The organism is Spirillospora sp. NPDC048824 (assembly GCF_043198455.1).
Taxonomy (GTDB): Bacteria; Actinomycetota; Actinomycetes; order Streptosporangiales; family Streptosporangiaceae; genus Spirillospora.
The window spans coordinates 1-55,485 of record NZ_JBICUS010000003.1; the positions used below are offsets into that span (position 1 = coordinate 1).

Here is a 55,485-nt window from a genome sequence, read left to right on the forward strand (position 1 = left end):
ACAGTGGCCTGACCCGCCCCGACCCGGTCACCGTTCCCGACGACCATCACAGTCACCGCGCCCGCCGGCGCATCCCACCCCCGATCCGCACCCCCCGGACAGGCCACGGACCTGCGCGTGGCAGACCCCGCACGCCCCCGAAATGCCGCTCTGCCAAGCAGACCGGCTCTCATGACGAGATCGGAACCAACATGGATCACCGGAAATCAGGCCGTGGATCCAGGCTGAGGGTCTCCACCGAGGTCGCCCGCGAGTGGGCAATGAGCCCTCGGCCGAAGTCAGGCCGAGGGCTCACCGTTATGGCGCGGGCGTTACGCCCGCGAGCGGTTATCGAGTGCCGTCGATCAGGCGGATGGCCAGGTCGGGGCTGAACTGTCCGGCGGGGATCCCGGTGCCGATCCCGCAGTCGCCGTCGGAGTCTCCGGGGACCTTGACCCACAGTTCCAGTTCAGCGTCGGCCCCCTCGCGGGGCGGGGTGCCGAGCCTGCGTCCGGCAGGGTTGCACCATTCACCGTTGGAGCCATTGCCGTTTCGGCTGGTGTCGACCACGAAGGTCTTGCCGCTGGGGAGCCCGGCATTGACGGCCCTGGCGTAGGTGACCGACCGTTCGGTGGTGTAGTAGTTCGACACGTTGACCGAGAAGCCGCGTGCGTCCGCGATCCCGGCGGCCCGCAGACGCTGGGCCATGGTGCCGGCGGGAATCCAGTTGGCGTTGGCGGCGTCCAGGTAGACCCAGGCGTTCGGCGCCTTCTGCTTGAGCTGCTGCACACCGTATTTCAGCAGGTCGAGCCGGATCTGCCGCTCGGTGTCGTTCGGCAGGCAGTCCAGTTGGGCGACTGCGTCGGGCTCCACCACGACGATCGCCTGACGGTTGCCGATGGCCGTGGCGAACTGCCCGATCCAGGTGCGGTAGGCCTCCGGGCTGCCCGCGCCGCCGCCGGAGTGGCTGCCGCAGTCACGGCCCGGGACGTTGTAGGCCACCAGCATCGGTGTGGCGCCGGCCTGCTCGGCGCCACCGACGTAGCGGGACACCGCCGCGGTGACGTCGCTGTTCCAGTTGCCGAACCAGCGTGCGATCGGCCGGTCGGCGATGGCCGCCTTGATGCGAGCGGCCCGCGGATCGCCGAGGTTGGCGGCGACCCAGGCCGCCGGGTTGGAGTTCGGGTCGACGTACAGGTTGGTCGCGGCGATCGCCTTGGCCGCGGGTGCGGCGTAGGAGACGGCGCCGATCTTGGCGGCCTGCGGTTGCTGTCCGGTGAGGTAGGCGCCGGTGAGCGCGGCCGTCGACGCGGTGAGCGCGGCGACGGCGGTGATGGTCCATCTACGGAGAGCGGGTAGCACGGGGTTCCTTCGTCGTCCGGTGTCATGGCGGGGGTCGCGCCGCCCGCGGGCTCTTCGGTCATAGTTCAGCGGAACCCAGGGAAGCGGACGCGTTCAATGCACTTTTCTGGCCGTTTTTCGAGAAACTATCGATGTGTTTGGATTTGAGTCAAGAGCCTTTTCATGCCTTTCATTTACGTCCAACTGCCGAGCATCTCGCCGCCATTGCGAGCCGCTGTAACCAGCCGCTCGGCAGGACGGACGTGTCCTTCTCCGGGGCGTTCCGGCCGGTCGGCTCGTGCAGGCATATGGCATACCGCCTCAGTGGACGTGAACGCGCCCTCCGGCAGCACGAGCCGTGGCGAACGTGGGCGAGGAGAAGCCAGGATTTGACCTCAAGTGCGGTTGAGATCCGAGGATCGGTGGCGACCAGGGCCGCTGCCCTGGCTGCTGACCTTGAGGAGGATGTCCGTGAGCACGGATGCAGGCTTCTACTCGATCATCGACTACACCGTCGATGGCGTCGACACCCAGAAGGAGCTTGTGGCGGCCTTCGCCGAAATCCAGGAGCGGTGGGTGCGCTTCTATCCCGGCTACCGGTCGGCCCGCTTCCATGTCAGCACCGATGGCACCCGTGTGTACAACATCGTGCATTGGGCCAGTGAGGCCGACTACCGCGACTTCGTGGAGACCTCCGACACCGAAGGCCGGATGGCCGCCATCGGCAAGGCCCTGGAGGGCTTGTCGGGCAAGGCGGAAGCGCGCATGAACGGGATTCCCACGTACACCGTTGTCGCAGAAGTCGGGCCCGGGCCGCAGCGCCTGGACTCCTGATCGAACCGGAAACATCAGCCGGCGCGCTCTCGCCGAACCGGCGGGCGCGCCGGGCAGGCGTGCATCGGTGATGCGCGCCGCCGACCACATCGAAGGACGTCCATGAAGGTAGAGGTTTATGCCGATGTGCTGTGCCCGTGGTGCTACATCGGCAAGAGACGCCTGACCGCGGCGCTGGAGGGTCTCGCCGACCGCACCGGTGTGGAGGTCGTCTGGCGCGGCTACGAACTGGCCCCGGAAGAAGGCCGGGTCCCCGGCCCCACGGCCGCCGAGGCCATGGCCGGATGGTGGGGCGATCAGGCGGCGGAGCGGATCGCCCGGATCCGGGCCCTGGGCGCCGCGGAAGGGTTGGAGCTCAACCTGCATCTGGCCCGGCCGGTGAGCACCTTCGACGCCCACCGGCTGTGCAGGCTGGCCGCCGACCGTGGCCGGGCCGACCAGATGATGGAGCGCCTGCTCGGCGCCTATCACTCCGAGGGACTCAACGTGGCCGACCCGCAGATCCTGCAGCGCCTGGGTGAGGAGGCCGGCCTGGACGCCGCCCGGGTGCGCGCCGTCCTCGCCGGTGACGACTACGCCGGACAGATGCGGTCCGACCGGCGCCGCGCAGCCGAGCACGGTGTCACCGCCGTCCCCTCGCTCGTGATCGGCCACAGGCCGCCGGTCTCGGGTGTCCAACCCGCCGACGAATTGCGCCAGCTGCTGGAACGCGGCCTCACGCTCCGTCATGGTTCAGCGTTGGCTTGGCGGCACTCTTGACTCTCCGCCTGGGATCCAAGCATCGATCGCAGCGGCGCTACGGAGGAGCGCGGAAGTGGCCGTGCGGGTCACGGTTTCGAGGGTGTGGCCTGTGCGGGCATGTCCAGCGCATGGGCGAGGGCGGTGGTCACCTGGGCGGCGTGGTCGGGCACGTGCCGGTCGGCCCACACGGCTGCCGACTGGAGGAAGTCGCTCAGATCCTGCTCGGCGGCGGTGAGCGATCGGCGCAGTCCGGTGACCGGCATCTCGATCACCGGGCTGTCGTTCTGCTCGGCATCAACGGTCAGCCGGACGGTGTCTCCAAGGCGTTCGGCGAGTGGGGAGGGATCGTGGCCGAAACCGACGGACGGATACCCTTCTTCGACGATCTTGTTCCAGTCGCGCCATTCATCGAAACCGGTGCAACATCCTGGTAGCAGGGTCGTGCCGGTGGCCGTGTCGGTGACCCGCATCCCTCCGGGTGCCAGAGGCGGCTCCATGGTGAGCAGCCCGCGCAGGAAAGCCCCGAGAGGGTCGGCAGGCTGCGCTGAGCCACCGTCGTCCTCGGGATCGGTGTCGTTGTACTCGGCGATGCGCATCACCGCCGTGCCGACCTCGACCGGGTCGGACGTGCCACTGAGCGGCAGGAAGCCGTACGGTTCTGAGAAGGCGACCGGCCAGAGAGCGAACCCCTCGGACGCACAGACCTCCAGAACGGGCCGTATCACTATCACTTTGTGGAGTCTGCATTACGACCGGGTGTCATCGCCTCCCGATTACCTGGACGAGCTTCGGCCCAGGCCGGCGGGCTGAGCGTTGTGCCGGCGCCGGCCGCCGACGGATCGACCGGATTCCGGGGGCCGAGGTGCCGCCGAGGGAATCAGCGCGGCCATCAGTCGGAGAGCCGGCCGTCCAGCGCGAACAGGAATCCGGCGATCGTCGCGGCGGCGAGGACGGCGGCGACCAGGCCGGCCAGGACGCCTATGACGACCGCTCCGACGGCACCCGTCGTGTGCAGCACGCCGATCCCCGCGATGATGCCTGCACTGAGGCCGGCGGTGGTGGCCACGAGCATGGAGATCAGAACGATCATCAATGAGCGCACCGACAAGAGTGTGTTCTGCCGGGCCGGAGCGGTGCGGGCCGTTGGGGTGCCCGGCCTTCCCGGCGCCGAACGCTTCCTGGTGTCTTTCATGCACCCAGGGTGCGCCGGGCGAAGGCTATGAATCCACGCCGTGTTCTATGAAACTGGGAATGGTCGGAGAACGTCTTTGGTGTGATCTGCCGATGGAACCCTTCAGTTCGGAGCTGTGGCACGACCGGTTCTGCGACGCGCTCGTCGGGGTTCGTGACGCGGTCCGCGCGCGGAACCTCTCCTTGCCGGATCAGGAGCGGCGTGCGCTGCGCAGGATCGCCGACCACCCCGGCTTCGCCGGGCTCGGCCCGCCGATCGAACCTCTGGCCAGGGGAAAATGGATCGCGGCTCGCGCGACGGCGGCGGTGCACTCGCTGGCGGCGGCGCTCCCGCCGACCGCTTTCACGGCGGTCGGCCTGCCCGCGGACAAAGCCATCGTGCTGTGGGACAGAACCCTCCAAAACGGACTGGGCCCGCCAGAGCTGACCCGCCGGTCGGCCGACTTGTTCGGCGAACTGCGGCCACGGTCGTCCTCCACCCCGAGGACGGCGCTTGAGATGCGGATCCGCTCAGTGATGTGGTTACCGGGAAATCACAGCATGAAAGGTGCGGCCTCCGGAATCACGCAGGTGTTCCACGCGATTACGACCGCGCTGCAGATACCGGACGGGCCGGTCCTGCCGTCCCTGGCCGATTCGAGTTTCGACTACGAGTGGACGCGCCTGTTCGAGCATCGGCCGCCTGAACAGCGGCAACTGGTCACGCTGCTGTGCTTTATGGCTGCGGCTCCCTTCCCCCTGGCACTGCTCAGCGAAGGGTGGGACGCATTGCCCTCTCCGCTGCGCACGGTCGTGCGTGATCCCGCCCGGCTCGCCTCGCTCGTCACCGAGGTGGCCGCGCACGGATGGTTCCGTACGGATCCGTCCGCGGTGACGTGCGCCGCCGAAGTACAGGAGCGCGTGCGCAGCCGCCTGCGCCGCTCGGCCGAACGCACCGCCTGTTCGTTCGTGCTGCGCTTCCTGCGGGCGGCCCTCTCGCCCGACACCCACCACCACGAGTCGTGGGACGGCTGGAGGCTCGCACCGCCCCATGTCGAAGCGGCGGCCGGGCAGGCAGAACGGCTCGACGTACGGCTGAGCGACGCCGCGTACCTGCTCGATCGGCTTTCGGTCTACCAGCGGAGCGCCGATCATGACGCACCGACGGCCGCCGAGACCGCTCGGCATGCCGTTGCGATATGCGAGCGGACCGGAATCTCCGATCCCGAGGCCTATTCGGTCATCGTCGGCAATCTGGCTCTGGCCCTGGAACAGGACAGGCGCTTTCCGGAGGCGATCGCAGCGATCGAAGAGTCGCTGGAGGTGAGGGCCCGAATATTCGGCACCGAGGATTCGGACTACGCCGGCACGCTCAGCATCAAGGGCTATCTTCTGGAGCGCGCGAAGCGGTTCACAGAAGCCCGGGAGGCGCACCAGGAGGCGCTCGCCACCATGCGGCGGATCGTCCGGCGCCAGCCCGGCCGATCGACTCTGGAGACGCTCGTTGAAGTCCTCAACGACTATGCGGCGTGCCTGCGCAGGGGTGAACCCCGGGCTGACGCGTCCGCGGAGGCGCTCCGGACGGCAATGCGCCTCCTCGACGAGGCGCTGCACCTCGTCGAGCGCGGTGCGTACGGCTGGAAGCAGGTGATGGTCAACCGCGCGCATGTGCTGCGGCTGGAAGGGCGGCTCGACGAGGCCGAGACGATCTTCCGTGACCTGGTCGATTACTGCGAAGCCACCTATGGTGATCCCTCGTACGAGCTGTACGTCGCGCTGCGTGAGCTCTCTGAGCTGCTCTGGGAACGCGACAGCCCTGATTACGACGCCGTGTACCTGAGAGCACACGAGGTGGACGACGCCATCGGCCCGGACGGCCGTCTGGAGCCCGACGACCCGATGCGCTGAGCGGCATCACCACGCAGCGTGGATTCTGGTTCGTTCCTCGTCGAGATAGGAGGGGCCGGGGCCGACCTTGCCGAGCCAGATCGGTCCTGCGATGACCAGGATGTCGGCGGCCAGGACCGTGATCGCCGAGGAGTTCGGCGGTCGTGGCCTGGAGGGACTCCTCGTCCGCGAGGCGCTGGCGGACAGCATCCGCAAGGAACAGGGACACCCCCGAGGTGTGGGCCGCGGCGCCCGCCCACGCCGCCGATGACCGCTACGGGTGGTCGGGGGTGGCGTGGGCCAGGCCTGTGCGGTAGGCGATGACGACGAGTTGCGCCCGGTCGCGGGCCTCCAGTTTCATCATCGCGCGCTGCACGTGGGCGCGGACGGTGTACGGGCTCAGGTACATCCGCTCGGCGATCTCCTGGTTGGACAGGCCGGTCGCGACCAGGGCCACCATCTCGCGCTCGCGCGGGGTGAGCAGGGCGAGCCGTTCCGGGTGGTGCGGCGGGGCGTGGTCCGGTGTGGCCAGGAAACGGGCGACCAGGGAGCGGGTCGCGGCGGGGGACAGAAGGGTGTCGCCGTCGGCGATCGTACGCACGGCGTGCAGCAGGTCCTCGGCCCCGATGCCCTTGCCGATGAAGCCGCTGGCCCCCGCGCGCAGGGCCTGGGCGACGTACTCGTCGGTCTCGTACGTGGTGAGGATCAGGATGCGGCTGGCGCGCAGTTCCGGGTCCGCGCAGATCTGCGACGTGGCGGTGAGGCCGTCCACCTCGGGCATCCGGATGTCCATGATCACCACGTCCGGGCTCAGTTCCCGGGTGAGTCTCACCGCCTCCCCGCCGTCGGCGGCCTCGCCGACCACGGTGATGTCGTCGGCGGTGTCGAGGAGCATCCGGAAGGCACCGCGCAGCAGGGCCTGATCGTCGGCGAGGAGCACCCGGAGCGTCACGGCGCGTCCCCCGCCTCTCCGCCGGCCGTTCGCCCCTCGATGGTCGCCGTTCCGCCGGTTTCCGGCGTCGTGTCCTTCGCGGGCGGGAGGGGCAGTTCGGTGGAGACGAGGAAGCCGCCCTCCGGGAGCCTGCCCGCGGAGAGGTGTCCGCCGACCGCGGTGGCACGTTCACGCATCCCGATCAGACCGTAACCGGGTGGACGGTCCGGCACCGCGGACGCGGTCGTCGCCGTATGGGTGCCCCCTCCGTCGTCGGTGACGGTGATGGCCACGCGGTCGCGGTTCCAGGTGAGGCGCACCTGGGCGCTACCGGTACCGGCATGTTTGGTCACGTTGGTCAGGGCTTCCTGGACGATGCGGTAGGCGGTGAGGTCCACTCCCGGCGGCAGCGGCCTGGACGTGCCCTCCTGGTGCACCGACACCTCCAGGCCCGCGCGGCGGAAGGAGTCGAGGAGCGTGGGAAGCCGGGACAGTCCGGGCGCCGGTTCGGCGGGCGCGGCCGCGTCCCCCGTCTGGCGCAGCAGACCGACTGTGGCCCGCAGGTCGTCGAGCGCGTCGCCGGTGGTCTCGACGAGCTCCTTCAGGCTCCTGCGGGTCTGCTCCGGGCGGGTGTCGAAGAGGTGGGCGGCGACCGTGGCCTGCGCGTTGGCGAGGGTGATCTGGTGGGCCACGAGGTCGTGCAGTTCCCGGGCGATGCGCACCCGCTCCTCGGCCACTCTCCGGCGCGCCTCGAGTTCCCTGCTCTTCTCGGCCCGCCGGGCCCGCTCCTCCACGGCCGCCAGGTAGGCCCGCCGGTTCTGCGTCGAGTGACCGAGCACGCCGGCCACCAGCGGGAACGCCGCCACCGCCACCATCCGGCTCCCGTCCTTCCACGAGAGGGCACCGGACAAGGGGGTATATGCGGCCAGCAGCGCCGCGGACACCGCCAGCGCCGCGCTCGCCGCGCGCCATTCGGTGCGCACGGCGAGCGAGTATGCGGTGATCACGGCGGGGGCCACGGTGAGTGGGCTCAGCAGGAGTCCCAGCAGCGGCACCAGCATGCCCGCCGCGGTCGTGGCCGCCATGGCGGCCAGGGGCGCCCGGTGCCGCAGCGGCAGCACGGCACAGGACACCGCGCCGATGAGGTAGGCGGCGGCGGGCGGCGCCGACAGCGTGTCGTCGACCCGCACCACGCCGCCGAGCAGGCACACCGCGAACGCCGTCGCCGTGATCGCTGCCTCGCGCCACCATCTGGGGCCGCCGCCGCCCGTGTTCGTCATGGCCGGCTCAGCGCCTGCCGCCGTGGAGCAGCGGCACCGCCGCGTCCGGCCTGGTCACGGAGGCGGGGGCATGCCTGTTCAGTTTCTCTCCCTCGACGTCCACGTTCGGCAGCACACGGTTCAGGATACGAGGCAGCCACCAGGCCCGATGGCCGAGCAGTGCCAGGACCGCGGGGACGATCGCCATCCGGACCACGAAGGCGTCGAAGGCGACGGCGGCGGCCAGGCCGACGCCCATCGTCTGGATGGTCGGGGAGTTCATCCCGATGAATCCGGCGAACACGCTGATCATGATGATCGCCGCCGCGGCCACCACCCGTCCGCTGTGCCGGAAACCGTGGACGATCGCCTCGCCGGGGGACGCGCCATGGACGTAGGCCTCCCGCATCCGGGTGAGGAGGAAGACCTCGTAGTCCATGGCGAGGCCGAACACGATTCCGATGATGAGGATCGGCATCAGCGACATGACCGGCCCGGTCTGCTCGATGCCGATCAGGTCCGCGCCCCAGCCCCACTGGAAGACCGCGACGAGGACGCCGAAGGCGGCGCCCACCGACAGCAGGAAACCGAGCGCGGCCTTGACCGGGACCAGGACCGAGCGGAAGACCACCAGCAGCAGGAGCACCGCCAGGCCGATGACCACGGTCAGATAGGGGATGAGGGCGTCGGACATGGCTTCGGAGATGTCGATGTTCATCGCGGTGGTGCCGGTCACCAGGACGCCGGCGCCCGTGTCGTCCTCGACGCCGGAGACCGCGCCCCGGATCGCGTGGACCAGGTCCTTGGTCTCGCCGCTGTTCGGCGCGGTCCGCGGGACGGCGGTGAGGACGGCCGTGTCCCGGGCCGGGTTGAGAACCGGCTCACCGACCGACGCGACCCCGTCCACTCCCCCCACGGTCTTGGCGACCAGGTCCGTGGTGCCCCGGGTGTCCGCGGACTCCGGCATGTCCACGACCACGGTCAGCGGGCCGTTGAAGCCGGGGCCGAAGCCTTCCGACAGCAGGTCGTAGGCCCGGCGCTCGGTGGTCTCCACCGACTTCGACTCGTCTCCGGGCAGCCCGAGTTCGAGGCTCAGCGCCGGGAGGGCGACGGCGCCGAGACCGAGTCCGGCGACCATCAGCACGGTCACCGGCCGGCGCAGCACGAACCGCGCCCAGCGGGTGCCGAGCCCAGGACGGCCGGCCGCGGTGGGCACCGGGCGCGGACGCCCGCTTCGCTGCCGGGCCGACCTGCGGACGGCGCGGGACAGTATCCGCCGGCCGGTGAACCCGAACAGCGCGGGGACCAGGGTCAGCGCGACGAGTACGGCGAGCGCCACGGCGCCCGCGCCGCCCAGGCCCATCTTGGTGAGTTCGGGGATCCCGACGACCCCCAGCCCGACCAGGGCGATGAAGACGGTCGCGCCGGCGAAGATGACGGCGGATCCGGCCGTGCCCACCGCCCGGCCGGCGGCCTCCTCCTGCTCCCTGCCCTGGGCGAGTTCGTCGCGGAAGCGGGAGGTGATGAAGAGCGCGTAGTCGATGCCCACCGCCAGTCCCAGCATCAGCGCCAGGATGGCGACGGTGGACGTCAGGCCCAGCGGGACGGCCAGCGCGGAGACCAGTCCGAAGGAGATGGCCACGCCCGCGAAGGCGGTCAGCAGCGACAATCCGGCCGCGACCAGCGACCCGAGGGCGAGGATCAGCACCACCGCGGCCACCGCCACGCCGATGATCTCCGTCGTGCCGCCCGGCGCCTCTTGCGAATCCAGGGCCGAGCCGCCGATCTCCACGGTCAGCCCCGCGTCCCGGGCCTGGCTCGCGGCGTCCTCAAGGGCGCTCTTCGCGGGCGCGGTCAGGTCGACGGCGTCCACGGTGTAGCCGATCGTGGAGTAGGCGATGGTGCCGTCCTCGCTGACGGCGCCGGTTTCGTAGGGGTCGGTGGCCGACGCGACCTGATCGCCCCCGGCCAGCGAGCCGAGCGCGTCCTGGACGACCGCCTTGTTCTCCCCGGCCGTCATCCGCTGCCCGTCGGGGGCCTGGAACACCAGGCGTGCCTCGGCACCCTGGGAGTTGCTCTGGGGGAAGCGCTCGTCCAGCAGGTCGAACGCCTTCTGCGACTCGGTGCCGGGCATGGAGAGGCCCTCGTCCTGCCCGGCCGGCGCCATGGCGGCGGCGACCCCGGCCAGCACCAGGGCGCCCAGCCACAGGCCGAGCACGACCCGGCGCCGCCGGAAGGCCCACCGTCCGATCCGGTAAAGAAATGTCGCCACCTTTGATCACTCCAGACACTTCCAGGTAAGAAAAATGCGTGATCCTCACGCGCCTCCAACACTCCCCTCCGGCGCCCCGGCGGGCATCGTCCCCCGCCACCGTCTTCGCCTGGTGCACCCGGACCAGCCGCTCACGTGTCCTGGTGCCTGCGCACTAGGCCGGCTCGGGCCTCATCCGGGAGGCGGAGCCGATCAGGCACCGTCATGGCGATGACGGCCGGGACCTTCGGCCGTGGCCGCGGGGACGAACGCCGCTGGAGCGGCGACCGGGTGCCGAGGTTGGCTTGGAGGGAGACCTCATAGGGCGGTGCACGATGCAACGGATGAACGCGCTGGACGCCGGAATGTTCTTCGCGGAGAACGACACGACGCCGCTGCAGATCGGGACGGTGGCCGTGTTCGAGGGTCCCGCACCCGATTACCCGGACCTCGTGCGGCAGGTGTTCGCCAGGCTCCGGCTCGCGCCGCGCTGCCTGCAGCGCGTCCGGACCGTCCCGTTCAACCTCGCGCACCCGGTCTGGGTGGACGACCAGCGGTTCGCGATCGGCGATCACGTCCGGCACGCGGCCGCGCCGGAGCCCGGCGGCCCGGACGAGCTGAGTGAGCTGGCGGGCCGCATCCTGGCACCGCCGCTGGATCTCAGCCGGTCACCGTGGGAGGTGTGGCTGGTCGACGGGCTGGCGGACGGCCGCTGGGCGATGATCTGCAAGGTGCACCACTGCATGGTGGACGGGCTGGCCGGCATCGACCTGATGGCGGTGCTCCTGGACACCGGCCCCGCCTGGACGCCCGCGCCGCCCCGGGTGTGGATGCCCGAACCCGAACCGGCCGCCATGGCCGTCGTACGCGACGGTGTCGTGGACCGGCTGAGGGGCTTCGGCCGGCAGGCCACCCGGCTGTTCCTGCCCGTCCTGCGCGACTCGATCTCCGTCGCGGGCGCGGTACCCGGTTACGCGACGCGGCTCACGGGTTCCGGCACGTCTTCGCTCAACGGCCCGACCGGCCCGCACCGGCGCTGGTCCCGGCTCCATGCCGGGATGGACGAGGTCGACCGGATCCGGCGTACGTTCGGGGGTTCGGTCAACGACGTGGTCCTGGCCGCGGCCGCCCGCGGGTTCCGTGACCTTCTGGAGGCCCGGGGCGTCCTCACGGAGGAGTCGATCGTCCGCGCCATGGTTCCCGTCTCCGTCCGGTCGGAGGACGAGCGCGGGGTCCCGTCGAACCGGGTGTCGGCGGTGCCGGTGGACCTGCCGTGCGGGGAGGCCGATCCGTTGCGCCGACTGCGTCTCATCCGGCAGCAGATGGACAGCGTGAAGAGCGGTAACCAGGCCGCCGGGCTGGACGCCTTCGTCAGACTCGCCGGCGGGGCCCCGGGCCTGCTCGCCGCGGCCGCCCACACGGCGCTGCGGCTGCGCCAGCCGCTGATCCATACGATCGTCACCAACGTCCCGGGCCCGGCGGTCCCGCTCTACTCGATGGGCCGCCGCATGCTGGAGATCGGCCCCTACATCCCGATCGCGGCGGGCCTGCGCATCTCCATCGGGATCGTCTCCTACAACGGCGCCCTGTCGTTCGGGCTCACCGGCGACCGCGACGCCGTCCCCGACCTGGAGACGCTGTGCGCCGGAATCCGGGACGGCATCGACGAACTGCTTAAAGAGGCGGCGCAGGCCGCACCAGGCGCACTCTGAACGGCCGGACGCGGCTGGTCCGCCGCCGGTTCGGCGGCGGACCACGTCCGGCCGGATCCCGCCTGATCTCGCTCTGGACCTGGCTAGTTAGTCCCCGGTGTCCTGGCGGGGTGCGTGGACGACCGCCACCGGGCAGGGCGCGTGCTCTACCAGGGCGTGGCTGACCGATCCGAGCAGCATGCCGCGGAAGCCGCCCAGTCCACGCGAGCCGACGACGAGGAGTCGCGCGTCGTCCGAGGCGTTCATCAGGACCTCCCGCGGTGGCCCGGATACGACCTCCGCTTGCGCATCCACTCCGGGATGAAGCTCTCGCAGGGGGATCATCAGGCGGGTCAGCCGCGCCTCGGCCGCTTCGCGCATGCCGGCTTCGTCGGCCAGAGGCGGCAGGTCCTTCACCGGCACCGACTCCCAGGCGACCACGGCGTGCACCGCGAATCCATGCAGCTCGGCCTCGGTGAACGCCATCGCCAATGCGGTACGGGACGCCGGTGAACCGTCCACGCCGACCACGACCCGTCCCGGCCCGCCGTCCAGATGCGGATCAAGGTCGCCCCGGGCGATCACGACCGGGCAGGAGGCGTGCGCGGCCACCTGAGCGCTGACCGAGCCGAGCACCAGCCCGACGAACCCGCCGAGGCCCCGCGGCCCCAGCACGATCACGTCGGCGCTCTTGCCCACCTCGACCAACCTGGCGGCCGCCTGTCCGCGTGTGAGCACACCCCGCACCGGCAGGTCCGGGGCCGCCTTCCGGACATGCTCGACGCCGCCGTCCAGCACCTCCTGCGCCACGGCGCCGAGATCGACCATGGGCATGGCCACCGGACCCCCGACGTAGATGTCCCACACGTGGATCACGGTCAGCGGCAGGCCCCGGGCCTGTGCCTCGTCGGCGGCCCAGTCCAGCGCGCGGGCCCCCTCCGGGGAGCCGTCATAACCGACGACGACGCCAGTGATCGGCTCTGTGCTCATGGCTTCTCCCACCTGGTGCATATCCGCTCGTTCGGACACCACCAGCCTTGCTCGCACCGCCGCTTCCCGTTCAGGGGCTTCGGTCCGGGACCGGAGGGACCTTCGGCCCGGTCGAAGCGCTCCGGGCGCGCGGCACCATGAGAGTCACGGCATGAAACGCGAGCCAAAGGGACGCCATGTGCAATTACTGTGGTTGCCGGGACTTCCCCTTGATCGGCCAGCTGTCACAGGAGCACTGGGAGATCGGGGAGACCGCCGGCGGGCTGCGGCGGGCCATCGTCCAGGGCCGGTACGGCGCTGCCGCGACGATGCTGGACGAACTGCTCGCCCGGTTGCTGCCCCACACCGCCACCGAGGAGAACGGGCTGTTCGCGGAGCTCCGCGCCGAGGGCTCGCTCGCCGAGGAGGTGGAGCGGCTCTGCGCGGAGCACGACGACATCCACGCGGTGCTCGGCGGGATCGACCGCGCGGACCCGGACTGGCCCGCCGTGCTGGAGGCCCTGGGGAAGCTGCGTGAGCACATCGACCATGAGGAGCACGGCCTGTTCCCCTCGTCGATCATCATGCTGCCGATCGCCGCCTGGGATCGCATCACCCCCGAGCGCGGTGTTCAGGGCGTGGGGCCGGCCCCGGACGCGGCCGGCCCGGACGAGGCTTCGCCGCCGGCGGCCTAGGAGACCTCGGCGCCGAACGCCTGCAGGGGTTCGGTGACCGGCTGGAAGAAGGTGACGCCGCCGACCCGGCAGTCACCCGAGCCGCCCGAGGTGAGGCCGAGGGCGGTGTTCCCGCTGAAGAGCGGGCCTCCGCTGTCGCCCGGCTCCGCGCAGACGGTGGTCTGGATCATGCCGGTGACCGTGCCCTCGGGGAAGTTCACCGTGGCGTTGGTGGCGATGACGCGGCCGGTGGCCAGGCCGGTGGTGCTGCCGCTGCGCGCGACCCGCTGCCCGACGACGGCCTCGCCGGCCTGGGTGATGTCCTGGGCCTGGCCGTTGTAGAGGTTGACCGCGCCCTCCCCCGGCTGCTCGGACCGGACGAGCGCGAAGTCGTCCCCGGGGAAACTGCTGCGCACCGTGCTGCCGAGGAACTGGTTGCCCTGCTGGTCGGCGGTCCAGTCGCGGACCGCGTTGCCGCAGTGCCCCGCGGTGAGGAAGAAGTCCTGCTGCCCCACCGTGACGTTGAAGCCGAGGGAGCAGCGCGAGCCCTGCCCGAAGATCGCGTCGCCGCCGAGCGCGAAGGTGCGCAGGCGTCCGTCGATGTGGACCATCCGGATCGCCGGCCCCATCCGCTGGGCCATCCGGCGGACGGCGGCCATCCGCGTCCCGCCGACCGAGTCGTCGGTCCAGACCGTGACCCGGGAGGTGGCGGGGTCGACGGCCCAGCCGGTGCCAGGCACGCTCGCGAACGACCGGCGGAGCGTGGCGGTGATCCTGTTCAGTGATGCCGGGCTCCGCTGCGTCATCTTGGGCACGGCGCCGGCCGCGCGGACCATGGCGGCGTCGTCGGCGCTGGTGACGGTGACGACCGGCCGGCCCGCGGAGTCGAGGTAGGCGCCGGCCGTGCGGGTGCCGAGCCGGTCGGTCAGCCTCGCCGCCAGGGCCCCGGCCGAACTTCGCGGGGTGTTCGACGCCTGCTCGCCGGTCAGCGTGGCCTGCCGGCCGGCGGACTCGTCCGGCGTCCGCACCACGTACAGCGTGCCGGCCACGAGGCCGGCGGATCCGGCGGCCACCGCGGTCCACGTGACCGCCGTGCGCAGACGATTCTTTCTGGCCCTCAAGGGGGTCCTCCAAGGTCCGACGTCCCGATCTACGGGTGGAGGTACGCGGCTCGGGCGGCCGGCGTTCAAGTCCCGGAGGAACCGGCAGGCCGAGGGGTCGTGACGGCGGGGCGCCGGAGGCACGCGGTTCGGTAGCGTCGGGATCATGCGGCTTCATGTGGGGTGCGCGATGTGGACGCACCCGTCGTGGCAGGGGCGGTTCGTCCCCCATCCGCTCCCTCCCGGCGCCCGGCTGAGGGCCTACGCGGGCTGGTGCAACGCGGTGGAGGGCAACACGACCTTCTACGCGACGCCGTCGCGGAGCACGGTGGAGTCGTGGGCGGAGCAGACCTCGCCCGACTTCCGGTTCGTCCTCAAACTGCCGAAGTCGGTCACGCATGAGCGGCGGCTCGCCGGGTTCGACGAGGAGCTCGGGGCCTTCCTGGCGGCGATCGAGCCGCTGGAGTCGCGGACCCACGCGCTGTGGGTGCAGCTGCCGGCGTCGTTCGGTCCCGGGGATCTCGGGACGCTGGCGGGTTTTCTCCGCCGGCTGCCCAAGGCGCACAGGTACGCCGTCGAAGTGCGTCACCGCGCGTTCTTCGAGGAGCCGCGGTGCGAGCGCGACCTCGAACGGGTTCTCGCCGGGGTGGACGCCGAATGGGTCCCCTTCGACACCACCGTGTTCTTCCGGAGCCGCCCGGCCAGCGACGCCGAACGGGACGCCTGGACGAAGAAGCCGCGCGTACCGCGCAGGTCGGCGGCGCTGACCGGCCGTCCGATCGTCCGCTACCTCGGACGGGACGACACTGCGACGACGATCGAGGGGTGGCGGTACTGGGCCGGGAAGGTCGCCGGATGGCTGCGGGAAGGGCGTTCGCCGACCGTCTTCGTCCACACTCCGGACAACGCGGAGGCGCTGATGCTCGCCCGCCGGTTCTACGACGAGGTGCGGGGCGGCGTCCCCGAACTCGATCCGCTGCCCGAGCCGGAACCGGCGGAGCCGCCGACCCTCTTCTGACGCCTCGCCGCCGGACCCGGTCCAGGTCGCCGAGGTCCAGGACCAACGGCCCTGGGCCTGCGGCGGCAGCCGGGCGATGCTGGACACATGGGTCAGGAACGTCCTGCCCGGGTAGGTGAACGGCGTCCTCGCCGGAAGGAGAACACGCCATGCTGGTCCGGGAGGCGATGACCTCGCCCGTCGTGACGATTCCGCGGTCGGCCACCGTCCGTCAGGCCATCCGCATCCTGCACGAGCACTGCGTCACCGCGCTGCCCGTCGTGGACGAGCCGGGGCGGCTGGCCGGCATCGTCAGCGAGATGGACCTGCTGCAAGGCGTGTTCGAGCACGACCCGAGGGCCTTCGCCCGGCCCGTCGCCACCACCGCGAGCCCGTCGCCGCGTCTGGTGGAGGAGGTCATGACCCGCGATGTGGAGACCGCCCGTCCCAACACCGACGTCGCCGTGCTCGCCGAGACGATGATGAAAACGAAGATCAAGAGCGTCCCCGTGCTGGACGGTTCCGCCATCGTCGGCATCGTCAGCCGCCGCGACCTCATCGCGATCCTGGCCCGCGGCGACGCCCGCATCCGCGACGACGTGCTGGCCGCGATCGCGGAGTACGGGGCGGGCGGCGCGCACTGGGACGTGTCGGTCCGAGACGGCGCCGTCGAACTGCTCGGCCGCGCGGACGAGTCGGCGCAGCGGATCGCCGACGTCCTCGCCCGGACCGTGCCCGGTGTCACCCGCGTCTCCATCCACGGCTGAGGCCCCCGGACCTCGCACCGACCGGTGTCTGAGGCGGGCCGGGGCACATCGCCCCGGCGGGCGGGCTGAGCGGCGTGTGGTTACCTTCCGGCCTTGGCGCGGGCCTTCGCCTTGCCCTGCTTCTTCTTCGGGGACACGGAAAGGTCCGCCTTGCTCGCCTTGCCCTTCTTCGCGTCCGCGCCCTTCTTGGCCTTCTTCGCCTTCCCGGCGCTCTTCTCGTGCTTCACGTCTTCGGCGGCCTTGGTGCTCTTGCCGTTCTTGGCGGCCTTGGCGGCCTTGGGCTTCCTCGGGCTCGGCTCCTCGACCACGACGCCGGCCGCCGCGTCAGCCGGGGCGGCCGGTGTCGCGACCTGCTCCCCGGCGGCCGCGGAGCCGTTCCCGGCGACACGGTTGCGGAACGTCTGCCCGGACCGGAATCGCGGGACCTCCGCGGCGGGCACCTCGACCGGGACGCCCGTGCGCGGGTTGCGTGCGCTGCGGGCCGGGCGGGACAGCCTGTCGAACGTCCCGAACCCGGTGACGATGACGCGTTCCCCGGCGGACACCCGTTCCATCACGGTATCGACCACGGCGTCCACATGCAGGCGGGCCACGGCCTCGTCGCTCCCCGCGCGTTCCGCCACGGCCCTGACCAGTTCGCTGCGGTTCATGCGCCATGCCCTCCACTCAGGCGATATATGCCGACAGCCTAGCCGGGCGCGTCCGCTCCGGCCCGCAGATCGGCCCAGGTGGTCGGCGTGTGTTGCGGCCGGCACCGCCCCCTGGCCCCTAAAGCTCCAGGACGAGACGCGGCCCGCGGGCCCGGGAGACGCAGATCATCATGAAGCCTCCGTCCGCGCGCTCCTCCTCGGTCAGCACCGAGTCACGGTGGTCGGGCTCGCCTTCCAGGACGGGCGTCTCACATGTCCCGCACGTCCCCTCGCGGCAGGACGACAGGACGCTCACCCCCGCCTTCTCCACGGTTTCCAAGATCGAGCAGCCCCGCTCGACCTCCAGGGTGCGGCCGCTCACCGCGAGCTCGACCTCGAACGCGTCGTCCGGGCCGGTGACGGGTTTCGGGGCGAAGCGCTCCGTGCGCAGCGCCCCCGGGAGCAGGGCGGCGCAACGTTCCTCGGCCGCCGCCAGCATCGGCTCCGGCCCGCAGCAGTAGACGAGCGTGCCGGGCCCGGCCGCCGTCAGGGCACCGTCGAGGTCGAGCAGGCCGCACTCGTCCTGGGGACGGACGCCGACCCGGTCCCCGTAGCCGGACAGCTCGTCCAGGAAGGCCATCGCGGAGCGCCGGCGTCCGCCGTACAGGAGCCGCCAGTCGGCCCCCGCCGCGTCGGCGGCGGCCACCATCGGCAGGATCGGCGTGATACCGATCCCGCCGGCGAGGAACAGGTAGCGGGGCGCGTCCTCCAACCCGAAGTTGTTGCGCGGCCCGCGCGTCACGAGCTTGTCCCCCGGACGCACCCGCTCGTGCACGGCCGTCGAACCGGGCCCCTCCTTCAGCACGCCCACCCGCCACGTCCGCGAGTCGGCCGGGTCGCCGCACAGCGAGTACTGCCGGACGAGGTCATCGCCGAGGACCACGTCGATGTGCGCGCCGGGACGCCAGGACGGCAGGTCTCCCCCACTCGCGGCACGCAGGGTCAAGCCCACAACGCCGTCGGCGAGATCCGTCCTGCCGTCGACGACGACCTCCGTCTCGGTTCCCGTGCTCACAACCCCACCTTCGAACTCACCCACCGTCCAGGCCCGCGCCACATCTTCAGCCGATCCTCCGCCCGGCCCCGTGCCCACGTGTCCGGCCCGCCCGCCGTCCAGGCCCCTGCGCCTTATGGCCGGCCGGCCGGCCGTCCGGGCCGCGGCCGGTGTGTTCGGCCGTTCCGCGGTGACGGCCGCGTCACGATGCCGGATGTCCGCAACAGCGGTCACTGCTGCGTTCGCCACGACCATCGCCGCTCGTCCAAGGATCCGTCAGCACGGCTTCCATCGAGCGGAAGAACCGGTGGCCGGCGGTCACGCCCGCCGGGGAGGATCGCGGGCATGCGTTGTCGCCCCCCGGCAGGTGGCCCATCTCGTCCATTCCGACTGGCTCTTCCGCATGCCGACACTTCACCTCGCGGAGGCGTAAACCGCCGCGGGGGCCGCGTGCACCTTTACGAACTGGCCTGGTCCCCTTCCGCTCTGGGCGCCTGTCACGCCCTGGACGTCCCGCTCGTATGGGGCAACCTCGTGGGCGGCATGGCCGACCTGCTCATCGGCGACCGGACCGCCGCCGAGGAACTGTCGGAGAAGATACGTCCCGCCTGGACGGGGTTCGCGAGGTCCGGTGACCCGGGCTGGCCCGCCTACGAGCCGTCCCGGCGCCTCACCCGCATCCTCGACACCACTTGCGCCGTCGCCCCGTACCCGGAGGAAACGTCGCGCGCGCTCTGGGCGGACCACACGTTCGCCGCGCTCTGGGCGGACCACACGTTCGCCGCGCTCTCTCTCACTTCCTGACCGGTCCGGGGATGGACGCGGCCCGCGCTTCCCAGGGCCGCGTCCATCCCGCCCGGCCGTCCTGGTCGCCTCCCACCGGAACACCGGTCCGCGCCTATGATTGCCGAACGCGTGCACGGCACCGGCGGGTCGAGCCGGGTGGCGGTGATGCTCGGCCGGCCGGCCGAGGCGCGGCCGCCGCAATGTGGATAACGTCGAACCGGCGCGGCTTTTGGGTCCTCACTTCCTGACGGCGACCGCGGCCCAGGCACCGATGCGTTTGATCAAGTCAGGTGTCGCGGCGACTTCCGCATGGCCGAACGCGGGCTCGACCCACAGTTCCCGTGGATCGCGCGCCGCCTCGTACAACTGCCGGCCGTGTTCGAGCGGGAAGAACGCGTCGGCGTCCCCATGGACGACCAGCAGCGGGACCGGGGCGATCCGCCCGATGACCTCGTGCGGTGCCTCTGGCACGGGATCCCACCCGCCGGGAGCGATCCGGGTGCCGCGGGCCAGGCGCACGGCCAACCGCCCGACGCGTCGTTCGATCGCCCAGTGCACGCGCCGCATCGGCACCGTGTCGCGGTAGTACCAGCGGGCCGGCGCGCTGACGGAGACCACCGCGTCCACCCCACCGTGCAATGCCGCATGCCGGACGGCGACCGCACCGCCCATGGAGAAGCCTGTGACGGCGATCCGCTTGTAGCCTCTGCGGCGCGCCGCCATGACCACCGCGTCGATGTCCAGCACCTCACGGTCGCCGACGGTGGAACGCCCGCCGGACCTGCCGTGGCCGCGGAAGTCCAGCCCGATGACCCCGCCGTACCGGTTGAGGACACCGGCGATGCGGCGCAGCACGGGCTGCCGCCACGAGCATGTGAAGCCGTGTGCCAGGACGAAGCAGAGATCGCCGCCGCCCCGCAGGTGACCTGCGTCGATCCGCACGTCATCGGCGGTGTAGAGCGTGAGAGGTTCGGATGTCACCACGGTCTCCATGATCGGGCATGGCCCCCGGCGACCTGATGGTGGCCGCCGTCGGTGTGTCCGGCTGTACCACCTTCGTGGCCAGGGGAAACACGTCCGGACGTCATGGCCGGCCCGCGTCCCCGCGTGGGGTGCGTCGCTGCCGGCCGCCGCTTGACATGGGGGTATGCCGAAACCCTTCGGGCCCGGTCTCGACGACTTCGCCCGTGGATGGGCTGAACGGAGGGGGCGCGGGGTAGGTAGTCGAACGTGTCCGGAGGGCTGGTTGATCGACGGACTCGGGCGTCGGGTTGGCTGGTATGGGCAGCGAGAACCGTTCGCATCGGGTGAGGGCGCGCGGGAGCCGCCGCAACGCGGAGGATCGCGCCGCCGCGTTGCCCGGCGGTTCCGCGCTCGGTGAGCCGTACGTCGAGCACGGGCGTGAGGGCGAGGGGTACGCGCGTCAGGCGATGGTCTCCTCGGCGCAAGCCCATGATCGGGCCGCGATGTTGCTGGAGCGGATGGCCATCGCCCATCCTGAGGAGGCCGAATCGCATCTGCAGTCGGCCACCCGCCACCGCATGTGGGCCGAGAACGACCGGAGACTCGCGGAAGAGTACGGCCCCCGCGGCGGCGACCCGGACGGTTCGTGATCAGACCTGCCGGCGACGCGGAGTGAGGCGGGCGCAGCTCAAGCGGAGGGTGGAGGATGACCGTCGATCGGGGAACTCTGGAAACGGCACGGCGCTCGTTGCACGGGGTTGCCGAACTCGTGCTCGCCGGGCCGCAGTACAGGCAGAGCGGAACGATACGGCTGACGGTGACCGACGGCGGCTTCGGAACCGTTCAGGAGCCGGCGCTGCGGGTGAACGGGGCGGAGCTCGTGGCGGGTGACCGGGAGATCCCGCTGAACGGCGCCACCTGCAGGGAGCTCGCTGCGGCGGCGGGCATCGAGGCCGGAGCCGCGGAAGGTCTCTACAAGGACGGCAGCGGAGTCGGCCTGGACGACGTCCTCAGCATCGACGCAGAGGCCGCGCGGCACATCGAAGAAGTCTTCGGCCGGGGCCTCGAAGCGCTGACGAGGTTCGCGCCGGAAACCACGCCGGTTCTGTGGCCGGAACACTTCGATCTGGGCATGAGCCTCGACGAGGTCAACTACGGAGTGTCCGCGGGGGACGCCTTCCTGGGCGAGCCGTATGCGTATGCCGGGCCCTGGGAGCCGCGTCAGGGGTCATTCTGGAACACCCCCTTCGGGGCGGCGCGTCCGGCGCGTCAGCTGCCCGGCGCCACGGCGATGCTCGACTTCTTCATGGAGGCGAAGGACCGTGCCGCCCGCAGTTGAGGACGGGTGGTTCGGGGGTGACCGCTGTGGTGGGCGGCGTATCGGGCCGGCCGGGGATGAGTCGGGGCGGGGGTGTGTAAGGATCGCGTGAGATCGGTGACTGGGAGGTCGTTGTGCGTCTTGGAGTTCTACTGACCGAACGCGGCGGGGCCGAGGCGCTCGGCAGGCTGGCGGACGATGTGCGGCGTGCCGCGGACGACGGCTTCTCCTCGGCGTGGATCTCGCAGATCTTCGGGGTGGACGCGCAGACCGCCCTGGCCGTGGCCGGGGGCGGGGTGCCGGGCATCGAGCTGGGGACCGCGGTGGTGCCGACGTATCCGCGGCATCCGGCCGTGATGGCGCAGCAGGCGAGGACGACGGCGCTGGCGCTCCAGGGGCGGTTCACCCTCGGCATCGGGCTGTCACACAAGATCGTCATCGAGGACATGTACGGGTACGACTTCGGCCGGCCGCTGCGCCACATGGACGAGTACCTGTCGGTGCTGTTGCCTCTGCTGGCCGGGGAGAACGCGTCGTTCAAGGGCGAGACCGTGCAGGGCGACGTGGGGCTGAGCGTCCCGAACGAGGGGCGGGTGCCCGTGCTGCTCGCGGCGCTGGGGCCCAAGATGCTCAAGCTCGCGGCGGAGCGGACCGACGGGACGGTGCTGTGGATGACCGGCCCCGTGACCGTCCGCGAGCACATCGCGCCGACCATCACGGCGGCGGCCAAGGCGGCGGGGCGCCCGGAACCACGGATCGTGTGCGTGCTGCCCGTGTGCGTCACGGACGATGCCGAGCGCGCGCGGGAGCAGGCAGGCCAGACATTCGAGATGTACGGGATGTTGCCGTCCTATCGGGCGATGATGGACCGCGAAGGAGTGGACGGCCCGGCGGACCTGGCCGTCGTCGGGGACGAGGACACGGTCGCGGCGAAGCTGGAGGAGTTGTCCGAGGCGGGCGTCACCGATTTCGTCGCCGCGGAGTTCATTCCGGGCGAAGGCCGGGGCCGGACCCGGGAGTTCCTCAAGTCCTTCACGGCGAGATGAGCTCGTAGGGATCGCCGCCGGCGCCGGAGACGCGGCCCCCCGGGCCGCAGTCCGGATGGGCGTGGTCGATCCGCCCGTCGCCGGCGTGGGCGGGTTCGGCGCCGGCGTGGGCGGGTTCGCCGCCGTGAGACGGCGGGGCGGGTGCCCGCTCCGATAGGGGGACAGGTCCGGATTCGGCGCCTGATACCGTTGCGATGCTGCGCGCCAGGAGCGAAGTCCGGTGTGAATCCGGCGCTGTCCCGCAACTGTGGTGCCCCTCTCGATGTGGCCGAGCCAGGTCGCCTCCTCGCGCGCCGACGATTCTCGACCTCGTGGAAGGGCGATCCGTCATGGATGAGCGGGCCGCGGCTTCCCTGGACCCCAGGAGGCTCCTGTGAGACCCGTACGTACCCTCGGCGCGGTGATGGCGATCGTCGCCGTCACGTTCGCGGCCGGATGCGGCGACGGCGAGACCGGCGATGCGGCCTCAGGCGCGAAGGCCGTCACCGTCCAGGCCGCCAACGGCGCGGTGACCGTCCCGGCCCGGCCCGAGCGGATCGTGTCGCTCTCCCCCACCCACACCGAGACGCTGTTCGCCATCGGCGCGGGACCGCAGGTGGTCGCCGTGGACGACTACTCCAACCACCCGCCCAACGCGCCGCGGACGAAGTTGTCGGGGTTCAAGCCGAACGCCGAGGCGGTCATCGAGTACAAGCCCGACCTCGTCGTCGTCTCCGACGACCTGAACGGCATCGTCAAGGCGCTGGAGAAGGTCGAGATCCCCGTCCTGCTGGAGCCCGCGGCGACCAACGTGGACGAGGCCTACGACGAGATCAACGACCTCGGGCTGGCCACCGGGCACGCGGCCGAGGCCGAGAAGCTCACCGGCGACATGCGGGCGAGCATCCAGAAGACGGTCGCCGCGTCCTCCAAGGCGAAGGGCCTCGGCTACTACCACGAGCTCGACAACCAGCTCCACTCCGTGACGTCCAGGACGTTCGTCGGCCAGGTGTACGGGCTGTTCGGCCTCCGCAACATCGCCGACGAGGCGGACAAGGCGAGCGGCGAGTACCCGCAGCTGTCACGCGAGTACCTCCTCAAGCAGGACCCCGACCTGATCTTCCTGGCCGACACCAAGTGCTGCGGCCAGAACGCCTCCACTCTCGCCGAGCGCCCCGGCTGGTCGGATCTGGACGCGGTCAAGAACAAGGGCGTGGTCGAACTCGACGACGACATCGCCTCCCGCTGGGGTCCCCGCCTGCCCGAGTTCGTCAAGGCGATCGGTGACGCGGTGCAGAAGATCCAGTGATCACCGCCCTCATGGACGCCCGCCCATGACCCCCCGGCCCCACCGGGGGTGGCGCGTGATGGTGCGGAAGGGGTCGCCGGAGACGGCGGGGCAGGCCAGGCTGCGGCCGCTGTCGCTCGGCCTGGCCGTCGCGCTCCTGGCCGCGACCCTGCTGGCCGGGGTGCTGGTGGGGGCGGCGGGGCTGCCCGTCGGCGGGGTGCTGCTGGCGCTGGCCGACCGGGTTCCGTTCGTGCACATCGACTCGGGGCTCGATGTCATCGACGAGAACATCCTGTTCGAGTTGCGGGTGCCGAGGGCGCTGATGGCGGCGCTGGTCGGGGGGATGCTCGCCATGGCGGGCGCCGGCTATCAGGGCGTGTTCCGCAATCCGCTCGCCGATCCGTATCTGCTGGGCGCGGCGGCGGGCGCCGGTGTCGGCGCCACGACGGTGATCGTGCTGTTGCCGGGCGACCCCGGATACGCGGTGCCGCTCGCCGCGTTCGCGGGCGCGATCGGCGGCGTGTTCCTGGCGTACGCGCTGGGCAACACGGCGGGACGCGGGAACGGGGCCGCGACGCTGGTGCTGGCCGGAGTCGCGGTGTCGTCGTTCCTGGCGGCGATCCAGACGTTCCTGCAGCAATTGAAGGCGGAGGAGCTGCAGCGGATCTTCTCGTGGCTGCTCGGCGGGGTCGGGGCGGCCGACTGGAACCAGCTGGCGCTGATCGCCCCGTACTCGCTGGTGTCGACGGTGGTCCTGCTCGCGCACGGCCGGCTGCTGGACGTGCTGAGCGTCGGGGACGAGGAGGCGGCGTCGCTCGGCCTGTCCGCGGCGCGGGTGCGGCTGACGGTGCTGGTCGCGGCGTCGCTGGCGACGGCGTGCGCGGTCGCGGTGAGCGGGCTGATCGGGTTCGTCGGGATCGTGGTGCCGCATGTGGTGCGGCGGCTGGCGGGCGGCTCGTACCGGATCGTGCTGCCGCTGTCGCTGCTGGGCGGGGCGGCGTTCCTGGAGGTGGCGGACCTGGTGGCGCGGACGGTGATCGAGCCGGGCGAGCTTCCGCTCGGCGTCGTGACGGCGTTCGTCGGCGGGCCGTTCTTCGTCGCGGTGCTGCGCGCGAGCCGCAGGCAGGTGGACACGTGACGGTACTGGTGCGGGGCCTGGACGTGGCGCTGGGCGGGCGGCCCGTGCTGAAGGGGGTGTCGCTGGACGTCCCGGCCGGGTCGTGGACGGCGATCATCGGGCCGAACGGGGCGGGGAAGTCGACGCTGATGCGCGCGGTCCTGGGGCTCGTGCCCTCGCACGGCGAGATCACCGTGGCGGGCGTGGACCTGGGGACGCTGAAGCCGAGGCAGCGGGCCCGGCTGATCGCCTACGCGCCGCAGAGCCCGAACCTCCCGGTGGGGATGACGGTGTTCGACTACACGCTCCTCGGCCGGTCGCCGTACGTCCCGCACCTGGGCCGGGAGAGCGCGCGGGACCGGGCGATCACCGCGGAGGTCCTCGACCGGCTGGACCTCACCGCTTTCGCGACCCGCCCCCTCGACCATCTCTCCGGCGGTGAGCGGCAGCGGGTGGTGCTGGCGCGGGCGCTGGCGCAGCAGACGCCGGTGCTGCTTCTGGACGAGCCGACCACGGCGCTCGACATCGGGCACCAGCAGCAGGTGATGGAGCTGGTCGACCAGTTGCGGCTGTCCGACGAGCTGACCGTGGTGACGACGATCCACGACCTGACGCTGGCCGGGCAGTACGCCGACGACCTGGTCCTCGTCTCGGATGGACGGGTCGCCGCCGCGGGAGCGCCCGCGCGGGTCCTCACACGTTCCGCCGTCGAGGCGCATTTCGACGCGCGCGTGCACGTCACCACCGGCCCCGGCGGCCGGCCGATCCTGTCGTTGGAGCGTCCATGAGAATCGAGACGGTGTGGCGTGAGGAGGACGGGGCGCGGCTCGCCTCGACCGTGTGGCGGGCGGGCCCCGGGCACCGGATGATCTCGTCGGCGATGCTGGGCGGCGGGATCGGCCCGGCCGGGTGGGTGCTGAACGCGCAGGTCGCGGGCGGCTACTCGCGCACCGACCCGGTCGTCCATCTGGAGGAGCTCGCCGGGTCGTACGGCCTGGACGGGCCGGGCGTCGGGATGCTCACCGCCGCGTCGGTCTCCCGTACCATGCGGCGGGACGACGAGGGCGTGAGCGTCTCGGCGACGGTGGGGCTGCGGGTCCCGACGTGGGCGGCCTCCCCCGCCGGGACGCCCGATCCCGAGCTGGCGCCGATCCGCCTGGACGGGGCCTTTCCGCCCGCGTGGAGCCCGGGGACCGTGAACATCGTCGTCGCCGTTCCCGTCGCGTTGAGCGACGCGGCGCTGGTGAACGCGGTCGTCACCGCGACCGAGGCCAAGACCCAGGCGCTCCTCGAAGCGGGATATCCGTGCACGGGGACCGCGTCCGACGCCGTCTGCGTCGCTGCCGCGGTCGGCGGCGGGGCGGCGGAGCCGTTCGCGGGTCCTCGTTCCACGTGGGGTTCCAGGATCGCCCGCGCGGTGCACGCCGCCGTCCATGCCGGCGCCGTCGACTACACCGCCTATCTGAAGGCCCGGAACCCGGGTCCGGACCGGGGCCGGCACGGCTAGCACCGGCCGCCGTACCACCCCGGTGCGATACGGCGGCCGGTTCAGGGCCAGTGCAGTGGGGGAAGAGCCTCACCTCCTCGCGGTGCGTCGATCGGCCGGCGTGACGGTCAGCCGGCGTGGGGAAGGCGCTGTCCGTTGCGCTGTCCGTCGTGATGGCCGGTGCGCCTCATGGGGTCGGTGGCGAGCGGGTCGCCGCCGTCCAGGGACGAGCCGTTCACCTGCGGCACGGGATGCAGCCCGGTCGGCGGTTCCCGGTCGACGACCGGGCGCGGGCCGCCGTCGCGGCGTCCGTCCGCGAGGCCGGTGAGGGCGTCGACGCGGCGGCGGGCGCGTTCGGCCTCGGCGCGGGCGGCGTCGCGTTCGGCGGTCAGCGCCGTCACCGCGGCGCGCAGTTCCTCGGCGGTGCGCGACAGCTGCCAGTTGTGCTGTTCGGATTCGCGTGCCCGTGCCTGCATCTGGTCGCGGTCGGCGACGGCCTGGCCGCGTTTGGCCTCGGCGTCGCGGACGGCGGAACGCAGATCCTCGGCGGCGCGTTTGGCCGCGTCGGCCTCGACGCGCTGCCCCTCGACGAGGGTCTCGGCCTCCGACAGCCGCCCGTGCAGGGAGACGAGTTCCGCGCGGGCGCTCTCCAGCGAGGCGAGCAGTTCGCCCTCGCGGGACGCGACGCGGTCGCGGTCGCGTTCGGCGGCCAGCCGGGCGGCCTGCGCGCCTTCGGCCTCGTCCCCGGCCTCCCGGCATTCGCGCCTGGCGGCGTCGCGTTCGGCGGTGAGGCGTTCGGCCTGGGTGCGGGTGGACGCGGCCTCCTGCTCGGCGGCGTCGGCGCGGGCGCGGGCGGTGGCGGTCTCCCGCCAGGCGGCCTCGGCCTGCCGCTGGGACGCGTCACGTTCCCGCTGCGCGATCGCGATGTGCCCGGCGGCGTCGGCGTGGACGTCGGCGACCCGCCGTTCGACGCCGGCGACGCTCAGCTCGGACATCAGGGAGCCGGCGAGCCGGTCGGCGGCGCCTTCCAGCCGCTCGACCATCTCCCACGCCCACGCGACCTGCCCGGTGAGTCCCGGGGACTGCCGGCCGCGCTCGCGGTTCTCCCGCGCGGACCGCTCGCACTCCCCGTCGTTGTCATGGCAGTAGCGGACGGTGCGGGCACCGCGCACCGGCTGCGGCACGGGCCGTCCGCAGCCGGCGCACGGCCAGACCGCGGCCGGGTCGCCGAGGCGTGCGATCCCGGCGCGGTGGTCGTCGTCCTGTGTCCGGGACGCGGACTCCGCGGAGGCGGCGGCCTCGGCGTAGGCGGCGTTGTCGGTGACGACGGGAAGGTCGGTCATCGTCGGGGCGGGGGTCGGGGCGACGTCGTCGAGCGGGGCGACCTTCTGGTCCTTCATGTGCCGTTGTACGCAGGAGTCCCCGGAGGCGTTCGACGTTCACCGCAACGACTTCGGACGCGTCCTCCCGGCGGCGCCCCGGACGCGTTCAGCCGGCGTGTTCTCCCAGGTAGTCCTCCCGCACGCGGCGCCGGCTGAGTTTGCCGGACGGGGTGCGCGGCAGCGTCTCGCGGAACTCGATGCGGCGCGGATGCTTCAGTTTCGACAGCCGGGGCCCGCAGTGCGCGAGGAGGTCCGCGGCCAGGTCGTCGCCGGCGGCGGCGTCCTCGGCGGGCTCCACGAGCGCGACCACGATCTGCCCCCAGTCGTCGTCCGGGACGCCGATGACGGCGACGTCGCCGACCGCCGGGTGCTGCAGCAGGGCGTTCTCGATCTCCGCCGGGTAGATGTTGACGCCGCCGGCGATGATGAGGTCGGTGCGGCGGTCGCTCATGTAGAGCCAGCCGTCCTCGTCGAGGTGGCCGAGGTCGCCGGGCGTGTAGAGGTCGCCGCGCATGGCGGAGGCGGTCTTCTCCGGGTCGTCGTGGTACTCGAACCCGGGCTGCCCGCCGGCGTAGATGAGGCCGGTCTCCCCCGGCGGCAGTTCGGCGCCCTCCGGGTCGAGGATCTTGATCTGGACGCCGTCGACCGCGCGCCCGACCGTGCCGGGGTGGGCGAGCCACTGCTCCGGGGTGGCGACGACGACGGGTCCGCTCTCGGTGGAGCCGTAGTACTCGTAGAGGACGGGCCCCCACCAGTCCATCATCCGCTGCTTGGTCTCGACGGGGATGGGCGCGGCGCTGTGGTACACCTGCCGCAGCGTCGACAGGTCGTGGCGGGACCGGACGTCGTCGGGCAGCGCGAGCATGCGGTGGAACATCGTCGGCACCATGAACGAGTTCGTGACGCCGTACCGTTCGATCAGCTCAAGGGTGTCCTCGGGCCGGAAGTGCGGGACGACCACGACGGCGTGGCCGAGGTTGAGCGACATCAGCGCGTGCACGCACGGCGCGGAGTGGTAGAGCGGGCCGATGGCGAGGTGGACCTCGTCGCCGGGTTCGAGGCCGAGGTTCCGCATCAGCGTCTGCCGCATGAGGTCGAGCACCACCTCCGGCGGGATGTCGAACAGCGGCCGCTGGACGCCCTTCGGCCGGCCCGTCGTCCCGGACGTGTAGAGCATGATCGAGCCCATCTGCCGCTTACCGGGCGGCTCGGCGCCGCCCGTGGCGCACAGCGCGGCCAGCGAGCCGTAGCCCTCGGCGGGGTCGACGCTCACCCGCCCTTCGGCGGGAATGCCCGCCTCGTCGGCCGCCCCCGACACGACGCCGGCGAACGCGCTTTCGGTCACGACCGCCTTGGCGCCGCTGTCGGCCAGGATGTATCCCACCTCGGGCGCGGTCAGGTGGCGGCTCACCGGGACGAGGTAGAGGCCCGACTGCATCGTGGCGAGCAGGACGGTGAGGAATTCGCGCCGATTGCCGAGCACGGTCGCCAGTGAGTCGCCGGGACGCAGCCCGAGACCGCCCAGCGCGTTCGACAGGCGATTCACCTCGGCGTGCAGTTCGCCGTAGGACACCGGTTCGCCGGGGGCCGGAATGGCCGGGCGGTCCGGGTGGTTCCGTGCGATCTCGTAGAAGCCGATGCCCTCGACGCCCATGCGGCGCTCCCCTGTCCGGAGTCGGTTGGCCGGGTGGCCCTCGGTACATCTGACCCAGTGCTCGACGGTGACGTCAAGAACACGGCCGGTCCGCCAGCGAGGGCGGGACGAATCGGCCGATCCAGGTCAGCGGTTTTCCTGACCTTGGTCTTTCGCGGAAATATCATGGGGGCCCGGATTCCGGGGAGCCGGCTGGCCGGGAGCGACGCGGCGATGGGACCTGCATGACTGATTCCGGCGGCGGGGGAAGCGGCGGAGGGAAGGGGGCGGCGCCCTGGCCGCTGGCGCTCATCCCCGGCGTGTCGTCCGGCGTCATCGTCACCGTGGCGATGAAGTACGTCTACGCGTTCGCATGGTTGAGGACGCTGGTCACGGCCGCCGTGACGCTGCTGGCCATCGTCCTGCTGGCCTGGCTCGTCACCCGGCCGCCGGTGATCGGCGCGGTGAGGCGGATCTCCGGGAGCCTGCCGAGGAAGGGTGTGGCGGCCGCCGCGGGGGGCGCCGCCGGAGCCTCGCTCATGGCGCTGGTCCTGCTCGCGGGCAGCGGCGTCCAGTGGCTGGCGGAGCGCACCGGCCCGTGTGAGCAGCCGCTGGAACTGAGGGTCCTGACGACCCCCGAGACGCTCACGCCGCTGCGCGCCGCGGCGGCCGAGTTCGAGAACGACAGCGAGGACCGCGGCTGCAGCCAGTACGGCGTCACGGTCGTCCCGCAGGCGGGGCCCGTCACGCTGTACGACGGGTTCAGGCTTCTGTGGCGGCGCAGCGAACCCGCCGACGCGCGCCGCGCGGACGGCGAGGAGCTGTTCGGCCCGCAGCCCGACATCTGGATCCCGGCGTCGACGGCGGAGTACGACTTCATCCCGAAGGACCCCGGTGACGCCGCCCCGGCCGGGCGGGCGGGCGGCGCGGCGGCGGGCGCGGACGGCACGGGCGACCCGAGGTTCCGGCACCGCGGTTCGCTCGCGTCGTCTCCGCTGGTGCTGGCGCTGTTCACCGACGCCCACGAGTCCGTCGCCGACCCGATCGCGGCGCCGATCGCACCGAGCACGGCCGACCTGCTGAACCGCGTCGAGGACGCGGGCGTCCGGCTGCGCGCGATCGCCCGTCCCGTCCCGGAGACGTCGTCGGCGGCGCTGGCCGTCACGCCCGCCCTGTACGACGCGCGGCCCGGCGGCGACGCGGAGGACGAGCGGTTCGCCGAGCCCGCCGACCTGGTCGCGCCGGACGCGGTGTCGCTGCTGTGCCGGTTCCGTGAACGCGCCGCCGAGCGGGACTCCCGTCCCCCGGACGACATCGCGGTCGCCGTCCCCGAGCAGGTGCTGCACGACTACGACACGGGACGGCCGCTCGGCGACCGCTGCGGCGCCGTCGACCCCGGCGCCGCCCCGCACGCGCGATGGCGCCTGCACCCCTACTACGCGACGGACCTGCCGACGCTCGACCACCCGTTCATCCAGGTGCGGTGGCGCGGGCAGGACACCAGGGAGCGGGACGCGGCCGTCACCGCGTTCCGCCGCTGGCTGGACGGCCATCCCCTCACCCTGCAGGGCTTCCGGGACGACCGCGGAGTCGTCCCTCCCGGACGCGAGGGCGACACCCGCCATTTCTACCTGTCGCGGCTCCAGGGCATGGTGGGCAACCGCGTGATGCCGGCGAACGTCGGATTGACGCCGCCGGAGGACGTGCAGAAGACGCTCGACCGCATCGGGGCCGCACGTCCGAGGATCTCGGTGTCGCTGATGTTGGACGTGTCCGGGTCGATGGGCGGTGCGGCCCGGGCGCGCGGCGGTGCGCGCCTCGCCCGCGGCGCGTCGTTCCTGCGGAGCCTCGTGTCGCAGCTGCAGAGCAACGACCGCGCCGGCCTTCAGGTGTCGTCGTCGACGGCTTCGCCGGGCGAGCCCGGCACGTTCGGGAACGTGCCCCAGGACGCGGCGTCCCCCGACCACAAGAACGCGGTCACGAGCCGTCTGCAGGCGGTCGCGTCCGGCGGGGCCGACCGCCCGCTCGCCGACGCGATCGCCGCGGCCGACCTCGGGCCGGGCCGTCCGAACCTCATCCTCGTCACCGACGGGCAGAGCCCCGCGACCAATCCCCGCCTCGCCGCACGGGCCGGGTGGCTGTCGGGTGAGTTCCGCGATCGGCATCCCGACCTGCGGCTGACCGTCGTGCTGACGGGACCGGCGACCTGCGGGTCCTCGCCCGTCGAGGAGATCGTGGACGCGCTCGCCCCCGGGGACGGCGCGGACTGCGTGACGCTGACCGGCGCTCCCGAAGCGGAGCAGGCCGCCGAACTGCTGTCGGACCTGAGATGACGGAGAACCCGATGCGCACTGGAGGGCGGCGGCGGTCACCGCCGGGCGGCCGGGCGGCGTGGATCGGCGCCCTGTGCGGCGCGGCACTGGTCCTGCTCGCCTGGCTGGGCATCGTGGTGCTGTGGCCGGACTCCTCGTATCCGTCGATGACGGCCGACTGCGAGCGCAAGGAGCTGTTCGTCGTCGGCGGCACGGACGTCAGCCTGAAGAACCAGCGCCGGGCGCTGATCCGGCAGTGGAACGAGGGACAGTACGCGGACGGCCGCCCGCACCCGCACGCCACGCTCGTGGAGGTGTCGGAGTCCACCGATCTGCAGCACAGCCAGATCAAGGCCGTCGTGGAGTCGGGAGGCTGCGCCTACGACGTCCTCATCATGGACAATACGTGGACGGCGCAGTTCGCCGACGCCGGCTACCTGCGTCCCCTCGAAGGCGTCGACGGGCGGGGCGACTTCTTCCCGGCTGCGCTGCGGACGGGCGAATGGGAGGGCGAGCAGTACGCCGTCCCGTTCAACGTGGACGTCGGTCTCCTCTACCACCACGAGGGCGTGGCGCCGCCGGAGGCGTGGCCGGGGCTGCTGGTCTCCGGCGTCGCGGTGCAGCTGTCCGACTACGAGGGCCTGACCGTCAACGCGCTGGAGGCGGTGTGGAACGACGGCGGCGCCGGCCTGCTCACCGGTGAGGATCCTCCGAGCACGGCGGAACTGCGTGACGAGGTGTATCCGGCGCTCACCCGGCTCGCCCCGCACGTGCGGGACTCGCTGGCCGCGTCGCGGCGGTACGGGGAGCGGGAGAGCATCGAGGCGTTCGCGTCCGGGACCCGGCTGATGCGCAACTGGCCCTACGTCTTCTCGGCGCTCGCGTCGGAGCCGCGGATGCGGGACGGCGACCGGCTGCGGTTCGGGGTGGCGGCGCTGCCCGGCCGCACCGTCCTCGGCGGGCAGAACCTCGCGGTGTCCGCGCACTCCCCCAGTCCCGGGGCGGCCGCCGATCTCGTGGAGTTCCTGAGCGGGACGCGGAGCCAGCGCCTGCTGTTCTCGTGCGGCGGCTTCGCGCCCGGGCGGTACTCGGCGCTCGGGCTGGCGCCGGAGCGCGACTCCCCCGCCGATGTGCGGGTGCGGACGTGCTCGTCCCTCACCGGGGAGACGCCGGGCCCCGGTGAGGCCGAGCTGCCCGGCCGCGAGGAGCTCACCCAGCTGGGACGTGCCGTGGTGACCGCGCTCGGCCGCGCCGAGCCCCGCCCGGTGACGCCGCACTACAGCACGTTCTCCAGCACGTTCCGCGGCTGCGTCCAGAAGATCTTCGACCGGGCCGGGACGGACGCCGAGACGTTCGCCGGGGCCGTCGAGGACTCCCTGGACGGCCGCGCGGCGTCCTGCTAGGCGGCGCCTTCGGGCCGGGCGGCGGCGTCGAGGGCGGCGCGGGCCATGGTGTGCAGGAGGTCGCCCATCGCGTCGCGGCCGAGGCCGGTGGCGCTGTGCGGCGTCGAGTTGAGGAGGCCGAAGCACGCGTGGACGGCCGCGCGGGTCCGGTCGTCCGGCAGGCCGGGGCTCAGGCGGCGCAGGACGGCGACCCATTCCTCCACGTAGGCGCGCTGGAGCCGGCGGATGCGGTGGCGCCCCGGCTCGGGGACGTTGTCGAGTTCCCGTTCGTGGACGGTGATCAGCGCGGGGTTGTCGAGGGCGAACGCGATGTGCCAGCGCAGCAGCGCATCGAGGGCGCGGCCCGGGTCGGGGCCCGCGGCGCGGCGGACGCCTTCGGCGAGCAGGCGTTCGCTGATGTCGAGGAGCATCTCGGCGAGGACGGCCTCTTTGCCGCTGAAGTGCCGGTACAGGGCGGGGCCGGTGAGCCCGACGGCCCGTCCGAGGTCGCCGATGGACGTCCCGTGGTAGCCGCGGCGGGCGAACAGCTCGGCCGCGGCGCCGAGGATCTCGGCCCGGCGCGGGTTGGGCGGGCCTGCCGGGGAATCGGGCCCGGGGGCCGCCTCGGCGGGTTGGGACGTCATGGCGGCCAGTCTAGACTAGAGTTGTTAATGACGATTAACATCGGCATTGTTAACGATCGTTAACCGGGAAGGGGGGTCATGAGCGGACCCGGGATCGGCTCCGGCGCCGACGTGGCGAGCGAGGGGTTCAAGGCGAGCGCCGCGCACAACGAGGCCCTCGTCGCGGAGCTGCGCGACCATGTCGACCGCGCCGGGCGCGGTGGTTCCGAGCGGGCCCGCGAGCGCCATGTCGCGCGCGGCAAGCTGCTCCCCCGCGACCGGGTCGACACGCTCCTCGACCCCGGCTCGCCCTTCCTGGAGCTGTCGCCGCTGGCCGCGACCGGGATGTACGGGGACGAGGCCCCCGGCGCCGGGATCATCACCGGGGTCGGGCGCATCTCCGGCCGCGAGTGCGTCGTCGTCGCCAACGACGCCACCGTCAAGGGCGGCACCTACTACCCCGTCACGGTGAAGAAGCATCTGCGCGCCCAGGAGGTGGCGCTGCACAACCGCCTCCCCTGCGTGTACCTGGTCGACTCCGGCGGCGCGTTCCTGCCCCGGCAGGACGAGGTGTTCCCCGACCGCGAGCACTTCGGCCGCATCTTCTACAACCAGGCGACGATGTCGGGCCTGGGGATCCCGCAGATCGCGGCGGTGATGGGCTCGTGCACGGCGGGCGGCGCGTACGTCCCGGCGATGAGCGACGAGGCCGTCATCGTCCGGAACCAGGGGACGATCTTCCTGGGCGGGCCGCCGCTGGTGAAGGCCGCCACCGGCGAGGTCGTCACGGCCGAGGAACTGGGCGGCGGCGAGCTGCACTCCCGCACGTCCGGCGTCACCGACCATCTCGCCGAGGACGACGCGCACGCGCTGCGGACCGTCCGCGACATCGTCGCGACGCTCGGCCCGCGCGAGCCGCGACCGTGGGACGTCACCGCGCCCGAGGAGCCCGCCGTCGACCCGGCCGAGCTGTACGGGGTCGTCCCGCCCGACCCGCGCACCCCCTACGACGTGCGCGAGGTCATCGCCCGGATCGTGGACGGCAGCCGCTTCCAGGAGTTCAAGAAGGAGTACGGGCCCACGCTCGTCACCGGCTTCGCCCGCGTCCACGGGCATCCGGTCGGGATCGTCGCCAACAACGGCATCCTGTTCGGCGAGTCGGCGCAGAAGGGCGCGCACTTCATCGAGCTGTGCGACCGGCGCAGCGTCCCGCTGGTGTTCCTGCAGAACATCACCGGGTTCATGGTCGGGCGCGAGTACGAGGCGGGCGGCATCGCCAAGCACGGCGCGAAGATGGTCACCGCCGTCGCCTGCGCCCGCGTCCCGAAGTTCACCGTCGTCATCGGCGGCTCGTTCGGCGCCGGGAACTACGCGATGTGCGGCCGGGCGTACTCGCCGCGCTTCCTGTGGATGTGGCCGAACGCCCGGATCTCGGTGATGGGCGGCGAGCAGGCCGCGAGCGTCCTGGCCACCGTCCGCCGCGACCAGATGGAGGCGCGCGGCGAGGAGTGGCCCGCGCGGGACGAGGAGGACTTCAAGTCACCGATCCGCGAGCAGTACGAGGCCCAGGGCAACCCGTACTACTCGACGGCGCGGCTGTGGGACGACGGGGTGATCGACCCGCTCGACACCCGGCGCGTGCTGGGGCTCGGGCTGTCGGTCGCGGCCAACGCACCGCTGGAGCCGGTCGGCTACGGCGTCTTCCGGATGTGAGGGTGTTGATGTTCGACAGCGTCCTGGTCGCCAACCGCGGGGAGATCGCCGTCCGCGTCTTCCGCACGCTGCGGCGGCTCGGCGTCCGCTCGGTGGCCGTCCACACCGGCGCCGACGCCCTGGCGCGCCACGTGCGGGAGGCGGACGAGGCCCTGCTGATCCCGTCGTACCTGGACATCGAGGCCGTCATCACGGCGGCGCGCGACTCCGGAGCGCCGGCCGTCCACCCCGGGTACGGCTTCCTCGCGGAGAACACGGCGTTCGCGCGGGCGTGCGGCGAGGCGGGGCTGGTGTTCATCGGCCCGCCGGCCGAGGCGATCGAGGCGATGGGCGACAAGATCCGCGCGAAGCGGACCGTCGCGGCGGCCGGTGTCCCCGTCGTCCCCGGAAGGGATGAACCGGGCCTCTCGGACGCCGAGCTGAAGGCCGCCGCGCTGGAGGTCGGTCTGCCGGTGCTGCTGAAGCCGTCCGCGGGCGGCGGCGGCAAGGGCATGCGGCTCGTCCGGAACGCCGCGGAACTGCCGGAGGCCATCGCGTCCGCCCGCCGCGAGGCGCGCGGTTCGTTCGGCGACGACACGCTGCTCGCCGAGCGGTTCGTCGACAACCCCCGGCACATCGAGATCCAGGTCTTCGCCGACGGGCACGGCAACGCCGTCCACCTGGGCGAACGCGAGTGCAGCCTGCAACGCCGGCATCAGAAGATCGTCGAGGAGGCGCCGTCCCCGCTGCTGGACGCCGCCGCCCGGGAGCGGATGGGCGCCGCCGCCGTCGCCGCCGCGCAGGCCGTCGGCTACGTGGGCGCAGGGACGGTCGAGTACATCGTCCCGGCGGACCGCCCGGACGAGTTCTTCTTCATGGAGATGAACACCCGCCTCCAGGTGGAGCACCCGGTCACCGAGCTCGTCACCGGCCTCGACCTGGTCGAACTCCAGCTCCGGGTGGCGGCGGGCGAACCGCTGCCGCTCACCCAGGGCGACGTCCGCCTCGACGGGCACTCGATCGAGGCCCGCGTCTACGCCGAGGATCCCGCACGGGGATTCCTGCCCACCGGCGGCCGCGTCCTCGCCCTGACCGAACCCGGCGACGCCCGCGTCGACTCCGGTCTCGACGCCGGCACCGAGGTCGGCGGCGCCTACGACCCCATGCTCGCCAAGGTCGTCGTCCACGGCTCCGGCCGCGCCGAGGCCCTGCGCCGCCTCGACCGCGCGCTCGCCGCGTACACGCTGCTGGGCGTCCCGACGAACGTCGCGTTCCTGCGGTCGCTGCTCCGCCACCCGTCCGTCGTGTCGGGCGACCTCGACACGGGCCTCGTCGAACGCGAACTGGACGGCCTTGTCTCCGGAACCTCCGTCCCGCCCGAGGTGTTCGCCGCCGCCGCGCTCGAACGGATGCGGGCGCTCGAATCCGGCGACGACCCGTGGGACGTCCCCGACGGCTGGCGTCCCGGCGCCCACGCCTGGACGCCGTGGATCATCACCCCGTCCGGCGGCGACCCGGTGGAGGTCCGCGTCCAGGGCCGCGCCGGGTCCGCCCGCGTCGCCATCGGCGATGACCCCCCGGTCACGGCCTCGCTCGGCGAGCCGTTCACGCTGACCTACGCTGGGAGGACGACCTCGTTCGAGGCGGCTCGCGACGGGCACACGCTGTGGCTCGGCCGCGACGGGCACGCGTGGGCGCTGAGCGAGCACGTCCGCGCCGAGGCGGGCGCCGCGTCCGCCGCCGCCGGCGACGGGGTGCTGCGCAGCCCGATGCCGGGTACGGTCCTCGCCGTCAAGGCGGCCGAGGGCGACCGGGTGGCGGAGGGGCAGCCGCTCGTGGTCGTCGAGGCGATGAAGATGGAGCACACCGTCACCGCGCCGCTCACCGGCGTCGTGGCGAAACTGCCGGTCCGCGCGGGCGCGCAGGTCGCGCTGGACGCGGTCCTGGCCGTGATCGAGGAGGCATGACGATGCGGGTACCGCTTTCCGGGCTCCCCGGGCGGGTCACGATCTACGAGGTCGGGCCGCGGGACGGGCTGCAGAACGAGAAGGCCGTCGTCCCCGTGGACGTCAAGGCCGAGTTCGTGACCCGGCTGGCCGGCGCGGGCCTGCGCACGATCGAGACGACCAGCTTCGTCCACCCGAAGTGGGTCCCGCAGCTCGCCGACGCCGAAGACCTCCTCGACGTCCTGCCGCGCTCCCCCGACCTGCGCTACCCCGTCCTCGTCCCGAACGAGCGGGGCCTCGACCGGGCGCTCGCCAACGGCGTCACCGAGATCGCGGTCTTCGGCAGCGCCACCGAGTCGTTCGCCCGCCGCAACCTCAACCGCACCGTGGACGAGTCGCTCGCGATGTTCGCGCCCGTCATCGAACGCGCCCACGCCGAGGGGCTCTGGGTGCGCGCCTACATCTCGATGGTGTGCGGCGACCCGTGGGAGGGCGACGTGCCGATCGAGCAGGTCGTGTCCGTCGCCTCCCGCATGATGGACCTCGGCTGCTCCCAGCTCAGCCTCGGCGACACCATCGGCGTCGGCACGCCCGGCCACGTCACCGCCCTCATCGAGGCGCTCGGCGCCGCGGGCATCGGCACCGAGCGGCTCGCCGTCCACTTCCACGACACCTACGGGCAGGCCCTCGCCAACACCCTCGCCGCCCTCCAGGCCGGCGTCACCGTCGTCGACGCCTCCGCGGGCGGCCTCGGCGGCTGCCCGTACGCCGAGAGCGCCACCGGCAACCTGCCCACCGAGGACCTCGTCTGGATGCTGCACGGCCTCGGCATCGACACCGGCGTCGACCTCGGCGAGCTCGTCGCCACGAGCCTGTGGATGGCCGGTCACCTGGGCCGGCCCAGCCCGTCCCGCGTAGTCCAGGCCCTCGAACCGGAGCGCCGGAGGCGCGACCATAGGCAGGAGTAGCAATGATCGACTTCACGCTCACCGACGAGCAGGAGGAACTGCGGCGCACGGTGGAGCGGTTCGCCCGCGAGACCGTCGCCCCGGTGATCGGGGACCTGTACGAGCGCGGCGAGTTCCCGTACGAGATCGTCGCCGCGATGGGCAGGATGGGCCTGTTCGGGCTGCCGTTCCCCGAGGAGCACGGCGGCATGGGCGGCGACTACTTCGCGCTCTGCCTGGCCCTGGAGGAGCTCGCCCGCGTCGACTCGTCCGTGGCGATCACCCTGGAGGCCGGCGTCTCCCTGGGCGCGATGCCGATCCACCGGTTCGGCTCGCCCGAGCAGAAGAAGCGGTGGCTGCCGCTGCTCACGTCCGGTGAGAAGCTGGCGGGTTTCGGTCTCACCGAGCCGGGCGGCGGCTCCGACGTCCCCGGCGGCATGCGCACCACCGCCCGCCTGGACGGCGACACCTGGGTCATCAACGGGTCCAAGGCGTTCATCACCAACTCCGGCACCGACATCACCGCGTTCGTGACCGTCACCGCCTTCACCGGCGACGGCGAGATCTCCACGATCATCGTCCCGAACGGCACGCCCGGCTTCACGGTCGGCCGCAAGTACTCCAAGGTCGGCTGGTCGGCGTCCGACACCCGCGAGCTGTCCTTCGACGACGTGCGGGTCCCCGCCGAGAACCTCGTCGGGGAGCGCGGCCGCGGCTACGCCCAGTTCCTCCGCATCCTGGACGAGGGCCGCATCGCGATCGCCGCCCTCTCCGTGGGTCTCGCCCAGGGCTGCGTGGACGAGTCCCTCCGCTACGCCCGCGAGCGGGAGGCGTTCGGCAAGGAGATCGGCCGCTACCAGGCGATGCAGTTCAAGATCGCCGACATGGAGATGCGCGCCCACACCGCCCGCCTCGCCTACTACGCGGCGGCCGCGAAACTCCTCGCCGGCGAGGAGTTCAAGAAGGAGGCCGCGATCGCCAAGCTGGTCGCGTCCAACGCCGCGATGGACAACGCCCGCGACGCCACCCAGGTCTTCGGCGGCTACGGCTTCATGAACGAGTACGCCGTCGGCCGCTTCTACCGCGACGCCAAGATCCTCGAAGTGGGCGAGGGCACCTCGGAGGTCCAGCGCATGTTGATCGCCCGCGCCCTCGGCCTGCCCCCGTCCTGATCACGGCCTGTCGCCGGCCGGCCTGCGAACGCGGGCCGGCCGGCGACGGCGGCGCTCACGCGCCGGACCTTCAGCGGATCTTCGAGAGGTCGAGCAGCGTCGTCCCGCCCTTGTTCGTGAAGAAATGCTGCGGGTCGCGGTCATTGCGCGCCTGCCCCATCACCTCGTTGTACCGCCGTATCCCGGTGTCGAGCAGCCTGCCGGTCTTGACGTCGTACAGCACGTGGTTCTTCGTCGTGTGCCCGTCCGGGAAGTAGGGGACGAACCGCCCGTAGACGACGCCCCGTGCCGGCGCCGGGAACTCGTCGAAGGGCAGCGTCCTGCCGGCCTTCCCGTCCCTGCGCTGCACGGCGGTCACCATGTCCCCGCGGTCGGTGACACCGGCCGCCGGGTCGCCGACGCACCACGTCACCCCGCACGACCATGCTCCCTTGAACGGCGTGAGACCGGCCTCGCGGCGCTCCCCCGTCCGGACGTTCCACAGCGACCGGTACCTGATGCCCCCGACCTTGTCCTCGTGGGACGCAAGTGATCCGATCCAGGGCCAGGAGACGATGTCGAAACCGCCGGTGCCGGGGATCTTCTCCGGCGCCCCGCCCGACAGCGGCGCCTCGTATACGCCGTCGCCCATGCCCCAGACGATGGTGCCGCCGTCGATCAGCAGTGTGGACAGCGACGCCCCCGGCATCCCGATGATCTTGTGTGCGGCGCCGCCGGCGACCGGCGCCCCCCAGATCTCCACGGTGTCGCGGCCGTCCACCCGGTACGACAGCCACCAGATGACCTGGCCTTGCCCGACGGTGATATCGGACGCGTAGATCTTCGAGCCTTCCGGGACCACCACGTCGGTGATCACGGTGGCCTTGCGGGTGTCGAGGTCGTAGGACCACAGCCGGTCCGGGAGTTGGAGGGACGACCAGGTCGCCCCCACCAGCGTGCCGCCGTCCAGGAGCGTGGCGGGGTGCAGTGTGCGCCCGTTCGGCAGTTCGCCTGGGACGCTCCGGACGGCGTCGGGCCACCGTTCGCGCACCTTGACGGGCACGCCGAGGTCGGAGCGCGACACCGGTCTCAGGTCGCCGGCCGTGGCGGCGGGGGGCGGTTCCTCACCGGAGCGCGCCGCCACACCGGCCGCGCCCGTCCCGCCGAGGATCACCGCGACGGCCAGCGCGGCGGCCGACGTCCGGCGGCGCCGCCTCCTGCGGTGCCGCCTCTCCACCCGCTCCAGCAGGTCCGGCTCCACCTCCGGCGCCTCCCGCGCCGCGGTCGTGAGCATGCCGCGCAGCGCCAGGTCCAGATCATCGTTCATGGTGCCCTCCCATCGTGGACGCGGCGGCCGGGCGCCAGTCCGCGCGGAGCTTGCCGAGCGCGCGGGCCGCCTGGCTGCGGACCGTGCCGCGCGAGATGCCGAGCATCCCGGCGATCTCCTCGTCCGAAAGGTCCTCGTAGTACCGCAGGACGAGCACCGCCCGCTGCCGCGGCGGCAGCGACGTCAGCGCCTCCCACAGCCGCGGATCGTGCTCGGCCCGCTCGATACCGCGGTCGTCGTACCGGGCTTCCGGCACGCTGCCGACCAGATGCTCCCGTCGTCGCCGCCGCCACAGGCTGATGTGCTGACGCGCCATGATCGTGCGCACGTACCCCTCGGGATCATCTTTGTTGACGACCCGTTCCCAGGTGCCGCGAAGCCTGACCAGCCCGTCCTGCACCAGGTCCGCCGCATCGTCGGCGTTGCCGGTGAGCACATAGCCGTAGCGGAGCAGAGCCTGCGCACGGGTCGTCACGAATTCCTCGTACGTCACGTCATCGGTCAAGAGGCCGTCCTTCCCATCACACCCAGGACGCCCCACCACCCGGATCTGTTGCACGGTCCGCCGGAACGGCGCGCGGTACAGTCGGCGGATGCTGCTGCGCGCATACGGGATCGCCCGATCCCTGTTCATGTACTACGGGGTTCCGGGTAAGCACCGGCGCGCGTCGCGCCTCTACGGCGAGTTCCTCAAGCCCGGCGATCTCGCCTTCGACATCGGCGCGCACGTCGGCGGCCGGGTGCGCGTGTGGCGGCACCTCGGAGCGCGTGTGATCGCGGTCGAGCCGCAGCCCGACTGCCTGCGCGTCCTGCGGCTCCTCTACGGCCGCGCCCATGACGTCACCATCGTCCCCGGGGCCGCCGGAGCCAAGCCGGGGCGGGCGCAACTGGAGGTGTCCACCGCGACGCCCACGGTCTCCTCGATGTCACCCGACTGGATCAAGTCGGTCACGGCGGACAGCAGCTTCGCCAGCGTCCGCTGGGACAGCTCGGTCGAGATCGAGGTGACCACCTTGGACGACCTCATCGCCGCGCACGGCGTACCGGCCTTCTGCAAGATCGACGTCGAGGGCTTCGAGGCCGACGTCCTCGCCGGGCTCACCCGGCCCCTCCCCGCCCTGTCGTTCGAGTACATACCGTCGGCCCACGACGCGACCCTGGAAGCCCTCCGCCACGTCGAGCGACTCGGCAAGGACGCGGGCGGCTACCTCTACAACTACTCCCCCATCGAAACGATGAGGTTCGCCGCCCCCCGCTGGCTCGACGCGGCCACCCTGGAGCGCCGGCTGGACCGCATCCGCCCCCGAGGCCGCTCCGGCGACATCTACGCCCGCCTCCGCACCCCTGACCAAATGCCGGGCGATCACCCGAGCCGATGAGGGGGCCTGATGAACACCTACTGGTTCACCGTCAAGACGAGCGGCTTCCCTGAGCGGGAGCCGGCCGGCATCTCGAACAAGCTGTACGGCATCCTGGAGGGCGGCGGTGGGGTCGACGCGCTGATCGCCGGGGACGAGCGCGGCGGTGAGGTCGAGTTCTCCCGTGAGGCGGAAGACGCCGTCGTCGCGATCATGTCGACGATCGAGCAGGTCGAGGCCGCCGGTCTGGACGTCGTCGGTGTGACCGAAGACCTCGTGGACATCGAGAACATCGCCGACCGGGCCGCGTCAGCTCTGCGGCGGTGTCCCACTGGACGTCCGGCGCACGCGGCGGCGGCGGGTTCCCCGAGCCGGTGATCGAGCGTAGGCGCGGGAGTCTCTGGGCCTGGTCACAGGTGTCGCGGTGGCTTCAAGACAAGAGGCTCGGCAACGTCGACCCCGCTGCCGTCGAGGTCGCGCGTGCGGCTCGCTTCTTCGACGCGGTTCTCATCGCGCGGCGTGAACGGGACCAGGTGATTCCGTCCTACCGGCGAGAGCGCGTGAGGGGCCTCCTCTCCGATCTGGTGGCATGAAGACCGCCCTCCTGCCGACGGCCCCGGCCCGATTCAGGGGCGGCGGGCCGTGAAGACGGTCAGTTCGGAAAGTTCCCGCCGGGTCACGGCCGGGAAGCGGCTGCGCATCTCGTTTTGGATGCGGTCCAGTTGGTCGTCCGGCAAGGTCAGGCGCCGGGTGACCCTGGACGGGCGGCTGCCGCCATGCCAGGCGATCACCACGCGCCCGCCGGGACGTGTGACGCGGTGCAGTTCGTCCAGCCCGGCCTCCAGGCTCGGCCAGACGCCCACGGTGTTGACCGAGACCACACAGTCGAACTCGGCGTCGGCGAAGCCGGTGTTCTCGGCGGTTCCCAGCCGGAGGTCCGCGTCCGTCCCCTGTTCGACGGCCATGTCACGCATGTCCGGCGACGGATCGACGCCGCAGACACGTCCCGCGGGCGTCCGGGTGAGGCGGCGGATCAGGCCGCCCGGACCGTATCCGACCTCCAGCACGTGCTCGCCCGCCCGGATGTCGAGCAGGTCCGCTATCTCGTCCTGCTTGTTCGTGCGCAGCATGAGGAGTCCGGCAAGCCGTCCGCGCAACCCGCCCGGCAGGACGAAGGCCGAGCGGGTGGCTTTGCCCGAGGTCCATGGCGTCGTCTCCACCTGGGAGAACGTTCCCCGGCGTCGCACTTGGAATCCAGCCGGTAACGCGTCGAAGGATACGGAGCCTGGGATGCCGTGGTCGCCCGCTCAGCCGTTCTCTTTCGCGATCGCCTCCCGGACGGCGGGGACGATCTCCCGGGCCCAGCGGCCGAGGGAGACGGCATCGTGCTCACCGCCACCGGCCGGGAAGAGCGTGAAACCCGACGCGCCGTGCTCCAGGACCGCCCCGGTCAGTTCCTCGGTCCACTCGCCGACGGAACCGCCGATCCAGCGGCCGGCGCGGTCCCGCGTCGCGGCCGGCGGGCGGTCGGTGATGCGTCCGGGAAAGTTGAACACCGTGCGGATCTCACGCGGATCGCGTCCGGCGGCGGCCGCCGCTTCGTCGATGACCTGCCGTGACGTCCGGTATCGCTCACTGAGCCAGTCCGCCGCATGGCCGGGAATCCAGCCATCCGCCACCCGGCCCGTCACGGCCAGGGACTTGGGGCCGACCGACCCGGTCCACACCGGCGGCGCGGGCACGGGCGCGGGTTCGATGTCGTCCACCCTGTAGTGGCGGCCTCGGCGGGTGACCGGCGGGCCGCCACCCGACAGCGACTTGACCAGCACGATCGCCTCCTCGAACGCGTCCACGGCGTCACCCCGGGAGAGCCGCGGCACCCCCATGTCGGCGATCCGATCCCAGAGCCCGCCCGCACCCATGCCGAGCACGATGCGGCCGCCGGACAGCGCCGACAGCGACGTCACCGTCCGCGCCAGCATGGGGGCGGGCCGGGTCGGCAGATTGGTGACGTTGGCGAATCCGGTGATGTGCCGCGTACGTCCGAGGATGAAGCCGATGGCGGCGTAGGCGTCCAGACGCGCGCCTATGTACGGATGGTCCGACAGGGAAAAGATGTCAAGGCCGTCATCGTCGGCCTGCTGAGCCATGCGCAGCAGCTCGGGGGCGTCGCCGACGCCCGTATGCGCGCCGAAGCCGAAGACGACATCTTGTACCGGCATCGTTCTGCCCTTCATTGGAGGACACCCGGGCGGTCAGCGCCATGACGACCGCCCGCCAGAGAGTTCGTAGTACGAACCATATTAGTTCGTACTACGAACTTCAATCCCTCCGCGAGATGCGATGCCTCAGTGCTTGCCGGCAGCGGTCCCTTCGTCCGGCTCCATGAAGACCACCGGAACCTTGTTGTCCAGCACGACGCGGCCGAGGAGACCCGCGAGCACATCGCGTTCGGCAGCGCCAAGCCCCTCCGGCAACTTCTCGACCCGCCGGCAGGTCTCGGTATAGAACTCCTCCGCAAGCCCACTGCCCTGCGATGTCAGCACGACCCGCACCGCACGCATGTCCCTCGGATCTGGTTCGCGCCGGACGAGGCCGTTGCGCTCGCTGCGGTCCACCAGGCCGGTGAGGCTCGACTTGGCGAGCCCCAGCACCGCCCCCAACTCGCCCATGCCGTAAGGCTGCGCCATCAGAACGCACAGCAACTGCCCCTGCTGCGAGGTGATGCCATGCTCCCGAGCCGACTCGGTGTACACGGCATTCACCAAGAACGAGGCCCGCACCAACGCGGCCACAACACCGATCTGTCCCTCATCCCGCTGCTCACCCACGCGACCAGGCTACATCCGAGCAGCCAATAAATTCGCAACCCGAACTAAGCATCACCGGGTCAGCGCGTAAGGTCGAACGACCCCGTCCTGATTCCCCCGAGAAGGGAAACCCACGCGGATGGAGCGATGGAGAGCATCGGGCCATCCGGATCCTTGGAGTCACGCATCCCCACCCCGGGGCCGCTCAGCGCCGTCACCTCAACGCACTCCTGTCCCTCGCCTCCGCTGTAGCTGCTCTTGCGCCAGATCGAAACGACCTCGACGCACGACTGTCCTTCACTACCGCTGCGACTGCTCTTGCGCCATGGAGAGAAGACGAACTGCCGACTGGTCATGACTCGGACACTAGCCGTTCGATCAGTGATCGGGAATCGGATGGGGGCAGTGCGGCGGCCCTGAGATGGTCGAAGACCACGTCGTGACGGCGGATGTCGTCCGCATGCTCCAGGTACCAGCCACTGGTCAGGTTCTCGACCAGAACCACGGAGAGTTCGTTCGTCGTCAGCGTTGTGAATGAACCATTGTGGCCCGGATGCGCTCCGGCCGAAAACGGAAGCACTTGCAGAGTCACATTCGACAGAACCGAGAGATCGATCAACCGGCTGAGCTGCACCTTCATCACCTCGGGCCCGCCGAACTGCTGGCGGAGCGCCGCCTCGCTCACGATGGCCCACAGATGGGGCGGATCCTCCTCGAAGAGGATCTGCTGGCGGCGCATCCGGATATCCGCCAGCCCATCAATGTCAGGCGTCTTGCCTTGGGAGACGCCGGACGCTATGACGGCACGGGCGTACTCATCGGCCTGGAGGAGTCCGGGGATGAGATGAAGCTGGAAGCTCTTGAGCGAGGTGGCCTCGGCTTCCAAGGAGATGTAGTCGAGCATCGAGGGGGAGAGTCTCCCTTCGTACCGGTGCCACCAGCCCTTCTCGGTGGCGTGACGAGCCAAGTCGTAGAGGGCCCTGCGCTGGTCGGGGTCGGTGAGTTCGTAGCGGTCGAGCATGTGCTCCAGGGCGGGACGGCGGATGCCGCGCTTGCCGGTCTCCAGCTTGCTCAGGGAGGACGGCGTGCGGTTCAGCAGGCGTGCGGCCTTCTGCAGGGTGAGGTCGCGACTCTCCCGCAACTCGCGCAGCATTGCGCCGAGCTTGCGGCTTCGCATGGTCGGGCGCTGCGGGTCGTCCATGACGTAATCATTACCTGACAGCGTGTGACCGTGCGGGATGTCTCCCAGGTTGGCCAAAGTGACTCAGTCAAAAGTGACTGGGGACATCCTGACCGGGGACCTCGGGACGAGGCCGGCGAACGTATCGCTCGGGGTGACACGTCCAGCCCATTCTTTTCGGACACGGTGATCCGGAAGGAGTGGAGTAGTGACGGTGCCGACCTTGAGGTTCGACGCGCTTCTGTTGCCGGGGATGGACCGGGCGGCCGGGCACGCGCGGCGATGGCTGCGTGACGTGCTCGGCGAACACCCTGCGCTGGACGACGCCGCGCTCTGCCTGAGCGAACTCGTGACCAACGCGCTGCGGTACACCGAGTCCGGGCGGGACGGGCAGGTCCGCGTGGAGGTGAGCCACTCGGAAGACGCGGTCCGCGTCGAGGTCATCGATGACGGCGGCGCGACGTCCGTCCCGCACCTGGCCGCGGTGGACGAGACGGACGTCTGCGGCCGAGGCCTGCGGATCGTGGCCTTCCTGACCACCTCGTGGGGCGTCGCCCATCGGGACAAAGGCCACGCGGTGTGGTTCGAGATCAACCACGGTTAGGCGGCGTCAACCGGTCTGGTGGGCGATCTGGATCAGGTTGCCGCAGGTGTCGTCGAGCACGGCCGTGGTGACCGGCCCCATGTCCGCGGGCTCCTGGGTGAAGCGCACCCCGAGGCCTCGCCCCCTACCGGGACATTGGTCTTCTCCTTGAAGCCGAGGACCTCGGTGTAGAACCGCAGCGCCTTGTGCTGGTCGTCAACGAGGACGCTGGCCAGGTTGATTCTCACGGTGATCCTCTCCCGCCCTTGAGCCACCGCTCGACTATGGGTTCGAGCGGCGCGGTGTTGATGTAGTGGAACGGGAATCCCGTACCGATTGAGTGCCTCGTCCGGGTGATCAGCCCGGCACGTCCGCAGGCCGCGGAGGCCGAGCACGTGGACATCCGGGGGCGGTGCAGCACGGCTCACGCCGCGAGTGCCCGCAGGTCCACGGCAGAGCCGGCGGCCGGTCCGTTCAGGCGCGCGTCGGCTCCATCTCGTGGAGCATCCTCTCGAACGCTGCTTGGCCGGGGCCGGCGTACGACGGCGCATCCTGCGCGTTCGCAAGGGTGTCGAGCAGGGTTTCGGTCTTGTGGTGCGCCGACGGCAGATGCGAGGCGAGAACCACGGGCGGGTCGAGATCACTCAGCAGTGCCAGCCGGGACAGGAACGCGTCCCGGTCCACGTTGACGAGCTCCGGGCAGTCCACCGCCGCCCAGAGCCGCTGGCCCGCGACCAGATCGGAGGACGGAACCGCCCCGATGTCGTCGCTCTGGACGAGATCGCCCGTGGTCATCGGCGCCCCGAAGCAGTCGGAGCTGAAGTACGTGCCGGTGAGCTCATCGAAGAGGCCCGTCGTCGCCGGACTGTCGTAGACGGGCAGCCGGAACGATTTCAGCCGCCGGTCCCCCACGTCCAGCCATTCGCCGGGGTTGAGCAGGAACACCCGATCGGGCGGGATCCGACGCTCAAGCGACAGCAGCCTCTCGCCGAGGAACGTCGTCACCAGCAGCGCGTCCGGCGCGGCCTCAAGGATCTCCAGGACGCTCTCGGCGTGGCCGGGATGCGTCAGGCAGACCCACCGCAGGTCCGCCGGCTCGACCAGGGACCGGACCTCTTCCAGGAACTCCGGGGTCGACGCCCGCAGCCCCGTATCGATGAGAACCGGTTCCTTGGCGTACAGGACGTAGGCGTTGACGGGCAGGAACCCGATCCCGGGAACCGGAACGGCGTCCGTCAGCGCGACGACGTCCGGCGCCGGACGAGAGATGTACATGATCCCCCCAATGGTCGATTCGGGGTGATATGCCCAACTCGCCGCCCCTCACCGTCACAACCGGACCAACCCCCGGCAAAACCCTCTTCCTGAGAGCGGACATGGGATCAGCCTTGCCCGATGATCCGCGAGCTTTCCAGCCCGGTCGTGCCCGTCCATCGCGGCGGCCCGCCCAAGACCTGGCACCGGTTCCGGGCCGGTCGGTCCCGTGAGGGCGACGACGCCGACGCGGACACAGGCCCGCGCACCGAATAACCCACCTTCGAACAGGTCGCCTGACCGACGTGAGCCGGGCCGCGAATCCTCTGGACGTGGATCCGAGATTCTCGCCATATGCGACATCACCGCATAGAATTTCCTTCTTCCCCGTGCGGCTCGCTCAGGAGGCCCGGCAAGCGGGACGTTCCGAAAGCCCAGGGCATTGACATCCAGTGACCTCGCGTACACCAAAACGGACATTAGGCAACAATCTTCCCGACACTTGCTTTCTTGGACAGTCAGTAACTTGCCAGAAATGCTGGACATCCACCTGACTACGGCTCCAACATGGTCGGGCAGGATGAGTTCATCCGGCAGACCCCCATCGCCTCGAAGGACATCCGGCATGCCCGCATCAACAGGTGAAGAGGCGCTCATATGGCGTCGGAGCTCACCGTGCATGAACGAGTCGAACTGCGTGGAAGTGGCTCGCACCCCCGGAGGCGAGCTCGTGGTGCGGGATTCCGCGAATCCCGCCGACGTCATTCTGATTTCCCGTCGGAACTTCATGGCACTGACCGGGAGGCGGCCCGTCGGCCATCCTTGACCGCCAGGTCAGCGCAACCGGGAGCGGCTAGCGGCGCGCCCATTCATCGGCCATACGGGATACCCGGCGCATCGACTCGTCCGTCGGCAGCGAGATCGACTTCAGCGCGTCCCAGCACATGCGGTACATATGGGTGATGCCGTCGTCCTGCAATTCTGCCATGGTCGACAGATTGTCCACATAGACCACGTCCGGGAAGTTCACATCATAGGCCGAAGCGAATTCAAGGAGGGTGAAGGACTCCGAGAATATTGGTTCCCTTGGCACGTCTAATGGAAGTACATGGATCTGCACATGTGGGAGTGCGGCCAGTTCTAACAGGCTGAGCATCTGCCGCCGCATGACACCGGAATCGCCCACCACCCTCAGTAGCACTGATTCGTCCATCACGGCGGAGAGGGAGAGGGGGGCGTCCCGGAGCAGCAGTTCCTGACGGCGCAACCGCAATTCCAGCCGACGCGCGACCTGGCGTGGGCTGGAGACGGCGATCGCCCGGCCGCTTTCCAGCACACGTTGCGCGTACTCCCCGTTTTGGAGAAGCCCCGGGATGGAATAGGTCGCGAAGGTCAGCGCGGCACTGGCCTCGTCCTCCAACGCGACGAAGGTGCCGAACTTCCCGGGCAGAACGTCCCGGAAGCCTCCCCACCACCCCTGCTGCGTCGCCGCTTGGGCGAGAGCCAGGATCTCGCCCATGTGAGCCTCGTCCACCCCGTACAGCTCGAGAAGCAGGCGTACGTCGGAGACGCGGACGCCGATGCGGGCGTTCTCGATCCGGCTCAGTTTGGAGGCCGACCAGTCGAGCCGCGCCGCGATCTCGTCGACCGTCGAACCGAGTCGCTCCCTCAGACGCCGCAGCTCGACCCCGAGCCGGCGCCGGCGGACGGTCGGCGCTATCGCCACCTTGCCTCCCAGCGGATTCGCTGTCGGCTCCCCAGAGCCCGGACGTTCACTGATGATGCAAGTTGCAGGGCAAGCGTATATCCATGAAACGGGAGCCACCAGCCCTCGCACAGGACGAATTTGTCCCACTGAAATCGTCCTGTTCCGCAAGGGAGCCGACACACTTCCCTCACGGATACACCGCCGTGATGCACGTAGCCGTGCATCTTGCAGACCGTCCCTGTGGAATGCAGACTGGGACCGGTCGGCCTCTTAGGAGATCGACCGTTCGTGGACCACCGTCCGGGTTCCCCGCACTCGAATGGTCTGCGCGTTCAGGTCCGCTGAGGCGGTCGCGTCTCGGTACGGACGTATTCCAGCTGTTATTCGCGCGGCCGAACATCCCCGAGTCATCCGGGATGCGGGCGTACCGGCGGACGGGCCGTGCGGGATTGGGGTCGCACCGGTGAGTTGTCAGCCAGTGCACAGGAGCATCCTTGTCATCGACATCGAGGGATCGACGGCGGCCGCGCGGACGAACCCGATCAGGCAGGAGCTGCGGTCGCAGGTCTACCGCATGCTCGGTGTGGCGATGGGCCACGCGGGGATAGACGCGCGCTGGTGTGATCCGTTCGAGGACCGGGGCGACGGGGTGCTCGTGCTGTTGCATCCGGTGGACGAGCTGCCCAAGACGCTGTTGCTGTCGAGGCTGGTGCCGAAGCTCGCGCATCAGCTCGTCGAATACAACGCGGGGCTGGCGTCCGCCGAACGTCCCCGGCTCGGGCTGCGGGTGCGGGTCGTCGTGCATGCGGGGGAGGTCCACCGTGACGAGAACGGGTGCTTCGGGGAGGCCGTCGATCTGGCGTGCCGGCTTCTGGACTCGCCGAAGCTGAAGCAGGGGCTGCGGGAGAACCCGGCCCCGCTGGTTCTCGTGGTGTCGGAGGACATCTACTGGGGGATCGTGAGGCACGGATACGACGGGATCTGTCCCAGCGCGTACCGGCCGGATCTGAGGATCTCCGTCGGCGGGCGCCGTCGTCAGGGATACGTGCATGTGCCTTCCGTGCTGCAGCTCAGGACGGCGGACGCGGCTGCGTTGCAGGAACACGTCGCCTAGCCGGGACGGGCTTCCAGGACGCTGAAGGTGGGGCCTTGGGCGGGGATGCCGGTGGGGCGCAGGCCCGCGCGCTGGAAGAGGCCCTCGTACTGGGACTGGGTGCGTTGCAGGCCGCCGCAGGTCATCACGAGCATTTCGAGGTCGAGCCACTTCATACGAGACGGGCTCGGGCCTTCGTGGAGGAGGCCTTCGCCGAGGAGGAGGCGGCTGTCGGGCCTCATGGCCTTGCGGCAGTTGGTGAGGATCCGGACGGCGCGGTCGTCGTCCCAGTCGTGGACGATGTGGCAGAGGACGTAGGTGTCGCAGCCGGACGGGACGGACTCGAAGAAGGATCCGGCGATCACCCGGCAGCGGCCGTCGTCGAGGGCCGGGCGGAGCGGGCCGTCTTCGGCGTCGTCGACGACGCCCGGCAGGTCGTACAGGACGCCCTTCGTGCCGGCGTTGGCGGTGAGGATTTCGGCGAGGACGGCGCCGTGGCCGCCGCCGACGTCCACGATCGTGTGGCCGCGCTCGAAGTCGCATGCGGCGACGACGGGGGCGATGAACTCGCCGGAGAGGGCGATCATGGCCTCGTTCATGACGGCGCCGTCGGCGGGGTTGTCGCGGAGATGGTCGAAGAGTTCCTGGCCGTGGACGTGCGCGAAGGTCGGTTCGCCGGTGCGGACGCTGTACTCCAGGGCGCTCCAGGCCTCCCGGTGGAAGGAGGACCCGGTCAGCAGGGCGTAGCCGCGCAGGGACGGCACGTCGCTGCGGAGGAGTTCGCCGAGCGGCGTCCCGCTGAAGAGGCCGTCCTCGCGTTCCTGGACGACGCCGACGTCGGACAGGGCGCGGAGCAGGCGGTGCAAAGTGGGCGGGTGCGCGTCCACGGCGCGGGCGATGTCGTCGGCGGAGCGGGGACCGGACACCAGCTGGTCGGCGATCTTCAGGCGGGCGGCCACGCCGACGGCCTGGGCGACCCAGCCGCCGGTGAGCAGGCCCATCATCGACACGGCGAGCGGGTTCTCGGTTACCTCGGTTGACATCACGCCTCCAAATGACTCGACCACTCTAAGTATTCATATACGTACGAAGAGTGGCTATAGCGCGGCGGAATTTTTCCCTGCGCGCACCGATGAGTTCACGTGGTGCAGGTGGTCTGCCTGTCGTGTGGAGGCGAAGGGGTTCCGATGTCGCGTCGGTCACACCGGGTTGACCTCGAGCGCGGTCGAGGTCGGAGGCTGGACGTCGTGGAGCAGCGCGAATTCGTCGTACTCCGCTGGAATACTCCCGGAGCCCGCGAAGGTTAACCGTTCGCGGAAGTGTCAGTCGCTGCAGTATTTTGCTGCGACATCCCGAAGAACGTGCCCGACGGTCCCTGCGTGCCCGCATGCGGCCCTGACGATTGGACAAGAGTTGACCGCTCCCGCATCCCCCAAGATGGCGGACGGCCCACGGGAGGAACCGGGCGCCGGCGACGGGCTCGACCGCGGCGTGCTCGCCGTGGCCGGGGTCGTCGTCCTCGGCGCGATCATGTCGATTCTCGACGTGACCGTCGTCAACGTCGCCATCAACGACCTCGCCAAGGAGTTCAACACCTCGCTGGCGACGATCCAGTGGGTGGCGACGGGTTACACCCTGGCGCTGGCCACGGTGATCCCGATCACCGGATGGGCCTCCGCGAGGTTCGGCACCAAGCGGCTGTACATGATCTCGCTGGTGCTGTTCGTGCTCGGTTCGACGCTCGCCGGGCTGGCGTGGTCGGCCGAATCTCTGATCTTCTTCCGGGTCCTGCAGGGCCTGGGCGGCGGCATGATCATGCCGGCCGGCATGACGATCATGACTCAGGCGGCGGGCCCGCAGCGGGTCGGCCAGGTGATGAGCATCATCGGCGTCCCGATGCTGCTCGGCCCCATCATGGGCCCGATCCTCGGCGGCTGGCTCGTCGACGACGTCTCGTGGCGGTGGATCTTCTTCATCAACCTGCCGATCGGCATCGTCGCGCTGGTGCTGGCCGGCCGGATCCTCAAGCCGGACGAGCCGAAGCCGGCCGAACGGCTCGACCTCATCGGGCTTCTCCTGCTGTCCCCCGGCCTGGCCTCGCTGATCTACGGTGTGGCCAAGGGCGCCGAGGGCCGGGACTTCCTGGAGACCGAGCCGCTCGCCTTCACGGTCGCCGGCGCGGTGCTGGTGGTCGGGTTCGTGTTCCGGGCCCTGTCCGCCGAGAGCCCGCTGATCGACCTGCGGCTGCTGAAGCGCCGGTCCGTGGCGGCGGCGTCCGGCACGATGGTGCTGTTCGTGACCGCGTTCATGGGCGCGATGCTGCTGCTGCCGCTGTACTACCAGACGGTGCGCGGCGAGGGCGCGATGGCCTCCGGCCTGCTGCTGGCGCCGCAGGGCCTCGGCGCGATGATCACCATGCCGATCGGCGGGAAGCTCGTCGACCGGATCGGGCCCGGGCGGGTCGTGCTGAGCGGCCTGGTCGTCGTCGTGCTGTCGGTGGTGGGCTTCGCCGCGATCCTGGAGGCCGACACGTCCTACTGGGCGCTCGGCGCGGTGCTGTTCACGATGGGCCTCGGCATGGGCATGACGATGATGCCGGTCATGGCCGCCGCCATCCAGACCCTCGCGCACGACGAGGTGCCGCGCGCCAGCACGATGCTGAACATCATCCAGCAGGTGTCGGCGTCCATCGGCACCGCGATGATGGCGGTCCTGCTGGCCCGCCAGCTGACGGCCGAGCTCGGCGGCGGGGCCGGCGGCGAGATCGGCGGCACCGAGGAGGTGCCGCCCGCGGTGATGGAGAAGATCGCCGGTCCGATGGCGGACGCGTTCCAGCACACCTACTGGTACGGCGCCGCGCTGATCGCCCTGGCGTTCATCCCGGCGCTGCTGCTGCCGCGCAAGAAGCCGGAGACCGCCGCCGTCGACGCGCCGATGCCGATGCACTGAGGCACGCCGGTGCCGGTGCACTGAGCGCGCCGCTGGCGCACGTCCGATCCCGGCCGGGATCCCGAGGACCCGGCCGGGGTTTCGGCCGTTCAGGGCCGTCTCAGGCCGTCGCGGAACGCTCGTCCGCCCAGTACTCGTCCTTCAGCAGCCGCTTGTAGAGCTTGCCGGTGGGGTGCCGGGGAAGCTCGGGCCGGAAGTCGATCGAGCGCGGGCACTTGTAGTGGGCGAGCTGGTCGCGGCAGTACGCGACGAGTTCGGCCTCCAGCTCGGGCCCGGCCTCGTCCATGGACAGGGGCTGGACGACGGCCTTCACCGCCTCGCCCATCTCCGCGTCCGGGACGCCGAAGACGGCGACGTCGGCGACCCTGGGGTGCACGGCGAGGACGTTCTCGGCCTCCTGCGGGTAGATGTTCACCCCGCCGCTGATGATCATGTAGGCGCGGCGGTCGGTGAGGTAGAGGAAGCCGTCCCCGTCCACGTAGCCGACGTCGCCGAGAGTGCTCCAGCCGCGGCCCTTCGGGTCCCGGGACGCGGCGGTCTTCGCCTCGTCGTCGTGGTATTCGAACTGGGGGCCGTTGCCGAAGTAGAGCGTTCCGGGCTCACCGGGCGGCAGTTCGTTGCCCTCTTCGTCGCAGACGTGGACCTCGCCCAGGACGCAGCGTCCGACGGTGCCCTTGTGGGCGAGCCAGTCCTCCGAGTTGGTGTAGACGAAGCAGTTGCCCTCGGTGCCGGCGTAGTACTCGTGCAGGATCGGGCCCCACCACTCGATCATCCGCTCCTTGATCGGGATGGGACAGGGCGCGGCGGCGTGCACGGCGGCGCGCAGGCTGGACACGTCGTAGCGGGCGCGTGTCTCGTCCGGGAGCTTGAGCATCCGGATGAACATGGTCGGCACCCACTGGCTGTGCGTGACGCCGTACTTCTCGATCGCGGCGAGGGCCTGCTCCGGGTCGAACCTGTCCATCACCACGACGGTCGCGCCGAAGCGGTGCATGGTGATGCAGTAGCGCAGCGGCGCGGCGTGGTAGAGCGGCGCCGGGGACAGGTAGACCGAGCCGGCGTCGGGCTGGAAGAGCAGCGACAGCAGCTGGTAAAGCGGCCCGGGCTCACCCATCGCCGCCTTGGACAGGGCCGGTTTCACCCCCTTGGGGCGGCCCGTCGTACCGGACGAGTAGAGCATGTCCACGCCCTCGCACTCGTCCTCGATCGGCGTGGGCGGGTGCTGGGCGACGCGCTCCTCGTACGAGTCGTAGCCCGGTGCCGTGCCGCCGAGCATGAGGCGCAGCGGCACGTCCGGCGGGTTCTGCGCGGCGGTCTCCATCGACTCGCTGGTGATGAAGGCCTTGGCCTCGCAGTTCTCCACGATGTAGGCGAGCTCCTCATGCTGGAGCCGCGTGCTGATGGCGGTGTAGTAGAGCCCCGAACGCTGGGCCGCCCAGGCGATGGCCAGGTACAGCGGATGGTTCTCCAGCATGAAGGCGATGTGGTCCCCCGGACGCAGCCCCTCCGCGTGGAGCAGCTGCGCGAGCCGGTTGGACTCCTCGTTCAGTTCCCGATAAGTGACGACACGCCCGGAGCCCGCCATGACGACGGCGGGCTTGTCGGGCGTCTGTGCGGCGATCTGCCCCAGGTGCATGGCCGCACGCTACCGGGCCGGACGACGGAATGGAATCCCGTTCGGTTTCATCCGCCATGGTCATCAGCCGTGGTCAGACGAGCATGTGGTCGAAGTCGCCGTCCTTGGCTCCTCCCACGAAGGCCTCCACCTCCTCGCGCGTGTAGACGAGCACCGCCCCCTCGGGGTCCCGGGAGTTGCGCACGGCGATCTCCCCGCTGGGGAGTTCCGCCATCTCGACGCAGTTCCCGGACGGATTGCTGCGCCGGCTCTTCTGCCAGAC

General features: G+C 71.1%; 55 protein-coding genes, 1 pseudogene and 1 riboswitch (1 of these 57 only partly in view). Of the genes and pseudogenes, 29 read left to right on the plus strand and 27 right to left on the minus strand.

Annotated elements, in window-relative coordinates; translation table 11 throughout:
* Positions 1-327: 327 nt before the first annotated feature.
* Positions 328-1,341 carry a glycoside hydrolase family 6 protein gene (locus tag ACGFIS_RS06355; protein WP_392913417.1) on the minus strand — a complete coding sequence of 338 codons (1,014 nt, stop codon included), beginning with the start codon at positions 1,339-1,341 and terminating at the stop codon, positions 328-330.
* Between the two features lie 444 nt (positions 1,342-1,785).
* Between ACGFIS_RS06355 and ACGFIS_RS06360 the strand changes: the two genes are divergently transcribed.
* Both ACGFIS_RS06360 and ACGFIS_RS06365 read left to right on the plus strand, forming a co-directional pair.
* Complete coding sequence (locus tag ACGFIS_RS06360; protein ID WP_392913419.1) at positions 1,786-2,154, plus strand: antibiotic biosynthesis monooxygenase family protein; 369 nt, start codon at positions 1,786-1,788, stop codon at positions 2,152-2,154.
* 102 nt (positions 2,155-2,256) lie between these two features.
* On the plus strand, positions 2,257-2,913 hold the full coding sequence (locus tag ACGFIS_RS06365; RefSeq protein ID WP_392913425.1) for a DsbA family protein: 657 nt from the start codon (positions 2,257-2,259) through the stop codon (positions 2,911-2,913).
* 68 nt (positions 2,914-2,981) lie between these two features.
* On the opposite strand, the gene ACGFIS_RS06370 is transcribed toward ACGFIS_RS06365, so the two are convergent.
* Both ACGFIS_RS06370 and ACGFIS_RS06375 read right to left on the minus strand, forming a co-directional pair.
* Positions 2,982-3,491: a hypothetical protein gene (locus tag ACGFIS_RS06370; RefSeq protein WP_392913428.1), complete on the minus strand. Its 510-nt coding sequence runs from the start codon at positions 3,489-3,491 to the stop codon at positions 2,982-2,984.
* Between the two features lie 293 nt (positions 3,492-3,784).
* On the minus strand, positions 3,785-3,997 hold the full coding sequence (locus ACGFIS_RS06375) for a hypothetical protein (RefSeq protein WP_392913430.1): 213 nt from the start codon (positions 3,995-3,997) through the stop codon (positions 3,785-3,787).
* Between the two features lie 182 nt (positions 3,998-4,179).
* Between ACGFIS_RS06375 and ACGFIS_RS06380 the strand changes: the two genes are divergently transcribed.
* Complete coding sequence (locus ACGFIS_RS06380) at positions 4,180-5,973, plus strand: tetratricopeptide repeat protein (RefSeq protein WP_392969839.1); 1,794 nt, start codon at positions 4,180-4,182, stop codon at positions 5,971-5,973.
* Positions 5,974-6,064: 91 nt separating this feature from the next.
* On the plus strand, positions 6,065-6,223 hold the full coding sequence (locus ACGFIS_RS06385; RefSeq protein ID WP_392969842.1) for a hypothetical protein: 159 nt from the start codon (positions 6,065-6,067) through the stop codon (positions 6,221-6,223).
* 3 nt (positions 6,224-6,226) lie between these two features.
* On the opposite strand, the gene ACGFIS_RS06390 is transcribed toward ACGFIS_RS06385, so the two are convergent.
* Genes ACGFIS_RS06390 through ACGFIS_RS06400 form a run of 3 tightly spaced genes read right to left on the minus strand, consistent with a single transcriptional unit; the run spans position 6,227 to position 10,414 of the window.
* Positions 6,227-6,904, minus strand: a complete 678-nt coding sequence (locus ACGFIS_RS06390) for a response regulator (RefSeq protein WP_392913435.1) — start codon at positions 6,902-6,904, stop codon at positions 6,227-6,229.
* Positions 6,901-8,163: a sensor histidine kinase gene (locus ACGFIS_RS06395; RefSeq protein ID WP_392969845.1), complete on the minus strand. Its 1,263-nt coding sequence runs from the start codon at positions 8,161-8,163 to the stop codon at positions 6,901-6,903. Before ACGFIS_RS06395 ends, ACGFIS_RS06390 begins: the two co-directional genes overlap by 4 nt.
* A 7-nt stretch (positions 8,164-8,170) precedes the next feature.
* A complete protein-coding gene (locus ACGFIS_RS06400) occupies positions 8,171-10,414 on the minus strand; it encodes an MMPL family transporter (protein WP_392969848.1) in 2,244 nt (747 codons plus the stop codon).
* Between the two features lie 323 nt (positions 10,415-10,737).
* On the opposite strand from ACGFIS_RS06400, the gene ACGFIS_RS06405 reads away from it, so the two are divergent.
* Complete coding sequence (locus ACGFIS_RS06405) at positions 10,738-12,105, plus strand: wax ester/triacylglycerol synthase family O-acyltransferase (RefSeq protein ID WP_392969851.1); 1,368 nt, start codon at positions 10,738-10,740, stop codon at positions 12,103-12,105.
* Between the two features lie 87 nt (positions 12,106-12,192).
* Here the strand turns inward: ACGFIS_RS06405 and ACGFIS_RS06410 are convergent, their stop codons facing one another.
* Positions 12,193-13,074 carry a universal stress protein gene (locus tag ACGFIS_RS06410; protein ID WP_392913066.1) on the minus strand — a complete coding sequence of 294 codons (882 nt, stop codon included), beginning with the start codon at positions 13,072-13,074 and terminating at the stop codon, positions 12,193-12,195.
* Positions 13,075-13,283: 209 nt separating this feature from the next.
* Here ACGFIS_RS06410 and ACGFIS_RS06415 point away from each other — a divergent pair, with 209 nt between their 5' ends.
* Positions 13,284-13,748: a hemerythrin domain-containing protein gene (locus ACGFIS_RS06415; RefSeq protein WP_392969854.1), complete on the plus strand. Its 465-nt coding sequence runs from the start codon at positions 13,284-13,286 to the stop codon at positions 13,746-13,748.
* Here the strand turns inward: ACGFIS_RS06415 and ACGFIS_RS06420 are convergent.
* Entirely contained in the window at positions 13,745-14,800 is a 1,056-nt protein-coding gene (locus ACGFIS_RS06420; RefSeq protein WP_392969857.1) for a S1 family peptidase, read from the minus strand. The two genes, ACGFIS_RS06415 and ACGFIS_RS06420, sit on opposite strands and share 4 nt — an antisense overlap.
* A 193-nt stretch (positions 14,801-14,993) precedes the next feature.
* On the opposite strand from ACGFIS_RS06420, the gene ACGFIS_RS06425 reads away from it, so the two are divergent.
* Both ACGFIS_RS06425 and ACGFIS_RS06430 read left to right on the plus strand, forming a co-directional pair.
* On the plus strand, positions 14,994-15,845 hold the full coding sequence (locus ACGFIS_RS06425) for a DUF72 domain-containing protein (RefSeq protein ID WP_392913069.1): 852 nt from the start codon (positions 14,994-14,996) through the stop codon (positions 15,843-15,845).
* 149 nt (positions 15,846-15,994) lie between these two features.
* Positions 15,995-16,591, plus strand: coding sequence for a CBS domain-containing protein (locus ACGFIS_RS06430; protein ID WP_392913070.1), 597 nt, complete (start codon positions 15,995-15,997; stop codon positions 16,589-16,591).
* Between the two features lie 80 nt (positions 16,592-16,671).
* Here the strand turns inward: ACGFIS_RS06430 and ACGFIS_RS06435 are convergent, their stop codons facing one another.
* Both ACGFIS_RS06435 and ACGFIS_RS06440 read right to left on the minus strand, forming a co-directional pair.
* Positions 16,672-17,241: an HU family DNA-binding protein gene (locus ACGFIS_RS06435; RefSeq protein WP_392969860.1), complete on the minus strand. Its 570-nt coding sequence runs from the start codon at positions 17,239-17,241 to the stop codon at positions 16,672-16,674.
* A 118-nt stretch (positions 17,242-17,359) separates the two neighbouring features.
* A complete protein-coding gene (locus ACGFIS_RS06440) occupies positions 17,360-18,295 on the minus strand; it encodes a PDR/VanB family oxidoreductase (RefSeq protein WP_392913072.1) in 936 nt (311 codons plus the stop codon).
* Between the two features lie 429 nt (positions 18,296-18,724).
* Between ACGFIS_RS06440 and ACGFIS_RS06445 the strand changes: the two genes are divergently transcribed.
* Positions 18,725-19,078 carry a hypothetical protein gene (locus tag ACGFIS_RS06445; RefSeq protein WP_392913074.1) on the plus strand — a complete coding sequence of 118 codons (354 nt, stop codon included), beginning with the start codon at positions 18,725-18,727 and terminating at the stop codon, positions 19,076-19,078.
* 219 nt (positions 19,079-19,297) lie between these two features.
* Here ACGFIS_RS06445 and ACGFIS_RS06450 read toward each other — a convergent pair whose 3' ends face one another.
* Positions 19,298-20,041, minus strand: coding sequence for an alpha/beta hydrolase (locus ACGFIS_RS06450; RefSeq protein WP_392913075.1), 744 nt, complete (start codon positions 20,039-20,041; stop codon positions 19,298-19,300).
* Between the two features lie 299 nt (positions 20,042-20,340).
* Here ACGFIS_RS06450 and ACGFIS_RS06455 point away from each other — a divergent pair, with 299 nt between their 5' ends.
* The 7 genes from ACGFIS_RS06455 to ACGFIS_RS06485 all read left to right on the plus strand — a co-directional run bounded on the left by ACGFIS_RS06455 (position 20,341) and on the right by ACGFIS_RS06485 (position 26,278).
* Positions 20,341-20,673 (plus strand): hypothetical protein, encoded by a 333-nt coding sequence (locus tag ACGFIS_RS06455; RefSeq protein WP_392913076.1) that lies wholly within the window; start codon positions 20,341-20,343, stop codon positions 20,671-20,673.
* 56 nt (positions 20,674-20,729) lie between these two features.
* Positions 20,730-21,362: a hypothetical protein gene (locus ACGFIS_RS06460; RefSeq protein WP_392913077.1), complete on the plus strand. Its 633-nt coding sequence runs from the start codon at positions 20,730-20,732 to the stop codon at positions 21,360-21,362.
* Positions 21,363-21,475: 113 nt separating this feature from the next.
* On the plus strand, positions 21,476-22,387 hold the full coding sequence (locus tag ACGFIS_RS06465) for an LLM class F420-dependent oxidoreductase (protein WP_392913078.1): 912 nt from the start codon (positions 21,476-21,478) through the stop codon (positions 22,385-22,387).
* A gap of 175 nt (positions 22,388-22,562) precedes the next feature.
* Positions 22,563-22,685: riboswitch (cobalamin riboswitch) on the plus strand.
* 75 nt (positions 22,686-22,760) lie between these two features.
* Positions 22,761-23,675, plus strand: coding sequence for an ABC transporter substrate-binding protein (locus ACGFIS_RS06470; protein WP_392913079.1), 915 nt, complete (start codon positions 22,761-22,763; stop codon positions 23,673-23,675).
* Positions 23,676-23,733: 58 nt separating this feature from the next.
* Entirely contained in the window at positions 23,734-24,792 is a 1,059-nt protein-coding gene (locus tag ACGFIS_RS06475; RefSeq protein ID WP_392913080.1) for a FecCD family ABC transporter permease, read from the plus strand.
* Positions 24,789-25,559, plus strand: a complete 771-nt coding sequence (locus ACGFIS_RS06480; protein WP_392913081.1) for an ABC transporter ATP-binding protein — start codon at positions 24,789-24,791, stop codon at positions 25,557-25,559. The genes ACGFIS_RS06475 and ACGFIS_RS06480 overlap by 4 nt, the downstream gene beginning before the upstream one ends.
* Positions 25,556-26,278, plus strand: coding sequence for an adenosylcobinamide amidohydrolase (locus ACGFIS_RS06485; protein WP_392913082.1), 723 nt, complete (start codon positions 25,556-25,558; stop codon positions 26,276-26,278). The genes ACGFIS_RS06480 and ACGFIS_RS06485 overlap by 4 nt, the downstream gene beginning before the upstream one ends.
* A gap of 107 nt (positions 26,279-26,385) precedes the next feature.
* On the opposite strand, the gene ACGFIS_RS06490 is transcribed toward ACGFIS_RS06485, so the two are convergent.
* The gene (locus ACGFIS_RS06490; RefSeq protein ID WP_392913083.1) at positions 26,386-27,657 is read right to left on the minus strand and encodes a chromosome segregation ATPase; all 1,272 of its coding nucleotides are present in this window, start codon (positions 27,655-27,657) and stop codon (positions 26,386-26,388) included.
* 88 nt (positions 27,658-27,745) lie between these two features.
* Positions 27,746-29,293, minus strand: coding sequence for an AMP-binding protein (locus tag ACGFIS_RS06495; protein WP_392913085.1), 1,548 nt, complete (start codon positions 29,291-29,293; stop codon positions 27,746-27,748).
* Between the two features lie 224 nt (positions 29,294-29,517).
* Between ACGFIS_RS06495 and ACGFIS_RS06500 the strand changes: the two genes are divergently transcribed.
* Positions 29,518-31,605, plus strand: a complete 2,088-nt coding sequence (locus tag ACGFIS_RS06500) for a hypothetical protein (protein WP_392913086.1) — start codon at positions 29,518-29,520, stop codon at positions 31,603-31,605.
* Between the two features lie 11 nt (positions 31,606-31,616).
* Positions 31,617-32,987: an extracellular solute-binding protein gene (locus ACGFIS_RS06505; protein ID WP_392913088.1), complete on the plus strand. Its 1,371-nt coding sequence runs from the start codon at positions 31,617-31,619 to the stop codon at positions 32,985-32,987.
* Here the strand turns inward: ACGFIS_RS06505 and ACGFIS_RS06510 are convergent.
* Complete coding sequence (locus ACGFIS_RS06510) at positions 32,984-33,610, minus strand: TetR/AcrR family transcriptional regulator (protein ID WP_392913089.1); 627 nt, start codon at positions 33,608-33,610, stop codon at positions 32,984-32,986. The genes ACGFIS_RS06505 and ACGFIS_RS06510 overlap by 4 nt on opposite strands.
* Positions 33,611-33,688: 78 nt before the next feature.
* Between ACGFIS_RS06510 and ACGFIS_RS06515 the strand changes: the two genes are divergently transcribed.
* Genes ACGFIS_RS06515 through ACGFIS_RS06530 form a run of 4 tightly spaced genes read left to right on the plus strand, consistent with a single transcriptional unit; the run spans position 33,689 to position 39,346 of the window.
* Positions 33,689-35,302: a carboxyl transferase domain-containing protein gene (locus tag ACGFIS_RS06515; RefSeq protein ID WP_392913090.1), complete on the plus strand. Its 1,614-nt coding sequence runs from the start codon at positions 33,689-33,691 to the stop codon at positions 35,300-35,302.
* 8 nt (positions 35,303-35,310) lie between these two features.
* On the plus strand, positions 35,311-37,248 hold the full coding sequence (locus ACGFIS_RS06520; protein WP_392913091.1) for an acetyl/propionyl/methylcrotonyl-CoA carboxylase subunit alpha: 1,938 nt from the start codon (positions 35,311-35,313) through the stop codon (positions 37,246-37,248).
* Positions 37,249-37,250: 2 nt separating this feature from the next.
* Complete coding sequence (locus tag ACGFIS_RS06525) at positions 37,251-38,195, plus strand: hydroxymethylglutaryl-CoA lyase (RefSeq protein ID WP_392913092.1); 945 nt, start codon at positions 37,251-37,253, stop codon at positions 38,193-38,195.
* Between the two features lie 2 nt (positions 38,196-38,197).
* Positions 38,198-39,346, plus strand: a complete 1,149-nt coding sequence (locus ACGFIS_RS06530; protein WP_392913093.1) for an acyl-CoA dehydrogenase family protein — start codon at positions 38,198-38,200, stop codon at positions 39,344-39,346.
* Between the two features lie 70 nt (positions 39,347-39,416).
* Here ACGFIS_RS06530 and ACGFIS_RS06535 read toward each other — a convergent pair whose 3' ends face one another.
* Together ACGFIS_RS06535 and ACGFIS_RS06540 are read right to left on the minus strand one after the other, a co-directional pair.
* Positions 39,417-40,652: a hypothetical protein gene (locus ACGFIS_RS06535; protein WP_392913094.1), complete on the minus strand. Its 1,236-nt coding sequence runs from the start codon at positions 40,650-40,652 to the stop codon at positions 39,417-39,419.
* Positions 40,642-41,157, minus strand: a complete 516-nt coding sequence (locus ACGFIS_RS06540; RefSeq protein ID WP_392913095.1) for a SigE family RNA polymerase sigma factor — start codon at positions 41,155-41,157, stop codon at positions 40,642-40,644. Before ACGFIS_RS06540 ends, ACGFIS_RS06535 begins: the two co-directional genes overlap by 11 nt.
* Before the next feature lie 88 nt (positions 41,158-41,245).
* Between ACGFIS_RS06540 and ACGFIS_RS06545 the strand changes: the two genes are divergently transcribed.
* Complete coding sequence (locus ACGFIS_RS06545) at positions 41,246-42,031, plus strand: FkbM family methyltransferase (RefSeq protein WP_392913096.1); 786 nt, start codon at positions 41,246-41,248, stop codon at positions 42,029-42,031.
* Positions 42,032-42,040: 9 nt separating this feature from the next.
* Positions 42,041-42,388, plus strand: a complete 348-nt coding sequence (locus ACGFIS_RS06550) for a hypothetical protein (protein ID WP_392913097.1) — start codon at positions 42,041-42,043, stop codon at positions 42,386-42,388.
* A gap of 248 nt (positions 42,389-42,636) precedes the next feature.
* Here the strand turns inward: ACGFIS_RS06550 and ACGFIS_RS06555 are convergent, their stop codons facing one another.
* From ACGFIS_RS06555 to ACGFIS_RS06575, 5 genes are all read right to left on the minus strand, one after another.
* Positions 42,637-43,230: a class I SAM-dependent methyltransferase gene (locus tag ACGFIS_RS06555; protein ID WP_392913098.1), complete on the minus strand. Its 594-nt coding sequence runs from the start codon at positions 43,228-43,230 to the stop codon at positions 42,637-42,639.
* An 87-nt stretch (positions 43,231-43,317) separates the two neighbouring features.
* Positions 43,318-44,232, minus strand: a complete 915-nt coding sequence (locus tag ACGFIS_RS06560) for an LLM class flavin-dependent oxidoreductase (protein WP_392913099.1) — start codon at positions 44,230-44,232, stop codon at positions 43,318-43,320.
* A gap of 126 nt (positions 44,233-44,358) precedes the next feature.
* Complete coding sequence (locus ACGFIS_RS06565; RefSeq protein WP_392913100.1) at positions 44,359-44,841, minus strand: MarR family winged helix-turn-helix transcriptional regulator; 483 nt, start codon at positions 44,839-44,841, stop codon at positions 44,359-44,361.
* 59 nt (positions 44,842-44,900) lie between these two features.
* Entirely contained in the window at positions 44,901-45,176 is a 276-nt protein-coding gene (locus ACGFIS_RS06570) for a DUF397 domain-containing protein (RefSeq protein WP_392969864.1), read from the minus strand.
* Positions 45,173-46,021, minus strand: coding sequence for a helix-turn-helix domain-containing protein (locus tag ACGFIS_RS06575; RefSeq protein ID WP_392969867.1), 849 nt, complete (start codon positions 46,019-46,021; stop codon positions 45,173-45,175). The genes ACGFIS_RS06570 and ACGFIS_RS06575 overlap by 4 nt, the downstream gene beginning before the upstream one ends.
* A gap of 187 nt (positions 46,022-46,208) precedes the next feature.
* Here ACGFIS_RS06575 and ACGFIS_RS06580 point away from each other — a divergent pair, with 187 nt between their 5' ends.
* Positions 46,209-46,604: an ATP-binding protein gene (locus ACGFIS_RS06580; RefSeq protein WP_392913103.1), complete on the plus strand. Its 396-nt coding sequence runs from the start codon at positions 46,209-46,211 to the stop codon at positions 46,602-46,604.
* A gap of 6 nt (positions 46,605-46,610) precedes the next feature.
* Here the strand turns inward: ACGFIS_RS06580 and ACGFIS_RS06585 are convergent.
* Both ACGFIS_RS06585 and ACGFIS_RS06590 read right to left on the minus strand, forming a co-directional pair.
* Positions 46,611-46,831 (minus strand): annotated as a pseudogene (locus tag ACGFIS_RS06585) (VOC family protein).
* 226 nt (positions 46,832-47,057) lie between these two features.
* Positions 47,058-47,858 (minus strand): MBL fold metallo-hydrolase, encoded by an 801-nt coding sequence (locus ACGFIS_RS06590; RefSeq protein ID WP_392969870.1) that lies wholly within the window; start codon positions 47,856-47,858, stop codon positions 47,058-47,060.
* 120 nt (positions 47,859-47,978) lie between these two features.
* Here ACGFIS_RS06590 and ACGFIS_RS06595 point away from each other — a divergent pair, with 120 nt between their 5' ends.
* Together ACGFIS_RS06595 and ACGFIS_RS06600 are read left to right on the plus strand one after the other, a co-directional pair.
* The gene (locus ACGFIS_RS06595) at positions 47,979-48,113 is read left to right on the plus strand and encodes a hypothetical protein (RefSeq protein ID WP_392913105.1); all 135 of its coding nucleotides are present in this window, start codon (positions 47,979-47,981) and stop codon (positions 48,111-48,113) included.
* A 349-nt stretch (positions 48,114-48,462) separates the two neighbouring features.
* Positions 48,463-48,663: a DUF397 domain-containing protein gene (locus ACGFIS_RS06600; protein ID WP_392913106.1), complete on the plus strand. Its 201-nt coding sequence runs from the start codon at positions 48,463-48,465 to the stop codon at positions 48,661-48,663.
* 27 nt (positions 48,664-48,690) lie between these two features.
* Here the strand turns inward: ACGFIS_RS06600 and ACGFIS_RS06605 are convergent, their stop codons facing one another.
* Entirely contained in the window at positions 48,691-49,563 is an 873-nt protein-coding gene (locus ACGFIS_RS06605; protein WP_392913107.1) for a helix-turn-helix domain-containing protein, read from the minus strand.
* A gap of 460 nt (positions 49,564-50,023) precedes the next feature.
* On the opposite strand from ACGFIS_RS06605, the gene ACGFIS_RS06610 reads away from it, so the two are divergent.
* Positions 50,024-50,659, plus strand: coding sequence for a hypothetical protein (locus tag ACGFIS_RS06610; RefSeq protein WP_392969872.1), 636 nt, complete (start codon positions 50,024-50,026; stop codon positions 50,657-50,659).
* Here the strand turns inward: ACGFIS_RS06610 and ACGFIS_RS06615 are convergent.
* Positions 50,656-51,681 carry a methyltransferase gene (locus ACGFIS_RS06615; RefSeq protein WP_392913109.1) on the minus strand — a complete coding sequence of 342 codons (1,026 nt, stop codon included), beginning with the start codon at positions 51,679-51,681 and terminating at the stop codon, positions 50,656-50,658. The genes ACGFIS_RS06610 and ACGFIS_RS06615 overlap by 4 nt on opposite strands.
* Before the next feature lie 370 nt (positions 51,682-52,051).
* Between ACGFIS_RS06615 and ACGFIS_RS06620 the strand changes: the two genes are divergently transcribed.
* Positions 52,052-53,587 carry a DHA2 family efflux MFS transporter permease subunit gene (locus ACGFIS_RS06620; protein WP_392969875.1) on the plus strand — a complete coding sequence of 512 codons (1,536 nt, stop codon included), beginning with the start codon at positions 52,052-52,054 and terminating at the stop codon, positions 53,585-53,587.
* A 100-nt stretch (positions 53,588-53,687) separates the two neighbouring features.
* Here ACGFIS_RS06620 and ACGFIS_RS06625 read toward each other — a convergent pair whose 3' ends face one another.
* Together ACGFIS_RS06625 and ACGFIS_RS06630 are read right to left on the minus strand one after the other, a co-directional pair.
* Positions 53,688-55,223: an acyl-CoA synthetase gene (locus tag ACGFIS_RS06625; protein ID WP_392969878.1), complete on the minus strand. Its 1,536-nt coding sequence runs from the start codon at positions 55,221-55,223 to the stop codon at positions 53,688-53,690.
* A gap of 73 nt (positions 55,224-55,296) precedes the next feature.
* Positions 55,297-55,485, minus strand: partial view of a DUF397 domain-containing protein gene (locus ACGFIS_RS06630; protein ID WP_392913112.1) — the 3' portion only. 42 nt of this gene lie beyond the right edge of the window; 189 of the gene's 231 nt are visible here — the last part of the coding sequence; the start codon falls outside the window, past its right edge — the gene reads right to left on this strand; its stop codon occupies positions 55,297-55,299.

Bases quoted from the DNA above. Each gene is read 5' to 3' on its own strand.
- ACGFIS_RS06460 (WP_392913077.1), top strand. From the start codon at position 20,730: ATGACCGTCGATCGGGGAACTCTGGAAACGGCACGGCGCTCGTTGCAC.
- ACGFIS_RS06500 (WP_392913086.1), top strand. From the start codon at position 29,518: ATGACTGATTCCGGCGGCGGGGGAAGCGGCGGAGGGAAGGGGGCGGCG.
- ACGFIS_RS06575 (WP_392969867.1), bottom strand. From the start codon at position 46,021: ATGGACGACCCGCAGCGCCCGACCATGCGAAGCCGCAAGCTCGGCGCA.
- ACGFIS_RS06625 (WP_392969878.1), bottom strand. From the start codon at position 55,223: ATGCACCTGGGGCAGATCGCCGCACAGACGCCCGACAAGCCCGCCGTC.
- ACGFIS_RS06475 (WP_392913080.1), top strand. From the start codon at position 23,734: ATGGTGCGGAAGGGGTCGCCGGAGACGGCGGGGCAGGCCAGGCTGCGG.
- ACGFIS_RS06600 (WP_392913106.1), top strand. From the start codon at position 48,463: ATGCCCGCATCAACAGGTGAAGAGGCGCTCATATGGCGTCGGAGCTCA.
- ACGFIS_RS06430 (WP_392913070.1), top strand. From the start codon at position 15,995: ATGCTGGTCCGGGAGGCGATGACCTCGCCCGTCGTGACGATTCCGCGG.
- ACGFIS_RS06545 (WP_392913096.1), top strand. From the start codon at position 41,246: ATGCTGCTGCGCGCATACGGGATCGCCCGATCCCTGTTCATGTACTAC.
- ACGFIS_RS06370 (WP_392913428.1), bottom strand. From the start codon at position 3,491: ATGCGCATCGCCGAGTACAACGACACCGATCCCGAGGACGACGGTGGC.
- ACGFIS_RS06505 (WP_392913088.1), top strand. From the start codon at position 31,617: ATGCGCACTGGAGGGCGGCGGCGGTCACCGCCGGGCGGCCGGGCGGCG.
- ACGFIS_RS06615 (WP_392913109.1), bottom strand. From the start codon at position 51,681: ATGTCAACCGAGGTAACCGAGAACCCGCTCGCCGTGTCGATGATGGGC.
- ACGFIS_RS06410 (WP_392913066.1), bottom strand. From the start codon at position 13,074: ATGAGCACAGAGCCGATCACTGGCGTCGTCGTCGGTTATGACGGCTCC.
- ACGFIS_RS06590 (WP_392969870.1), bottom strand. From the start codon at position 47,858: ATGTACATCTCTCGTCCGGCGCCGGACGTCGTCGCGCTGACGGACGCC.
- ACGFIS_RS06455 (WP_392913076.1), top strand. From the start codon at position 20,341: ATGGGCAGCGAGAACCGTTCGCATCGGGTGAGGGCGCGCGGGAGCCGC.
- ACGFIS_RS06520 (WP_392913091.1), top strand. From the start codon at position 35,311: ATGTTCGACAGCGTCCTGGTCGCCAACCGCGGGGAGATCGCCGTCCGC.
- ACGFIS_RS06595 (WP_392913105.1), top strand. From the start codon at position 47,979: ATGATCCGCGAGCTTTCCAGCCCGGTCGTGCCCGTCCATCGCGGCGGC.
- ACGFIS_RS06395 (WP_392969845.1), bottom strand. From the start codon at position 8,163: ATGACGAACACGGGCGGCGGCGGCCCCAGATGGTGGCGCGAGGCAGCG.
- ACGFIS_RS06365 (WP_392913425.1), top strand. From the start codon at position 2,257: ATGAAGGTAGAGGTTTATGCCGATGTGCTGTGCCCGTGGTGCTACATC.
- ACGFIS_RS06530 (WP_392913093.1), top strand. From the start codon at position 38,198: ATGATCGACTTCACGCTCACCGACGAGCAGGAGGAACTGCGGCGCACG.
- ACGFIS_RS06380 (WP_392969839.1), top strand. From the start codon at position 4,180: ATGGAACCCTTCAGTTCGGAGCTGTGGCACGACCGGTTCTGCGACGCG.
- ACGFIS_RS06360 (WP_392913419.1), top strand. From the start codon at position 1,786: ATGTCCGTGAGCACGGATGCAGGCTTCTACTCGATCATCGACTACACC.
- ACGFIS_RS06385 (WP_392969842.1), top strand. From the start codon at position 6,065: ATGACCAGGATGTCGGCGGCCAGGACCGTGATCGCCGAGGAGTTCGGC.
- ACGFIS_RS06490 (WP_392913083.1), bottom strand. From the start codon at position 27,657: ATGAAGGACCAGAAGGTCGCCCCGCTCGACGACGTCGCCCCGACCCCC.
- ACGFIS_RS06525 (WP_392913092.1), top strand. From the start codon at position 37,251: ATGCGGGTACCGCTTTCCGGGCTCCCCGGGCGGGTCACGATCTACGAG.
- ACGFIS_RS06510 (WP_392913089.1), bottom strand. From the start codon at position 33,610: ATGACGTCCCAACCCGCCGAGGCGGCCCCCGGGCCCGATTCCCCGGCA.
- ACGFIS_RS06495 (WP_392913085.1), bottom strand. From the start codon at position 29,293: ATGGGCGTCGAGGGCATCGGCTTCTACGAGATCGCACGGAACCACCCG.
- ACGFIS_RS06570 (WP_392969864.1), bottom strand. From the start codon at position 45,176: ATGACCAGTCGGCAGTTCGTCTTCTCTCCATGGCGCAAGAGCAGTCGC.
- ACGFIS_RS06435 (WP_392969860.1), bottom strand. From the start codon at position 17,241: ATGAACCGCAGCGAACTGGTCAGGGCCGTGGCGGAACGCGCGGGGAGC.
- ACGFIS_RS06405 (WP_392969851.1), top strand. From the start codon at position 10,738: ATGAACGCGCTGGACGCCGGAATGTTCTTCGCGGAGAACGACACGACG.
- ACGFIS_RS06485 (WP_392913082.1), top strand. From the start codon at position 25,556: ATGAGAATCGAGACGGTGTGGCGTGAGGAGGACGGGGCGCGGCTCGCC.
- ACGFIS_RS06425 (WP_392913069.1), top strand. From the start codon at position 14,994: ATGCGGCTTCATGTGGGGTGCGCGATGTGGACGCACCCGTCGTGGCAG.
- ACGFIS_RS06515 (WP_392913090.1), top strand. From the start codon at position 33,689: ATGAGCGGACCCGGGATCGGCTCCGGCGCCGACGTGGCGAGCGAGGGG.
- ACGFIS_RS06550 (WP_392913097.1), top strand. From the start codon at position 42,041: ATGAACACCTACTGGTTCACCGTCAAGACGAGCGGCTTCCCTGAGCGG.
- ACGFIS_RS06560 (WP_392913099.1), bottom strand. From the start codon at position 44,232: ATGCCGGTACAAGATGTCGTCTTCGGCTTCGGCGCGCATACGGGCGTC.
- ACGFIS_RS06535 (WP_392913094.1), bottom strand. From the start codon at position 40,652: ATGAACGATGATCTGGACCTGGCGCTGCGCGGCATGCTCACGACCGCG.